The sequence below is a fragment of the Comamonas sp. 26 genome (genome assembly GCF_002754475.1).
Taxonomy (GTDB): domain Bacteria; phylum Pseudomonadota; class Gammaproteobacteria; order Burkholderiales; family Burkholderiaceae_C; genus Comamonas.
In genome coordinates this window covers 2,515,246-2,571,810 of the sequence record NZ_PEFL01000001.1, presented here as the reverse complement: position 1 = coordinate 2,571,810, position 56,565 = coordinate 2,515,246, and the positions used below count along the sequence as shown (strand labels likewise).

51 protein-coding genes, 1 tRNA gene and 1 riboswitch are annotated in these 56,565 nt (G+C 58.8%); of the genes, 25 read left to right on the top strand and 27 right to left on the bottom strand.

Annotated elements, in window-relative coordinates; translation table 11 throughout:
* Positions 1-111 precede the first annotated feature (111 nt).
* Both CLU84_RS11760 and CLU84_RS11755 read right to left on the bottom strand, forming a co-directional pair.
* Entirely contained in the window at positions 112-714 is a 603-nt protein-coding gene (locus CLU84_RS11760; RefSeq protein WP_099737329.1) for a hypothetical protein, read from the bottom strand.
* A gap of 99 nt (positions 715-813) precedes the next feature.
* Positions 814-1,098: a hypothetical protein gene (locus tag CLU84_RS11755; protein ID WP_099737328.1), complete on the bottom strand. Its 285-nt coding sequence runs from the start codon at positions 1,096-1,098 to the stop codon at positions 814-816.
* Positions 1,099-1,439: 341 nt separating this feature from the next.
* On the opposite strand from CLU84_RS11755, the gene CLU84_RS22680 reads away from it, so the two are divergent.
* Positions 1,440-1,562, top strand: a complete 123-nt coding sequence (locus CLU84_RS22680; protein ID WP_099737327.1) for a YHYH domain-containing protein — start codon at positions 1,440-1,442, stop codon at positions 1,560-1,562.
* 48 nt (positions 1,563-1,610) lie between these two features.
* On the opposite strand, the gene CLU84_RS22560 is transcribed toward CLU84_RS22680, so the two are convergent.
* A complete protein-coding gene (locus CLU84_RS22560) occupies positions 1,611-1,733 on the bottom strand; it encodes a hypothetical protein (protein ID WP_255409115.1) in 123 nt (40 codons plus the stop codon).
* Positions 1,734-1,835: 102 nt separating this feature from the next.
* Between CLU84_RS22560 and CLU84_RS11745 the strand changes: the two genes are divergently transcribed.
* Entirely contained in the window at positions 1,836-3,143 is a 1,308-nt protein-coding gene (locus CLU84_RS11745) for a sensor domain-containing diguanylate cyclase (RefSeq protein WP_099737326.1), read from the top strand.
* Positions 3,121-4,671 carry a P-loop NTPase fold protein gene (locus tag CLU84_RS11740; protein WP_233210019.1) on the top strand — a complete coding sequence of 517 codons (1,551 nt, stop codon included), beginning with the start codon at positions 3,121-3,123 and terminating at the stop codon, positions 4,669-4,671. Before CLU84_RS11745 ends, CLU84_RS11740 begins: the two co-directional genes overlap by 23 nt.
* 61 nt (positions 4,672-4,732) lie before the next feature.
* Here the strand turns inward: CLU84_RS11740 and CLU84_RS11735 are convergent, their stop codons facing one another.
* From CLU84_RS11735 to CLU84_RS11720, 4 genes are all read right to left on the bottom strand, one after another.
* Positions 4,733-5,143, bottom strand: coding sequence for a hypothetical protein (locus CLU84_RS11735; RefSeq protein WP_199173724.1), 411 nt, complete (start codon positions 5,141-5,143; stop codon positions 4,733-4,735).
* 10 nt (positions 5,144-5,153) lie between these two features.
* Positions 5,154-5,915, bottom strand: a complete 762-nt coding sequence (locus tag CLU84_RS11730) for a hypothetical protein (protein ID WP_099737325.1) — start codon at positions 5,913-5,915, stop codon at positions 5,154-5,156.
* Complete coding sequence (locus CLU84_RS11725; protein ID WP_144445447.1) at positions 5,912-6,343, bottom strand: hypothetical protein; 432 nt, start codon at positions 6,341-6,343, stop codon at positions 5,912-5,914. Before CLU84_RS11725 ends, CLU84_RS11730 begins: the two co-directional genes overlap by 4 nt.
* Positions 6,344-6,718: 375 nt before the next feature.
* A complete protein-coding gene (locus tag CLU84_RS11720; protein ID WP_099737323.1) occupies positions 6,719-7,051 on the bottom strand; it encodes an AlpA family transcriptional regulator in 333 nt (110 codons plus the stop codon).
* Between the two features lie 773 nt (positions 7,052-7,824).
* On the opposite strand from CLU84_RS11720, the gene CLU84_RS11710 reads away from it, so the two are divergent.
* The 5 genes from CLU84_RS11710 to CLU84_RS11690 all read left to right on the top strand — a co-directional run bounded on the left by CLU84_RS11710 (position 7,825) and on the right by CLU84_RS11690 (position 13,336).
* Positions 7,825-8,640, top strand: coding sequence for a hypothetical protein (locus CLU84_RS11710; protein WP_099737321.1), 816 nt, complete (start codon positions 7,825-7,827; stop codon positions 8,638-8,640).
* A 116-nt stretch (positions 8,641-8,756) separates the two neighbouring features.
* Entirely contained in the window at positions 8,757-9,752 is a 996-nt protein-coding gene (locus CLU84_RS11705; protein WP_144445446.1) for a hypothetical protein, read from the top strand.
* 652 nt (positions 9,753-10,404) lie between these two features.
* Positions 10,405-11,721 (top strand): integrase family protein, encoded by a 1,317-nt coding sequence (locus CLU84_RS11700; protein ID WP_099737319.1) that lies wholly within the window; start codon positions 10,405-10,407, stop codon positions 11,719-11,721.
* 570 nt (positions 11,722-12,291) lie between these two features.
* Positions 12,292-12,768 (top strand): hypothetical protein, encoded by a 477-nt coding sequence (locus CLU84_RS21885; RefSeq protein WP_158235190.1) that lies wholly within the window; start codon positions 12,292-12,294, stop codon positions 12,766-12,768.
* Complete coding sequence (locus CLU84_RS11690) at positions 12,761-13,336, top strand: plasmid recombination protein (protein ID WP_158235188.1); 576 nt, start codon at positions 12,761-12,763, stop codon at positions 13,334-13,336. The genes CLU84_RS21885 and CLU84_RS11690 overlap by 8 nt, the downstream gene beginning before the upstream one ends.
* 698 nt (positions 13,337-14,034) lie before the next feature.
* On the opposite strand, the gene CLU84_RS11680 is transcribed toward CLU84_RS11690, so the two are convergent.
* The 4 genes from CLU84_RS11680 to prfB all read right to left on the bottom strand — a co-directional run bounded on the left by CLU84_RS11680 (position 14,035) and on the right by prfB (position 19,091).
* Positions 14,035-14,110 (bottom strand) — tRNA-Thr (locus CLU84_RS11680).
* Positions 14,111-14,122: 12 nt separating this feature from the next.
* Positions 14,123-15,145 (bottom strand): class 1 fructose-bisphosphatase, encoded by a 1,023-nt coding sequence (locus CLU84_RS11675; RefSeq protein ID WP_099737315.1) that lies wholly within the window; start codon positions 15,143-15,145, stop codon positions 14,123-14,125.
* A gap of 102 nt (positions 15,146-15,247) precedes the next feature.
* Positions 15,248-17,968 (bottom strand): aminopeptidase N, encoded by a 2,721-nt coding sequence (gene pepN / locus CLU84_RS11670; RefSeq protein WP_099737314.1) that lies wholly within the window; start codon positions 17,966-17,968, stop codon positions 15,248-15,250.
* 18 nt (positions 17,969-17,986) lie between these two features.
* Positions 17,987-19,091, bottom strand: a protein-coding gene (gene prfB / locus CLU84_RS11665; RefSeq protein WP_099737313.1) for a peptide chain release factor 2 whose coding sequence is annotated in 2 segments (ribosomal slippage) — positions 17,987-19,009 and positions 19,011-19,091 — 1,104 coding nt in all. Because the reading frame shifts where the segments join, the coding sequence is not laid out codon by codon here.
* A 298-nt stretch (positions 19,092-19,389) separates the two neighbouring features.
* Here prfB and CLU84_RS11660 point away from each other — a divergent pair.
* Complete coding sequence (locus CLU84_RS11660; RefSeq protein WP_099737312.1) at positions 19,390-21,138, top strand: methyl-accepting chemotaxis protein; 1,749 nt, start codon at positions 19,390-19,392, stop codon at positions 21,136-21,138.
* A gap of 23 nt (positions 21,139-21,161) precedes the next feature.
* Here the strand turns inward: CLU84_RS11660 and CLU84_RS11655 are convergent, their stop codons facing one another.
* From CLU84_RS11655 to CLU84_RS11620, 8 genes are all read right to left on the bottom strand, one after another.
* Positions 21,162-22,700: a glycine betaine ABC transporter substrate-binding protein gene (locus CLU84_RS11655; protein WP_099737311.1), complete on the bottom strand. Its 1,539-nt coding sequence runs from the start codon at positions 22,698-22,700 to the stop codon at positions 21,162-21,164.
* Positions 22,701-22,915: 215 nt separating this feature from the next.
* Positions 22,916-24,190 carry an acyl-CoA dehydrogenase family protein gene (locus CLU84_RS11650; protein ID WP_099737310.1) on the bottom strand — a complete coding sequence of 425 codons (1,275 nt, stop codon included), beginning with the start codon at positions 24,188-24,190 and terminating at the stop codon, positions 22,916-22,918.
* Positions 24,191-24,234: 44 nt separating this feature from the next.
* A complete protein-coding gene (locus tag CLU84_RS11645; RefSeq protein WP_099737309.1) occupies positions 24,235-25,320 on the bottom strand; it encodes a phosphotransferase in 1,086 nt (361 codons plus the stop codon).
* 256 nt (positions 25,321-25,576) lie between these two features.
* Positions 25,577-26,296, bottom strand: coding sequence for a Crp/Fnr family transcriptional regulator (locus CLU84_RS11640; protein WP_099737308.1), 720 nt, complete (start codon positions 26,294-26,296; stop codon positions 25,577-25,579).
* Between the two features lie 273 nt (positions 26,297-26,569).
* Positions 26,570-27,511 (bottom strand): thiamine phosphate synthase, encoded by a 942-nt coding sequence (locus CLU84_RS11635; protein ID WP_099737307.1) that lies wholly within the window; start codon positions 27,509-27,511, stop codon positions 26,570-26,572.
* An 11-nt stretch (positions 27,512-27,522) separates the two neighbouring features.
* Positions 27,523-28,335: a thiazole synthase gene (locus tag CLU84_RS11630; RefSeq protein ID WP_099737306.1), complete on the bottom strand. Its 813-nt coding sequence runs from the start codon at positions 28,333-28,335 to the stop codon at positions 27,523-27,525.
* A gap of 18 nt (positions 28,336-28,353) precedes the next feature.
* Positions 28,354-28,551: a sulfur carrier protein ThiS gene (gene thiS, locus CLU84_RS11625; protein ID WP_099737305.1), complete on the bottom strand. Its 198-nt coding sequence runs from the start codon at positions 28,549-28,551 to the stop codon at positions 28,354-28,356.
* 108 nt (positions 28,552-28,659) lie between these two features.
* On the bottom strand, positions 28,660-29,754 hold the full coding sequence (locus tag CLU84_RS11620) for an FAD-dependent oxidoreductase (protein WP_099737304.1): 1,095 nt from the start codon (positions 29,752-29,754) through the stop codon (positions 28,660-28,662).
* Between the two features lie 64 nt (positions 29,755-29,818).
* A riboswitch (TPP riboswitch) is annotated at positions 29,819-29,940 on the bottom strand.
* Positions 29,941-30,006: 66 nt separating this feature from the next.
* Here CLU84_RS11620 and thiD point away from each other — a divergent pair.
* Positions 30,007-30,879: a bifunctional hydroxymethylpyrimidine kinase/phosphomethylpyrimidine kinase gene (gene thiD / locus CLU84_RS11615; protein WP_099737303.1), complete on the top strand. Its 873-nt coding sequence runs from the start codon at positions 30,007-30,009 to the stop codon at positions 30,877-30,879.
* Positions 30,880-30,946: 67 nt separating this feature from the next.
* Here the strand turns inward: thiD and CLU84_RS11610 are convergent, their stop codons facing one another.
* The gene (locus tag CLU84_RS11610) at positions 30,947-31,447 is read right to left on the bottom strand and encodes an SH3 domain-containing protein (RefSeq protein WP_369826839.1); all 501 of its coding nucleotides are present in this window, start codon (positions 31,445-31,447) and stop codon (positions 30,947-30,949) included.
* A 116-nt stretch (positions 31,448-31,563) separates the two neighbouring features.
* Between CLU84_RS11610 and CLU84_RS11605 the strand changes: the two genes are divergently transcribed.
* A complete protein-coding gene (locus CLU84_RS11605; protein ID WP_099737301.1) occupies positions 31,564-32,289 on the top strand; it encodes an ankyrin repeat domain-containing protein in 726 nt (241 codons plus the stop codon).
* A 61-nt stretch (positions 32,290-32,350) separates the two neighbouring features.
* Here CLU84_RS11605 and CLU84_RS11600 read toward each other — a convergent pair whose 3' ends face one another.
* The gene (locus CLU84_RS11600) at positions 32,351-33,649 is read right to left on the bottom strand and encodes a cytosine permease (RefSeq protein WP_099737300.1); all 1,299 of its coding nucleotides are present in this window, start codon (positions 33,647-33,649) and stop codon (positions 32,351-32,353) included.
* A 421-nt stretch (positions 33,650-34,070) separates the two neighbouring features.
* Here CLU84_RS11600 and CLU84_RS11595 point away from each other — a divergent pair, with 421 nt between their 5' ends.
* The 3 genes from CLU84_RS11595 to CLU84_RS11585 are packed head-to-tail and all read left to right on the top strand — an operon-like array spanning position 34,071 to position 36,525.
* Positions 34,071-34,925: a hypothetical protein gene (locus CLU84_RS11595; RefSeq protein WP_099737299.1), complete on the top strand. Its 855-nt coding sequence runs from the start codon at positions 34,071-34,073 to the stop codon at positions 34,923-34,925.
* A gap of 56 nt (positions 34,926-34,981) precedes the next feature.
* The gene (locus tag CLU84_RS11590; RefSeq protein WP_099737298.1) at positions 34,982-35,569 is read left to right on the top strand and encodes a sigma-70 family RNA polymerase sigma factor; all 588 of its coding nucleotides are present in this window, start codon (positions 34,982-34,984) and stop codon (positions 35,567-35,569) included.
* Entirely contained in the window at positions 35,566-36,525 is a 960-nt protein-coding gene (locus CLU84_RS11585; protein WP_099737297.1) for a hypothetical protein, read from the top strand. Before CLU84_RS11590 ends, CLU84_RS11585 begins: the two co-directional genes overlap by 4 nt.
* Positions 36,526-36,613: 88 nt before the next feature.
* Here CLU84_RS11585 and CLU84_RS11580 read toward each other — a convergent pair whose 3' ends face one another.
* From CLU84_RS11580 to CLU84_RS11560, 5 genes are all read right to left on the bottom strand, one after another.
* Entirely contained in the window at positions 36,614-37,405 is a 792-nt protein-coding gene (locus CLU84_RS11580; RefSeq protein ID WP_369826838.1) for a peptidylprolyl isomerase, read from the bottom strand.
* 71 nt (positions 37,406-37,476) lie between these two features.
* Positions 37,477-37,743, bottom strand: coding sequence for a BolA family transcriptional regulator (locus tag CLU84_RS11575; protein ID WP_099737296.1), 267 nt, complete (start codon positions 37,741-37,743; stop codon positions 37,477-37,479).
* A complete protein-coding gene (locus CLU84_RS11570) occupies positions 37,740-38,309 on the bottom strand; it encodes a septation protein A (protein WP_099737295.1) in 570 nt (189 codons plus the stop codon). Before CLU84_RS11570 ends, CLU84_RS11575 begins: the two co-directional genes overlap by 4 nt.
* A 226-nt stretch (positions 38,310-38,535) precedes the next feature.
* Positions 38,536-38,952: a peptide-methionine (R)-S-oxide reductase MsrB gene (gene msrB / locus CLU84_RS11565; protein ID WP_099737294.1), complete on the bottom strand. Its 417-nt coding sequence runs from the start codon at positions 38,950-38,952 to the stop codon at positions 38,536-38,538.
* A complete protein-coding gene (locus tag CLU84_RS11560; RefSeq protein WP_369826860.1) occupies positions 38,949-40,484 on the bottom strand; it encodes a YdiU family protein in 1,536 nt (511 codons plus the stop codon). Before CLU84_RS11560 ends, msrB begins: the two co-directional genes overlap by 4 nt.
* A 233-nt stretch (positions 40,485-40,717) precedes the next feature.
* On the opposite strand from CLU84_RS11560, the gene CLU84_RS11555 reads away from it, so the two are divergent.
* The 11 genes from CLU84_RS11555 to CLU84_RS11505 all read left to right on the top strand — a co-directional run bounded on the left by CLU84_RS11555 (position 40,718) and on the right by CLU84_RS11505 (position 55,243).
* Positions 40,718-42,358 carry a 3-(methylthio)propionyl-CoA ligase gene (locus CLU84_RS11555; protein ID WP_099737293.1) on the top strand — a complete coding sequence of 547 codons (1,641 nt, stop codon included), beginning with the start codon at positions 40,718-40,720 and terminating at the stop codon, positions 42,356-42,358.
* Between the two features lie 198 nt (positions 42,359-42,556).
* A complete protein-coding gene (locus CLU84_RS11550) occupies positions 42,557-42,841 on the top strand; it encodes a hypothetical protein (RefSeq protein ID WP_144445444.1) in 285 nt (94 codons plus the stop codon).
* A 214-nt stretch (positions 42,842-43,055) separates the two neighbouring features.
* Entirely contained in the window at positions 43,056-44,291 is a 1,236-nt protein-coding gene (locus tag CLU84_RS11545) for a branched-chain amino acid ABC transporter substrate-binding protein (RefSeq protein WP_099737291.1), read from the top strand.
* A gap of 255 nt (positions 44,292-44,546) precedes the next feature.
* Positions 44,547-45,782, top strand: a complete 1,236-nt coding sequence (locus tag CLU84_RS11540) for a branched-chain amino acid ABC transporter substrate-binding protein (RefSeq protein ID WP_099737290.1) — start codon at positions 44,547-44,549, stop codon at positions 45,780-45,782.
* Positions 45,783-45,884: 102 nt separating this feature from the next.
* Positions 45,885-46,838, top strand: coding sequence for a branched-chain amino acid ABC transporter permease (locus CLU84_RS11535; protein WP_099737289.1), 954 nt, complete (start codon positions 45,885-45,887; stop codon positions 46,836-46,838).
* Positions 46,839-46,841: 3 nt separating this feature from the next.
* Positions 46,842-48,182: a branched-chain amino acid ABC transporter permease gene (locus tag CLU84_RS11530; protein WP_099737288.1), complete on the top strand. Its 1,341-nt coding sequence runs from the start codon at positions 46,842-46,844 to the stop codon at positions 48,180-48,182.
* 3 nt (positions 48,183-48,185) lie between these two features.
* The gene (locus CLU84_RS11525; RefSeq protein ID WP_099737287.1) at positions 48,186-49,010 is read left to right on the top strand and encodes an ABC transporter ATP-binding protein; all 825 of its coding nucleotides are present in this window, start codon (positions 48,186-48,188) and stop codon (positions 49,008-49,010) included.
* Position 49,011: 1 nt separating this feature from the next.
* A complete protein-coding gene (locus CLU84_RS11520; RefSeq protein ID WP_099737286.1) occupies positions 49,012-49,707 on the top strand; it encodes an ABC transporter ATP-binding protein in 696 nt (231 codons plus the stop codon).
* A gap of 242 nt (positions 49,708-49,949) precedes the next feature.
* On the top strand, positions 49,950-52,049 hold the full coding sequence (locus tag CLU84_RS11515; protein ID WP_099737285.1) for a 3-hydroxyacyl-CoA dehydrogenase NAD-binding domain-containing protein: 2,100 nt from the start codon (positions 49,950-49,952) through the stop codon (positions 52,047-52,049).
* A 37-nt stretch (positions 52,050-52,086) separates the two neighbouring features.
* Complete coding sequence (locus CLU84_RS11510; RefSeq protein WP_099737284.1) at positions 52,087-53,262, top strand: acetyl-CoA C-acyltransferase; 1,176 nt, start codon at positions 52,087-52,089, stop codon at positions 53,260-53,262.
* Positions 53,263-53,383: 121 nt separating this feature from the next.
* A complete protein-coding gene (locus tag CLU84_RS11505) occupies positions 53,384-55,243 on the top strand; it encodes an acyl-CoA dehydrogenase (protein ID WP_099737283.1) in 1,860 nt (619 codons plus the stop codon).
* A 59-nt stretch (positions 55,244-55,302) separates the two neighbouring features.
* On the opposite strand, the gene CLU84_RS11500 is transcribed toward CLU84_RS11505, so the two are convergent.
* Positions 55,303-56,346 (bottom strand): patatin-like phospholipase family protein, encoded by a 1,044-nt coding sequence (locus tag CLU84_RS11500; protein ID WP_099737282.1) that lies wholly within the window; start codon positions 56,344-56,346, stop codon positions 55,303-55,305.
* Between the last annotated feature and the right edge of the window lie 219 nt (positions 56,347-56,565).

Below are 56,565 nucleotides of genomic sequence, written 5' to 3'. Positions count from 1 at the left end.
AGCCTCCCAATCAGGAGAGGCCTTGTCAGGTGTGAAGTTGGTTTCGTGCTTGCCGGTTGCCATACCTGCAAGTTTTCACGTTGGCAACTAAAAGTGGAAACCCTAGCGGGGTTACGCGGTGCCGTGGCCTTGTTCGGCAAATTGCTCTGCCAGGTGAACAGCTGCCGCGCTCATCGATGGGAGCTGGGTTGCTGCAGTAGGGTTACGTTGCCCACCTCTGGTCTCTTGTCGCCTCAACATCCTGAGGGCCGTATACAACTCGTTGGCCAGCAGGTTGGCGTCGTGGCCCGCCTGCATATTGGAATACTGCACTGCATCACCCACCAGCAGCGATGCGAGCATGCGGCGCTCAGCGGGGTGTAGCTGCAGCACCTCGTCGCCAATTTCGATTTTGGACAGGCCGCCGTGCAAATGAGTCACGCTCACAGCGCGTGGCTCCCCCCATTCAATCACCGGCACATAGACACCAGCCCGCACGCGGCTGGCACGGCCCTGTTCAACGAGTTTACCAAGGTGGTCATCAAGGATGTGGAGCTTGTACCCCGTTGCTGTCGCCAGTGCATCGCGAGTCACCACCTGATGCAGAGCGTACAGCTCTTGCATTGCGCCCAGAATTTCGTCCTGCGTAGCCGTCGACGGGCTGCGCTTCTTGTTACGCGGGGTGCCGTCTTTGCCTGAGGTGTTGCGAATGACTGATTCCGGCTGATGTTTCATGCGCGGATTTTCAGCAGCAGTCAATAGCTCAGCAAACCCTACAGGGGGAACCGAAAGAGATGCCCTTGTGCTTGCTCACTTGATGTGGACTTTTTGGTCTCAAAATTTCTCGACTTGCTTGCTCAGGCTGACCAGCCCGAGGCCCAAAACTACGCAAAAAGCTGCAAAGGCAAAGCCCAGCGCCGTAGTGGGCAGGGGTACAGATGCCAGCGCTTGCTCGACATGCTGAGCAATCGAGGTGCCTGCTCTGGCTTCAATGCGATCGACACGGCGCATCATCGCCAGACCCGCAAACAGAAAAGAGCTGCTCACAGAGGCAAGCAGTCCGCCAAAGATGCGCCAGCATTTGGGGCAAGCAAACAGGATTTGCAGAAGAAATTCCATTCTGCAATCATGCCCCAGTCCCGAGATGCTCAATCAGGCGTTTACGCCCAGTCATCTCTCACTTCGTTGATCACCCACGCCACCAGCATGGCCAGAATCCACAGACCAACCATCTGCATCATGAGGGTAGACATCGCCGCTCTCCTTGAAGTGCTTTGATGTGGTCATGGTCTCACTTTGGATGCTCTCCAGCAAATGGATGTACCCGCTTAGCACGGCTCCTTGATCCCAATCAAGAGTGGTTGCTAAAACCGATGCATCTCTTTTCAAAACAAACAGATACATTTATGCTGGCCTACTCTTGATCCCTTTTAGGGATATCACTCCTCCTAAAGGCAAACATGAAAGCACTATTGATCACTGCGGCACTTCTGATCACAGGAGCAGCCTATGCACACTCGGGTGGAACAGATAGACAAGGTTGCCATACCGACCATCGGACAGGCACGCGTCACTGCCACTAAACGAAAAATGCAACTACCGGCAGCCCGCAGAAGCGGGTTTTTTTACAACTAGACGTTGGGCTGCTCCACCGGATCGCCTGGTAGCTCAACTGGCGGCACATCGGTCGGCGGGTCTATGGGATCAGGTTTGGGATCCTGCTCTTTGCGTGGCTCTTTGAGTGGGTATGTCATTTCAGGCGAACTCCTTTCCTTGTCTTCTACTTTGCCCGCGCCCATCTTGACTGGAATAGGCGCTGATTCAGAAACTCAATACTGAACCCTGACAATCACTCCATGGATACTTGTTACGCGCCTTCGCCTCCAGATAATCGAAACGTCGCCGGCGCGCAATTGCTGCAAGCGGCCGTGGACCAAGCATTCAATGCGGTGGTCATTACCAATGCGGATCTTTCAGGCAGTGGCCCGGTCATCATCTACTGCAATGCCGCCTTCAGCGCCATGACCGGCTACAGCCACGAAGAACTGCTGGGGCGCTCGCCCAGAATATTGCAAGGGCCAGAAACCGATGCAGAGGTCATCAGTCGATTGCGCCAATGCCTGATGGACGGCAGCTTTTTCCAGGGCTTTGCGGTCAACTATCGCAAAGATGGAGCCCCTTATTACGTCTCGTGGAACATTTCGGCGGTGCGCGATGCAGATGGGCACATCACACACTATGTGTCAGTACAGCAAGACGTCACTCAACAGGTTGAAAGCGATAAACAACGCGATCTGATGGCCCATGCGCTCAACGCGACCAATGCACCCGTCATGATCACCGATCAAACTGAGCACCTGGTATTTGTCAATCGGGCGTTTGAAAGGCAAACCGGCTACCGCGCAGCAGAAGTGCTGGGGCGCACGCCAAGAATGCTGCGTTCAGGCTCTCACACCCCAGAGTTTTATTCGGAACTGCGTGAGAAGCTGCAGCGTGGAGACAGCTTTAGCCGCACTTTCATCAACAAACGCAAAGATGGAGAGATCTATCATGCAGAGCACAGCATTTCAGCATTGCGTGATGCCCGGCAGCACATCACCCACCATGTAAGCTTCTCCAAAGACATCAGCAATCTGGTCCAGCGTGAGCAGGAATTGCGCGTACAGGCCTATCGTGATGAGCTGACAGGACTGCTTAATCGCAGTGCAGGCCGGTATGAGCTGGAAAGCTGCCAAAGCCTCGCCGAGCGCAATAGCACTCCTTACGGCTTGATCTTGTGCGACATTGATCTGTTCAAGCAGGTCAATGATCAGTTTGGACATGCTGTTGGCGACCAGGTGCTGGTACAAGTGGCGCGCCTGCTGCGTCGCTCGGTGCGAAGCACAGAGCACATAGTGCGCTGGGGCGGCGAGGAATTTCTGATCATCGTGCCCAGTTCGAGAGAGCAGTCCCTGCGCAATTTGGCAGAACGCATTCGCAAAACCATCGCCGGCCACGAGCATGCGCAAGTCGGCAGCGTCACTCTCTCCTTGGGCGTCGGCTGCTGGCAGCAGGGCGAAACTCCAGCTGATCTGCTGCAACGCACCGACATGGCCTTATACCAAGCCAAGAATGCAGGCAGAAACCGGATAGCTTTGGCGCATGCGCCGCACCACAAGGCCTGAATTCGCGAACGACGAAAACGCAGTTCGCGAATTGCGCCATGGCAGCAGTTCGGCATCAGTAAATGCTGCTCGCCTGACCACCAATTCCAGATTGCCTTTGATCAAAGGCGGCTTGTGCAATAACTTCAAGAAGAAATCTCAGATGAATCATCCAGATCTCACCACTTTGACCTTCAACGGCGCGAATGGTCGCGATGAGTTTCGGCGCGTGCAGGTTGCCGAAAAAGTCATTCAGCTCCTGACAGCTCCCATTGACGTCTCTCCCATGGTCATCGATGGCGACTGGGGAACAGGCAAGACCGAGTTCTGCCACAAGCTCCTCAACAAGTTTCGGGCTGAGCATGATCACCATCGCTTGTTGTACGTGGATGCATTCCAAGCAGACCATGCCGACAATCCACTGCTGACAGTGTTATCTGGGGTATTGAGCCTTTTGCCAGAGGGTGACCAGAAGAACGCACTGCGGAGAAAGGCGATGCCAGTGGCGCGCTTTGCCGTGGCCACTGTTGGCAAAGCAGTTCTGTCCCATGTCCTCAAGCAAAATACAGGTGACTTGGCAGATGGGTTAGAGGAAAGTCTCCAAGAAGCTTCCAAGCAAGTAGTGGACGCCTCAGTCAAGGCGTTGCTGAAAGATCATGAGGAGGCTCAAAAAAATCTGCAGGCACTGCAGGCTACGTTGGAAAGCATCGCGAAGGATGCCCCCATCGTCATCTTCATCGATGAGCTTGACCGCTGTCGCCCCGATTTTGCGGTGCAAATGCTGGAAGTGATCAAGCACACCTTCAACGTCGAAGGTCTGCAATTCGTATTGGTGACTAACACACGTCAGCTTAAAGCGGCCATCAATCACCGATATGGTCACCAAGTCGATGCACAACGCTACCTTGACAAATTCTTGAAATTTAGTTTCCGCTTGCCGGATTTTGTGCTGGGCCGTCAAGGATATGTGTCTGATGGGGTGCCTGTATCAGTCGAACATTTCACGAGACTTTTGGGGATTAGTGAATCGTTGAATCAGACTGATTTAACTGAGCAAAGAAATGGTGTTTCTGAGTTCGCTAAAGAACTTATTCGGCACAGAGCTTTATCTTTGCGCGAAGTGGAGACATTTTTACGATATTTGGAGATTTATCATCAGCTCAGCAAAGGCTTGGCAAGCAACGTTACATGGGGCTATCAGCAACTGCGGATTTTTGGCGTTTTTGTGTTTTGCTTTCACCCTAACATTTCGGATTCAATACTGAGCAATCGTGCAGATGCAGATGTAATCGCAGGCCTGTTAGGCGTCTCTGGTATGCCGGACATCAAGTCAGATCGCTTTCGTTCTAGCCATCTACAGACTTTGGCAGTCATGCTGGCACAAGCCTGTGCATTTAACAGTGCCAAATATGTACCTACGAATGACCAAGTTGAGCTGAAAGGATACTGGGACCATACGAAGCAACAATATTTTGGCTGGCGAGGTCTGGATGACTTGCAGGAGCATGTCAAGCAGACCATTCTCTGCTTGCAGTTGGGCAGTGCCTGAATTGGGTTTACCGAGCCTTTTGTAATCTCTGCCCAGATCACATAGGCTCGGCAAGGACGCCTTATCCCACCCCCAACCGATAAGCCCCGCGCACAAACCCCTCAGCAGCGCCAGCGTCGTACCCGGGGTGCTTGTCCAGCACACGCCAGGTCACGGCATACCAGCTGGCCTTGTTGGGGCGGTGCCCCATTACGGTCTCGTAGATAAAGCCCGTGGCCAGGAGCTCTCGCTTTGCTTTTGTCAGCATGTCGGAGGATTTCCAGCCGCGTGTTTCCATGTATGCGCGTGACAGCAAAAGTCGCCCATTGTTGTCTTTCACGAACTGGCGCGAAACTTCGATCAGAAGGCAGCGGGCATGCATAGAAAGCGTCGCGTATGCAGGCGAGTCCACCACGCTCCAGGGGAGCGCGATAAACCCGCCAGCATCGCGGCCGGCATCACCTTTGGCGCCTTTGTTTCGCCCGTTGGCCATGCCTCAACCCCTAGTGCAGCGGGTAAGCCGGGCCAGACTGCAGCATGCCTTTCAGCTCGGAGCGCTCTTCCATGTGCTCCTCCAGTTCCTGCACCGTGGTGCCCAGCTGATTGGCGATCTGCTCCAGGCTAAAGACGGGCTGCCCTTGGGCGTCCACATGGGTGACCGGGGGCATCAGGCCCATGGCCTGGGCCTCTTGCGCAAACGCCTCGATCAACTCGGGCGGTGCGTTCAGCACCATCTTGTCCCACAGCGTGGTGTGCTCAGGCAGCGCCAGCACTTCTTTTCCTTGCTGTGCCGCGATGAACTTCATCAGGTAGGAAGCTTCGGTGTAATTCTTGTGGCGCTCGGCCTCTTGGGCCTGACTGATAAGGGCTTCCAGCTCGGCTGTGGGCAGGCCGGGAATGCTCTGCAGGCACTCCAAACACTCTTCAAGAGTCAGCCAGTCATCCATGCCGTGTGCCTCAAGGGTGACCGCCACTGAGCCGAAGGTGCCGAAGCGGAAGGCCAGAATGCGGTCCATTTCTTCAGCCACTTCATCCGCGCTCTTGCCCTCGGTCAAGTGCAGCTCTAACAAGAAATCAAAGGTCTGGCGCTCCAGGTGGGGCGGGCAGTAATAGGCAAGCTCCCGCACTAGGTGGGAGTTCTCCGGCAGGTAAGCGGCCGCTTTCCCCTGGGTCTCAATGATGCGGTGCAAAGCAGCGCCAGCATGGATGTACCCCGTGGGCCAGTTCTCAGGGTTCAGTTCAGTGGTTGTGTTTTTGTTGCTCATACGGCGTCACCTGTCAAAATTTTCTGCATCTCGCTGGTATCCCGGCTGTCGTCATTACCCAGAACAGAGATGGCAAGGCTGTTGAGTTCGTTTAGGCGCAGCACTAAGGCGCTCACGCACAGATTGATGATGGCGCCCGCTGTGAACCATTGATGGTCAAAAATGGTTCTTTCGTCAGGCAATCCATCGCGCAGCTTGTCCAAGCATTCATGGACCAGTCGAACTGCGTAGTCCACATCCACATCGCGCTCATCCCATTCCTCGTCATGGATGCGAACGAGCTCCAAGCCATTTAAAGATTGCTGAATCAACGCCACGGCGGTCAGCATCGCTTGCTTCATGGAGGGCAGGGCCACTGTGCTGGCGGGCTCTTTCAGACATGCGGCGGCCTTCACTGCCTTGCTGGCAGCGGATTTTTTCGTATTCATGATTCAGCCTTCGGCTTGGGTGGAGGAGGTGGTGCTGGTGGTCATGCTGCACCGCCTTGCTTGATGGCTTTGAGCATGTCGGCATGCACGCAGTCAGCCAGCTCAGCCGCATCAGAAGCTACATAACGCCCCATCTCTGCCAACCTCTTTGCACGAAGCCCCGCCGTTGGTTCGGTGGCAATGCAGTTGAACAGGTACCTGTGGTGGGCGAGGGCGCAGCGCGGCGGCTGGCCACCCAGTGGGCGGCAATTCCAGTGTTTACATACGGGCGTTTTTCCGTCAGAAGATCAGGAAACTGCTGAGGCTCGATGGTCTCGCGGAATGTGTCGGCGCTGTGATGTATTGCTTGGGCCAGAGTGGGTTTAGCAAGTGCATTCATTGCTTGACCTCCTGCACGGAGTTCGCCTGAGATTCGATCCAGGCACGCACTTCGCCCACGCGCCAGGCCGTGATGCGCTCGCCCAGTTTGAGAGGCTTCGGAAATTCCCCTGCGGCCACCTTGCGCCAGAAGGTGGAAGGAGAAAACGGCAGCGGCGCAGGGCGGGTTGGGTTTTTGGGGTCGCGCACCAACTGCGCTTGACGCACTAACGCGGAATCAGGCAGCTCATCAAAGTTCGGGATCAACGCAGTGGGGCGCTTCGTCGTTACTGAGAGCGAGCTATTCGCCGTGCGGCGTTTGTGGTTCGAGTCTGTCTTCGTTTGAAACATTTTTCTGCCCAGTCGATGCACAGCTCCTCACCGTGGCCTTTGGTGAATTGCCGTGCGATTACATGGAAGTGCACACGGAACGGAGTGTCAAGGTGGGCAGATTTCAAGACAAACCCTAGAGGGGTGACGCTCTGAGATTTGATAAGAACCGATGGGATGAAATGACATTAATATCAGTGAGTTATATGAAATTAACTTCTGAGTTTTCCCATGGCTAAGACGGCGGGCAAGCGGCTACCTCATGGCGCAACGACAGCAATGGTGATGGATGCGCTATGGCGATTGCACAGACGGCCAGGCGGACTACTTGTGTGTGTGTCTCGCGCAGCGCTACTGAAAGATTTGCAACTACCAGAGACGACCGTTGATGACCGTTTGCGTGTGCTGATGAAGGAAAAGCGGGTGTTGAGTGAGGGGCGCGGGCTATACAGGCCAAGTGCGCTGGTGCGTTTGGCTATTCCTGCCGGCTCAAGTGGTGATGTCATGGAGGCCATGGACGCAGCGGGCAAGCGTGTCCGGATAACGTGGCTCTAGTTTTGGATGCTGATAGGCGGTGTTACGGCGAAATTCGTCGGAACCAACTTTGAAGCCGTCTGGATCTGGTCTCCGAAGGCAATCGACACATGAGCGAGTGCCGCAGAACGACCCAGACCAGCCGCCCACATCAAAACTACAAAGCTGTCACTCAGCCACCCTTGGTGATGTACAGCACTGGTCCTCCTACCTGAGCTATATGCAGGCTATAGTGTTTGCAAGCATTAATAGGGGGGAGCATGGAGCGGATCGAAGCACTGAAAAACATTGTCAACATTTTTTTCTTCATTGTTGTCGCTGTTATCACTGTCCTCTCTTACCTACAGGCCAGAAAAACTCTGTTCGCCCCTATTCGAACAGAAACCTTCAAGCTTCAGTTGAAGGCATTCGAGGAGATCCTTCTCTACTTTCAGAACAAGTCAGAATCCGATTTCTTGAATTCCTTCGACCTTGACAAAATCGTCTCCCTGAACGCTTTGCGAATGGCAGACGCATACGTCTCCGAATTCTTCCCGAACGAAATCAAAGTCGATGTAGACGAAAGAGAGAAACTTTATAGTCCGCTCGTAGGTGGCATCGTTTCGGCAGAGCACATGCAAAAGTACTTTGAGAAAGTCCAGCCTACTGACCCCGCCATGCCTGACCAGGTGGCGTCTGAGCCAATCACCAACCCTGCGATCGTTCTCGCGCGTTGGCAAGAATATGAGCATGCACTCGTCGAGTACACGAAGGAGTTTAATGACCAAGTTAGGGAACTTGAAAAGCTTGCTGCATCACCTATCTTGCCGAAGTCTCTTCGTGACATGATCGGAGAGTTTCATAACAAAGCGCACAAAAATCTGACATTAGTCGGGAGCGTTGTCGGAAATTTTTCCCGTGAAATGCCAAAGCAGTTCCCAAGGGCAGGGGACATGCGCAAGTTCAATCCCAATGGGATATGGAACGATTTCAACGATCAACGAGTACAGTTCGAACCTGAGGCAAAGAAGATTCTGGAAAGCATTAATGCCTACCTCAGGATCGAGGACCTTATGACGGGCTCGCCCAAGCCTTAATCAAGCGGACGTCTTGCAGCAGACCTCACTGCTCATGCCGAAAACTGAGTGTCTGCTTTTGCAGTCCGCCGCTGACAACTTATCACCGGACTCCGTCGGGCACAATCAGCAGACCGGTGAGCCGCAACCAGCACAGGCGTTCAATTCAACCGAAATACGCATCAATTTCGACCGCAGGCAACGCATGCGGTCTGTGGGTTGAAGCGTTTTACATAGCACTGAACCTCATGACTCCGTACCTACAACAAAAAATCATTGGTCATGCGCCGAAACTGCCGATCAATGAGGAATTGTTTGAAGAACTCGCAGTAGCCCGCACCGCGCTTACGGCAGCTTTTGAGCTTGAAGAGTCGTATGACCTCCTTTTAGGAAACTATGTCGAAGTCGAAAGGGAACTGCTCACCGCATCAGCTAGCAATGCCATTCGAAACCTCAACGACTATCAAGACTTTTTCGAACTACGCTCGACTATCAATCGGCGCGTCGTCAACTTACTAACAGCGACGCGGCTCTACCTTGATCAGGCGCCTCAGCGATTAGCGGATTGCGCTGCAGATCCGGCTAAGGCGCGAAGTGAATTCAAGCTGCGTACCAGAGAACATTACGACAAGTTCTTTAGTTATCGTTTCTTGGAGGCCCTACGCAATCATGTCCAACACTGTGGACTTGCGGTACATAGCGTAACTCAGGGCGTCAAACGTGTTAGCGAGGGTCTAGAGGTTTCAGTTCAACCATACGCAGAGCAGCGCTACCTTGCAGTAGATGGTGGGTTCAAAAGCAAGATTCTTGATGAAATGCCTGCGAAAGTTCTGCTAACCCTTGCCATGCGAGAGTACCTTCAATGCATAGGTGATCTTCATATGCTGGTACGCAGTCACATCGCTGATCACGTTTTGAAGGCGCGGCAATTGGTTGGCGCCCAAATCTCTAGGTACGCAACTGAAAACAATGGTGAAACTACGGGCCTCTCTGCATTCAAGTTAAATCCCCAAGGACAGGTTGAGTCCATAGCGATGTTCCTGGATTGGGACGATATTCGGGAGAAGCTAGCTTTAAGAAATTCAGGACTAACTGCGCTTAGTCGGCACTTCGTAACAGGGAGAGCAAGTTGATGCCTCATGAGTGAGGTTCAACTAAGCACTCGTGCATTTCGCAAGCTAAGGCATTTAGCTGGTTGAGTGACTTCTTCTGTCTTTGTTCAATGGCAGCTTGTGGCCGATCGCAGTCTGTCGATGCTTTCGGACTGGCCAGTCATAACAGGCAAGGTGGGCGGCTCAACCGGAGTGCATGGTCTCATGCCTTTCTATGCAGCCGCGCCCACAATCCACCTGCGCCAGCGCTCAGGCATGGATTGGCTTTCTTGCCAAGTGGGCTCCCCGTGCACCAAGCACATGATTGATGGTGTCAAAGCCGGGCCGCCTGCGCCGCGTGCCTGCAGGTGCAAAACTATGTACCAGTGGCTACACAGTGGCTACACGTAACAGAAAAAGAAAAAGCGCGCTATCTTTTAAATAGCGGGCTTTCCTTTATTTACTTGGTGCCGGAGAGACGAATCGAACGCCCGACCTTCTCATTACGAATGATGGGATAGGCCTGTTTTGAAGTGTTCGGTTCTGTTGATAATTCTCTTTATAATCAATAAAAAACAATAGCTTAGAATGAATTCATGCGAAATCATCATTCGGCTGTGTTGATTGATTTTTAGAAAATTGTCTTACATCCGCCCTTACATCCTGGCCGATGTAAGACCGCAAGGGGCACTGCATGGCAAAGATTGCATTCACCGCTGGCCGGGTATCGGGGTTCAAGTGCCCGCTCGACAAGAAACAGGCGTTTTTGTGGGACAGCACAGTCCCTGGCCTTGGCTTACGTATGACGCCTGCCGGGAAACCCGCCTACGTGTTCCAAGGCGTGTATCAAGGCAAAGACCTGCGCATAACCATTGGCAGCCCTGATGCCTGGGGCATTCCCCAAGCGCAAGCCAAAGCCCGAGAACTGCAACGGCTGATTGATGAAGGCACCGACCCGCGCACACCTAAGCGTGAGGCATTGGCCTCCGCCCTCGCTGAAGAGCAGGCCCAGGCCGCCGCCGTCGCCCAGGCCGTGACCGTGGGGGAAATCTGGCCGCTGTACTTGGAGAACGGCAAACCCAAGCGCAAAGAGGCATGGAAGCCGCGCTACCGTGCTGACCTTGAAGCGATGGCCGCCCCTGGCGGTGAACAAAAAAAGCGAGGACAGGGCGTGACAAGGCCGGGGCCGCTGTATCCGCTGCTGGCGCTGCCGCTGGCCGGGGTGAATGAGGACACGTTGAAAAGCTGGTTTGACAGCGAAGCCCTGACCGGCAAGCACCAAGCCGCCCGCGCTTTGATGATGTTCCGGGGCTTCATGCGCTGGTGCGCTGCCCGCCCGGAGTATCGGAACCTGACAGACCGCGATGCTGGCAAGGCCGCCGCCATCGTGGAAGCCCTGCCAAGCAACACACGTCGCACCGACGCCCTGGAAGCCGCTCAGGTACCCGGCTGGTGGGCTGGCGTGGAGCAACTGAACAACCGCACCGCAAGCGTCTATCTCCGTGCCTTGCTGCTGACGGGTGCCCGCCGTGAGGAAATGGCCGCCTTGAAATGGGCCGATGTGGATTTTCAGTGGCGCAAGCTGACCATTGCCGACAAGGTGGACGCCACCCGAACCATTCCCCTGAGTGCATACCTGGCGCACATGCTGGCAACGTTGCCGAGGGTGGGGCAGTATGTGTTTGCCAGCACGGGGAAGGCTGGACGCATTACCGACACTCGTGCCAGCCATGCCAAAGCTCTGCAAAGCGCTGCAATCGAGGGCCTGACTATCCATGGTCTACGCCGTTCCTTTTCGCTGCTGGGTGAGGCTGCCGGGGCGCCTGCTGGGGCTATCGCGCAAGTGATGGGTCACAAGCCAAGCGCAACCGCTGAGGGCTACAGACCGCGCAGCATTGATGCCCTGCGCCCGTTTTTGGAATGTATTGAAGCGCACATACTTGAACAAGCCGAGGTGAAATTTGACAGTACCCAAGAGCCGGGCAAGCTGCGCGTAGTGGCTGGTAATTGAAGCAAGATGAGTGCTGATGTATGATTCAGAACATCTGAGTAACTCGCTTGCAATGAGTGATGACATTGTGGAAAGCCACAACCCCTTGAACTAGGGTGCCTCGCCAGATGGGCATTAGGAAGCGTGAGTTCATACGTCATTGACGTTATGCGCCAGCCGTCTGCGATATGACGACACCGCGATAACCTGCGGTCGCTACCACGCTGCGGAAATTGGAAAAGTTAGCCACTTGTGGCTTGCCTATTCGATTTTCTGGAGCAATCATGCCCAAACTTCTTACGCCTGCTAGGCAAGAAAATTTCATCCCGCTTGACTGCGAAACCCGCCACGCCGTTGAAACAGCCTGCGCCGCTCATCACCTGAACCGAGCGCAGCAAACGCTAAGGGCTTGGGCATGCATGGAAAACGGCCCTATCCGCCCAATTCGCATCAATGGCCGTCTAGCCTGGCCGGTTAGCGAATTGAAGCGCGTGCTGGGGGCAGCGGAATGAAGACCGCCATCAATCATCTATTGCTGCGCGCGTGGTGCGCCGCCCCGTCCCGATGGTTTCAATGGGGGAGGGCTGGCAAATGAAAACGCCCGAGCATTCCAAAGAAAACCCGAGCGCCCCGAACAAGCGCAGTTTCTCATATCCGCAGCGCTTGAATAGTGCCTGTGCTGAAGTCCTGGCCCGTATGTTGGCAGGCGAAGTCCTGACCGCAGGCGACACCATGACCGAGTTGGGCACAATGCGCGCCGCTGCGCATGTGCACTACCTAACCGACCGTTACGGCTGGCCTATAAATAGCGACGAGCGCGCCACGGGTTGCAGCGATGGCCGGACCGTGATTGTTGCCGCGTACAAGTTGCCGCAAAGCATCATCGCGCAGGCCCGAGATGCTGGTGCTGATGCGTGGTGTATCCAGGTTCGCAAGGCCCGCGCAGCCCTGCGTGCAAAGGCTGCTCACGCCTACCGCCGCGCCAATGCAATCAACAAAGCACGAGCACGCAAGCTACATCCCACTCAACGTGAGATGTTCGAGAACGGGGAGGCTTTGCATGGCTGAAAGCATCGCTCACTTTGCCGTTAAGAGTATCGGCCTGTCCCGCGTGAACGGCCGCAAGCCCTGCACTCTGCTGGAGGCCGCCCGCCACAACCTGCGCGAGATTCAGGCAGAGCAAGGTGCTACTGGTCGCATAGACCCGACACGTACCCACGGCAACATCGTTTTGCACGGGCCTGAGTCCGCTACTGAAGTGCAAGCCTTAGCGGATGACCTTCTGACTGCCGTGGGTGTAAACATGGACAAACTGCGCTGCGACCACTGTCAAGCCATCGAGGCAGTTTTCAGTCTGCCGCAGATGACTGAAATTGCCGACCCTGACGCCTACTTTGTGCAGTGCTTAGCGTGGCTGAGGGGTGCCTTGTCCCTGCCTGTGCTGAGTGCCGTTATTCACTGTGACGAATCTGCAAAGCATCTGCATGCGCTGCTATTGCCTGTGAAAGATGGCGCACACGTTGGCAGTACACCTATCGACCGCGTAGCGCTCAAGCGTTTGCGAGAACAGTTCTTTTCTACGGTGGCTGGGCCTGCTGGCTTGAAACATGCTGGGGCGAAGATGCGGGGGTGGTGAAGCAATGGGCCATTGCCGCAGTTTTGCAGCGATGCGAGGCGTTGGGCCTGCCTGTGGCGAATGGGCCGCTATGGCCCGTTCTGGTGGCTGCTATCGAACGCGACCCGACGGCAGCCATGCAAGGGTTGGGCATTGATGTAAACACCATCAGGCCATCGAAAAAAACTCCCCAGGACAAGCCTGCGCCAAACTCCATAGGGATTGAACAGAACCCAATAGGGATTGAAAAAGAGGGGGGGAAACATCGAACCCTATCCTGTGTAGGGATTGAACATTCCACGCCTTCAAAAAAGCACCCGAACACCATCAATTCACTGACAGAGCTATGGACTGTAGTGGGCCACCGCACCCAACGGACAGCACCGCGCCACGACCGATTGCACACAGCCCGCGCAGCACAGCAAAGAGCCAGCGCGCGCCACTCTTGGAAGTCTCCCAAGGCTGCGCCAGTCCAGACCCTGCGCACAGATGACGATGGTTGGATTCGAGAGCGCGATGAATACGCTCACGACCTGAGCACTTGGGACTGATCCCCGCACTGAGTGCCTGATTTGACGCATGCATCGCCCGCGCGCGCGAGAGTTTTTTGTTGCTGGCGCTGGGCGGCATTGCCGAAATCGTCTTACATCCGCCCTTACATACCCCGGAAAAAGCAAAACCCCGCTACCGTTTAGATAGCGGGGTTTTCTTTGTCTACTTGGTGCCGGAGAGATGAATCGAACACCCGACCTTCTCATTACGAATGAGCTGCTCTACCGACTGAGCTACACCGGCGTTAGTCTAAAATTATAGCGCTTTTTCGTCCGCTTCTAGGTGATAGCGGGTTACGCGTTCCACTTCGTTCTTGGAGCCGAGGACGACGCTGACGCGTTCGTGGAGCTGGGTGGGCTGGATGTCCAGAATGCGCTCGCGGCCGTTGGTGGCCATGCCGCCGGCTTGTTCGATCAGCCAGCTCATGGGGTTGGCTTCGTACATCAGGCGCAGCTTTCCGGGCTTCAGTGGTTCGCGCTTGTCCCAGGGGTACATGAAGACGCCGCCGCGGCACAAGATGCGGTGCACGTCGGCGACCATGGCTGCTACCCAGCGCATGTTGAAATCCTTCTGGCGCGGGCCTTCCTTGCCGGCCAGCACTTCGTCCACATAGCGCTTCACAGGCTCGTCCCAGTGGCGCATGTTCGACATATTGATGGCGAATTCCTTGGTGTCTTCCGGGATCTTGACGTTCTCTTCGACCAGCAGGAAGGAGCCTTGCTCGCGATCCAGGGTAAACATGGCAACGCCGTCACCCACGGTCAGCACCAGAGTGGTCTGTGGGCCGTAGATGCAGTAACCGGCGGCGACTTGCTGAGTGCCGGGCTGGAAGAAGTCGCTTTCATGAACGCCGGGGTGGCCTTCGGGCTTCTTGAGTACGCTGAAGATGGTGCCAATCGACATGTTGATGTCGATGTTGGACGAGCCGTCCAGTGGGTCAAACATCAGCAGGTATTCGCCTTGAGGATAACGGTTGGGCACCACGTAGATGCCTTCCATTTCTTCCGAGGCCATGGCTGCCAGGTGGCCGCCCCATTCGTTAGCTTCGATCAGTGTTTCGTTGGCGATGATGTCCAGCTTTTTTTGCACTTCGCCTTGCACGTTTTCGCTGCCGGCAGTGCCCATCACGTCACCGAGTTCGCCCTTGTTTACGGCAAAGCTGATGCGTTTGCAGGCGCGGGCCACCACTTCCAGCAGCAGGCGCAGTTGGCCGGGGATGAGACCGTCCACGCGTTGCTGCTCGACCAGGTAGCGGGTCAGGCTAATGTTCTTCTTCATGGTTCAACTCCTAAAAATACGAGCAGATGCTTTGATGGGGTGTGCATCTGCTAATGATCTGCATTTCAGTGCCCCTGGCGCGACGCGGCTCAGGGGTACTTGTTAGTCCGCCAGAGCGCGGGTAATCACCTCGCGCACATCGTTGGACAGGTCGGTCTTGGCGGCTACACGCTCAAGGGCTGTGCGGGCTGCGGCGCGGTAGGGCTCGGGCAGCTTTTTCCAGCGGTCCATCACGCGGGTGAGGCGGGCGGCAACCTGGGGGTTGAAACCGTCAATCTCAATCACGCGATCGGCCCAGAAGGCATAACCGGCGGCGTCAGCTCGGTGGAAGGCGCCAGCGTTGTTGCAGTAGCTGAAGATCAGGCTGCGTGCGCGGTTGGGGTTCTTGATCTGGAAGTCAGGGTGCTTCATCAGTGCCTGGACAGCGGGCAGCACATTGCCGCCGCGGTCGCTGGCAGCGCCTTGAAGGGCAAACCATTTGTCCAGCACCAGCGCATCGTTCTTGAACAGCGCATGGAAGCGTTGCAGTGCCTGCTCTGCCAAGGGGCTTGCGCTGTAGACCAGAGCAGCCAGAGCTGCCATGCGGTCGGTCATGTTGCCTGCATCCTTGCAGCGCTGGTAGGCCTTGCCGGGCCAGATGGTATCGCCTGTCTGGGCGGCGTTCAGGCACAGCATGGAGAGAGAGCGACCGGCGAGGGCGCGGCGGCCTGCGCTGATATGGTCAGGCGTGTAGGCACCGGTGTCGCGGTTGGCTTCCCATGTGGCTTCCCATTCGGGCTGCAGCGTGGTGGCCAGTTGCAAGATCATGGCTTCGCGCACGGCGTGCACGCGTTGCGGGTCGACCTCGGCCAGCTGTTCGGCGATGTAGCTCTCGGACGGGAGCGTGAGCACCAAGTCCTTGAAAGCGGCGTCCAGCTTGTCATCTTGCAGCACGCGGCGCATGGCTTGCACAAAATCTGCAGGCAGAATTTCAGTGCCAGATTGGCCGCTAGCGCTTGCTGTATCAGCCGGAGTAGCTATGGACTTGAGAGCGTAGCGCAGGCCCAGACGCTGGCTGGCTTCCCATTGGTTGAATGGGTCGCTGTCGTGTGCCAGCAGGGTCAGCAGATCGGCATCGTTGAATTCGCAGTCCAGCACCACGGGGGCGCTGAAGCTGCGCAGCAGTGATGGCACAGGCTCTTCTGGCACGTTGGTGAAGACAAAGCTTTGTTCGGCTTCGGTCAGAACCAGCATGCGGCTGGTGCCTTGAGCGGCTTCCTCACCTTGTAGTTGCAGCGCAATGGCTTGACCGGCGGCCGTGAGCAGACCCATTTGCACGGGAATGACAAAAGGCAGCTTCTCGCTCTGGTCCACGGTGGGGGCGCAGCTTTGCGATAGCGTCAGCGTGTAGGTCTGAGCGGCAGCGTCGTACTGGCCCACGGCCTTGAGCACGGGCGTTCCGGCCTGGCTATACCAGCGGCGGAACTGCTGCAGGTTCTGGGCCAGCGCCGATTCGGGGTTGGCATCGGCAATGGCTTGCGAGAAATCGTCGCAAGTTACCGCGTGGCCGTCATGGCGCTCGAAGTACAGCTTCATGCCCTTGGCAAAGCCTTCGCGGCCCACCAGGTTGTGCTGCATGCGCACGACTTCCGCGCCCTTTTCGTAGATCGTGACCGTGTAGAAGTTGTTGATCTCGATATAGCTGTCGGGGCGCACGGGGTGAGCCATGGGGCCAGCATCTTCGGGGAACTGCACGGTGCGCAGCACGCGCACATCGTCGATACGCTTGACGGCCCGGGCCGATGCGGCACCTGCCATGTCCATGCTGAATTCCTGGTCGCGGAAGACCGTCAGGCCTTCCTTGAGCGAGAGCTGGAACCAGTCGCGGCAGGTGACGCGGTTACCCGTCCAGTTATGGAAGTATTCGTGGCCGACGACGGACTCGATATTGGCGTAGTCGGTATCGGTGGCAGTAGCCTGGCTGGCCAGAACGTACTTCGTGTTGAAGATGTTCAGGCCTTTGTTTTCCATGGCACCCATGTTGAAGTCGCTGGTGGCGACGATCATGAAGCGATCCAGGTCAAGGCTCAGGCCAAAGCGCGCCTCATCCCATGCCACAGAGTGCATGAGGGAGTTCATGGCGTGCTCGGTCTTTTCCAGATCGCCGGGGCGCACAAAGACCTGCAGCAGGTGCTCGTTGCCAGCGCGGCTCTTGATCTTTTGTTCGCGTGCGACGAGGTTGCCAGCGACCAGTGCAAACAAGTAGCTGGGCTTTTTGTGCGGATCGACCCACTTGGCAAAGTGGCGGCCATCTTCCAGCTCACCGGAATCCACCAGATTGCCGTTGGATAGGAGCACCGGGTACTGGGCCTTGCTGGCGCGCAGTGTGACGGTGTACATGGCCATCACATCAGGGCGGTCCAGGAAGTAGGTGATGCGGCGGAAACCCTCTGCTTCGCACTGCGTGAAGAAAGTGTCCTCGCTCACATACAAGCCCATGAGCTTGGTGTTCTTGGCGGGGCAGCAGGTGGTGAAGATCTCCAGCTCCACAGGCTCATTGCCTTCGGGCAGGTTCTCCAGTACCAGCTGGTCGCCGTCCATCTTGAACGAGGTCCCACCGCCGTTGACCATGACACGGGCCAGATTCAGCTCGTCACCATCAAGGCGCAGAGCCTGAGCTGGCACATCGGGGTTGCGGCGCACGCGCATCTTGCTCAGCACGCGCGTCTTTGCCGGGTCCAGGTCAAAAGTCAGATCCACCGTGTCGATCCACCAGGCCGGAGCCTCGTAGTCGGCGCGGTAAATGGCGGTGGCCGGGGCTTGCCCGTCACGCAGTTGCAGCATATCGATTCCTTTCGAGGATCAGAGGCCTTGCTTGAGCGAGGCTTCGATAAACACATCCAGGTCGCCGTCCAGCACCTTCTGGGTGGCCGAGACTTCGACGTTGGTGCGCAAGTCCTTGATGCGGCTGTTGTCCAGCACATAGGAGCGGATTTGATGACCCCAGCCCACATCGGTCTTGGTGTCTTCGAGCTTTTGCTGCTCTTCCTGGCGCTTGCGCATCTCGTAGTCATACAGACGCGAGCGCAGGCGTTGCCATGCCACATCGCGGTTGCTGTGCTGCGAGCGGCCATCCTGGCACTGCACCACGATGCCTGTGGGCATGTGGGTCAGGCGCACGGCAGAGTCGGTCTTGTTGATGTGCTGACCACCGGCGCCAGAGGCACGGTAGGTGTCGGTACGCACGTCAGACGGATTGATGTTGATCTCGATAGAGTCATCAATCTCGGGGTAGACAAACAGCGACGAGAAGCTGGTGTGGCGGCCGCCGGACGAGTCGAACGGGCTCTTGCGCACCAGGCGGTGCACGCCGGTTTCAGTGCGCAGCAGGCCATAGGCGTACTCGCCTTCAACCTTGATGGTCGCGCTCTTGATGCCGGCCACATCGCCTGGAGTCTCTTCTTCGACCGTGGCTTTGAAGCCCTTGCGTTCGGCGTACTTCAGGTACTGGCGCAGCAGCATGCTGGCCCAGTCACAGGCTTCGGTACCACCGGCACCGGCTTGAATGTCGATGAAACAGTTCAGCGGATCGGCCTCGCCACCGAACATGCGGCGGAATTCGAGTTCTTCGATCAGCGGCTTGAGCTTGGCGGTTTCGGCTTCGATGGTTTCAAGGCCGGCGTCATCGCCTTCTTCCTTGCTCATCTCGAACAACTCGGCGTTGTCAGCCAGCTCGGCGGTGAGCTTTTCCAGTGTCAACACGACGTTGTCGAGCGACTTCTTTTCCTTGCCCAGCTCCTGTGCCTTTTTTGGGTCGTTCCAGACGGCAGGATCTTCCAGCGAGGCGTTTACTGTGCGCAGGCGTTCGTATTTAGCATCGTAGTCAAAGATACCTCCGGAGATCTGCCGTGCGCTCGGACAGATCTTGGAGGGTGTTGCCGATAGAGTTGACGCGTTCTGCTTCCATGGTGAATCCGTAGTGTTCTTGTTGATAAATAACTGTTGATTTTCTCATGCCGGGCGGCTTTGGGGATGCAATGGCCTTTGACAAGGTTTTCGAGCGCTTTATCGGAGCTTCTTTTTAGCCCAGCTATGTCCCTGATACCTCCATCATTTTTATTCATGGGTGTAGTTACTGGCAGTAACAGATTCTGAATAGAATTCGCTGGCGCGCGCAGTGTGCACGTGCTTTCTTGGACCGCTTTCCCACTTTCCCTCTCTCGCAGGTGCCAGACCTTGCAGGTCGCCCGGGCCCCCAATCTCCCATGAACTTCTTTCGCAATCTCAAGCTGGCCAACAAGCTGCTGGTGTCTTTTGTGCTGATCCTGCTGATCAGTGCGGTATCGGGTCTGTATGGCCTGGTCCAGATGGAGCGTGTCAATGCCACGGCTACCGATTTGGCACGTCAGTGGCTGCCGGCAGCCAAGAACCTGCAGGACATGCGTTATCAGCTGCAGCGCTATCGTTCGCAGACCATGCAGCATGTGATCGCGCAGTCGACCGAGGAGATGGCGGTCTATGACAAGAGCATGCCCAAACTCTGGGATGAACTGCTCCAGAACCAGCAGTCTTACTCGAAATATGTGAAAACCGACAAGGAAAGGACGCTGCTGGCGGAAATTGGTGAGGATCTCAAAGCCTATGCGGTGCAGACGGCCAAAGTGGTGGATCTATCGCACCAGTTGCTCAACGATGATGCCAGCGAAATCTTGCGGGGCGATTCGCTCAAGATCAGTCGCGGAATCAATACGCGTCTGGATGCGCTGACCGATATCAACGCCCAGGCGACCGAGGAAACCAATCAGGCGGGTGACGACCTTTATGCAGCGGCCCGCTGGTGGGTGATGGCTTTGCTGCTCGGTTCTTTCGTCATCGGCGTGACGCTGGCGGTAGTGGTTGCACGCTCTATCTCGCGTCCGCTGGAATCGGCCGTGAAACTAGCACAGTCCGTGGCGGCAGGCGATCTCAGCGCAAGCATCACAGTGCAAAGCAAGGACGAAGTGGGCCAGCTGCTGCAGGCGCTCAAGGATATGAACACCAGCTTGCAGCGTATTGTGGGTCAGGTGCGTCAGGGCACAGACTCCATCGCCTCGGCCAGCAGTCAGATTGCCAGCGGTAATCAAGACTTGTCCTCGCGTACCGAAGAGCAGGCCAGCTCGCTGGAGCAGACTGCGGCTTCCATGGAAGAGCTGACCTCTACCGTGCAGCAAAACGCGGGCAATGCCCAGCAGGCCAATCAGCTGGCTGCCGCTGCATCGCAGGTTGCCGTGCGCGGCGGTGCCACGGTTGCTCAGGTAGTGCAGACCATGTCGGCTATCAATGATTCGTCGCGCAAGATTGTGGACATCATTGGCGTGATTGACTCCATCGCCTTTCAGACCAATATTCTGGCGCTCAATGCGGCGGTGGAGGCTGCACGTGCAGGCGATCAAGGTCGCGGCTTTGCCGTGGTGGCGTCTGAAGTGCGTACGCTGGCTCAGCGCTCGGCTGAGGCCGCCAAGCAGATCAAACAGCTGATTGATGACTCTGTTGCCAAGGTGCAAGAGGGCGGCAATCAGGTCGATGAGGCGGGCAGAACCATGGATGAAATCGTGATGAGCGTGCGCCGCGTCACCGACATCATGGGTGAGATCTCGGTGGCCAGCCACCAGCAAACCTCGGGCATTGAGCAAGTGACGCAAGCCGTCACGCAAATGGACCAGATGACCCAGCAGAATGCCGCGCTGGTGGAAGAAGCGGCTGCAGCGACGGACGCCTTGCGCGGACAGGCGGCAGCGCTGGCTGAGACCGTGAGCTTCTTCAAGCTCGACGCTCAGGCCATGCCAGCTCTGGCACCGGCCGCCCATTTTCGCAAAGCACCCGTGCGAATGACGGCACCTGCTCAGGCCCGGCCTTCTATCAAGCCTGCTGGTAAAGCAGCAGCCAGCCCGGCGGCTTTGTCTGCCAGCAAGCCGGTTGCAAAGCCTAAACCCGCCAGCACTACGGCAGGTGATGACGAATGGGAGACTTTTTAAGGTTGGTGCCGGGGCTTGCGAGCCTAGCGCTGCCGCCGCTTGCGGCGCAGCGAGCGCTCCCATAGCTCAAACCCCAGTTCGCTGATGAGCGCCAGCCCGGCGGCGGGCAGGGCTCCTGCCAGCATCAGTGCGCTATCGTTCAGGGCCAGGCCGGTAACGATGCGCTCTCCCAGTCCGCCAGCGCCAATAAAGGCGGCAATGGTGGCCGTGCCAATCGCAATGGCGCAGGCGGTGCGTATGCCTGCAGTGATCGTGGGCATGGCAATGGGCAGTTCAATCCAGCGCATCAGCGTAGGGCGGGACATGCCCAGCGCCAGCCCGGCGTTGCGCAGTCCGGGTGAGACTTCAGCCAGACCCGCGCAGGTATTGCTCAAAATGGGCAGTATGGAATAGGCCGTCAATGCCACCAGTGCGGGTGCGCGTCCAATAGCGCCCATTGCGGCAATCAGTACGGCCAGCAGGGCCAGCGAGGGAATGGTCTGCATGACCCCCGCAGCACCCAGCGCCAGCGCCCGCAGCCGGGTATGCGGAAACAGCGCAATGCCTGCGGGCACGGCAATCAGCACCGCAATGCCTACGGAAACCAGCACCAGCAGCAGGTGCTGGCCGGTCAGCCGCCACAGGTCGTCGGCCACCAGCCGCTGCCAAAGCTGGCTTGCAAAGCTGCGGGTCTGAGACTGGATCGACGAGGGCTGCGCTGCACCGCTGAGGAACTGGCGGGCAATGCTGGCAAAGCTCTGGCCCTGCAGCTCAGCCTGTGCGTTCATCTGAATCATCTGCGCTTCGTTGATGCGGCCTTGCAATGACTGCAGCGCGGCCCATGCGGTGGGCTGGCGCTGTGGCAGGTCGGTGCGGTACAGCAGCACGGCGTCGTAATGCGGAAAGTAGGCCTTGTCGTCTTGCAGCACCTGCAGCTTCAGAGCATCAATCTTGGCATCTGTGGTGTAGATGTCCATCAAATCGATGTGCCGCTGGGAAATTGCTTCATAGGCAATGCCGTGGTCCAGCCCCTTGGGCGTGGCGCTGAGCTGGTAGCGCTGGGCCAGCCCTTTCCAGCCATCGGCGCGGCCCATGAATTCGTTGGACAGGCCGTAGCGCAGCTCGGGGTGGCGGGCCAGATCGCTGAGCTGGCTAAAGCCAAGCTTGCGTGCTGTGTCTCGGTGCATGGCTAGCGCATAGCCGTTGTTAAAGCCCAGCGGCACGCTCGCCGCAAGGCCCATGGGCGCGAGGGCGCGGTTCAATTCGACCAGATTTCTGTGCGCTGGGTCTTTGATGATTTCCTGCGCAATCGTGCCGGTGTACTCGGCGTAGACATCAATCTGGCCCGAGCGCAGAGCCTCATAAACGATGGCGGTATTGCCCAGCCCCTGGCGCAGCTGCGTTTTGACGCCTGCGTTCTGCGCGGTCTGGGCCAGTATTTCGGCCAGGATGTAGGACTCGGTAAAGCGTTTGGAGCCCACGCGCAGCGGCTCTGTGGATGGCGTCTGTGCAGCGACTAGCGAGGAGATCAGCAGACACCATGCGGCCAGAGCGATGGTCAGCAGTCGGTGGGCAAGCTTCATCGGGCCACTATAGCAAGCCGGTCTGGCAGGCTTGATGCTATTAATAGAGAAGCTGCTTGCGCTTTATTTATATTGATATTGAATGGTTTTATGAGTGAATTCAATTCAGATCAAGCGCAAGCAGCTTCCTGATTGATAGCGGCAGGGCCATCCAGGAAAAAAGAAAACCCCGCTGCCATGGGCATGTGGGGTCGTTTTCAAGCGCGGGCTGAAACTTAGCCGCCGCGTGTCACCGGCACTTCGGCGTTCTTGCCATAGCTGCCGTACTTGCCCAGTTCCCACTTGGCAATGGCGTTGCGGTGCACTTCATCCGGGCCGTCGGCAAAGCGCAGTGTGCGCGCCGCCGCGTAGGCGTAGGCCAGAGGGAAGTCATCACACATGCCGCCGCCGCCGTGCACTTGCATGGCCCAGTCGATGACCTCGCAGGCCATGCTGGGTGCGACCACCTTGATCATGGCGATCTCGGTGCGGGCTACCTTGTTGCCGGCCACGTCCATCAGCCAGGCGGCTTTGAGCGTCAGCAGGCGGGCCATGTCGATCTTGCAGCGCGCCTCGGCAATGCGTTCTTGCGTTACGGTCTGCTGGGCCACGGTCTTGCCAAAAGCGGTGCGGCTGCTGGCGCGCTTGCACATCAGCTGCAGCGCACGCTCGGCCAGACCGATGAGGCGCATGCAGTGGTGAATGCGGCCTGGGCCAAGGCGACCCTGAGCGATCTCGAAGCCACGGCCCTCGCCCAGCAGGATATTGCCGACGGGCACGCGCACGTTTTCAAAATACATCTCCATGTGGCCGTGGGGCGCATCGTCATAGCCCATCACGTTCAGCGGGCGAACGATGCGAATGCCCTTGGCATTGGCCGGGATGATGATCATGCTCTGCTGAGAGTGCCTGGCGGCCTCGGGATCGGTCTTGCCCATGGTGATGTAGACCGCGCAGCGTGGGTCGCCTGCGCCGGAGATCCACCACTTGTGGCCGTTGATGACGTATTCGTCGCCCTGGCGTTCAATGCGGGTGCAGATATTGGTGGCGTCTGACGAGGCGACTTCAGGCTCCGTCATGGCAAAGGCGGAGCGAATCTTGCCTTCCAGCAGAGGCTTGAGCCAGCGGTCTTTCAGCTCGGCACTGCCGTAGCGGGCAATGGTTTCCATATTGCCGGTGTCGGGCGCCGAGCAGTTGAAGACTTCAGAGGCCCAAGGCACGGCACCCATGATTTCGGCCAGCGGTGCGTATTCCTGATTCGTCAGGCCTGCTCCGTGGTAGCCCGAGGCTTCGGCGCTGTCTACGGGCAAAAACAGGTTCCACAGACCGGCGGCCTGGGCCTTGGGCTTGAGTTTTTCAATGGTCTCAAGCGGCGTCCAGCGCTTGCCGGCGGCGGTGTTGGCCAGCAGTTCGGCGGCATAGTCTTTCTCTGCCGGGTAAATGTATTCATCCATGAACTTGAGCAGGCGTTGCTGCAGGTCCTTGGTCTTGGGCGCGTAGTCGAAGTCCATGAGTGCTCCTTGTTGTCAGACGAAAAAATGTCGTGGTTAAAAACTTAGCTGCGCTGGGCGAAGGACCAGGCCAGCTCAGCCATGGGGCGGGCGGTGTCGCCAGAGGCCTTGGCCTGTGCGCTGGAGGCCGTTCCGGCTTCCACGCGCTTGGCAATGCCTTGCAAAATGGCCGCAATGCGGAACATGTTGTAGGCCAGGTAAAAGTTCCAGTCGCGGTGCAGCGTGGCGATGTCTTGCAGGCCCGTGCGTTCGCAGTAGCGGCGGATGTAATCGGCCTCGGCAGGAATGCCTAAAGCGGCAATATCCAGCCCCGCAATGCCACGGCCCAGCTCGGCCGGGATATGCCAGCTCATGCAGTGGTAGCTGAAGTCGGCCAGCGGGTGGCCCAGCGTGGACAGCTCCCAGTCCAGCACGGCGATCACGCGTGGCTCGGTGGGGTGGAACATCAGGTTGTCCAGCCGGTAGTCGCCATGCACGATGGAGACGCGGCTCTCATCCCTAGCGCTGGCGGGCATGTTGGCGGGCAGCCATGCCATCAGCTGGTCCATTTCGGGAATGGGCTGGGTGACGGAGGCGACGTATTGCTTGCTCCAGCGGCCAATCTGGCGCTCGAAATAGTTGCCGCTCTTGCCATAGTCGGCCAGACCCTGATCGGCAAACTTCACGCTGTGCAGGGCCGCAATCACGCGGTTCATCTCGTCATAAATCTCGGCGCGCTGCTCGGGCGTCATGCCGGGCAGGGACTGGTCCCAGAGCACGCGGCCTTCCATAAACTCCATGATGTAGAAGGCGCGGCCCATGATGGACTCGTCCTCGCACAGCGCATACATGTGCGGCACGGGCACATCGGTACCGGCCAGGCCTTTCATCACGCGGTATTCGCGCTCAATCGCATGGGCTGAGGGCAGCAGCTTGGCCACCGGGCCGGGCTTGGCGCGCATCACATAGCTTTTGCCGGGAGTGACCAGCTTGTAGGTGGGGTTGGACTGGCCGCCCTTGAACATCTCGACCTGCAGTGGCCCCTCAAAGCCCTGGACATGCTGACTTAGCCAGGCGGTCATCACCTCGATATCAAAAGCATGCTGATCGGACACCGCACGGGTGCCGACAAAATGGTCAAAAGTGCTCATGCAGGTTCAATCCTTTGTTCGATTTGTGATGGCCGCACGCAAGCCGCCGAGCTGTGCCAGAGCGCAGCGAGCGAATGCGTGAAAGGGGAGGGAGTTGCCGCAGAACGCGGCAAAGAAGCGAGAAAGACGCGGGCCGTGAAAACTGTCACGACCGAGGTGAGGGATGCCGAGCAAGAGCCGCCTCGCGGCGATGGCATCGTCCCCCTCCCGAAGAGAGAGGGGGAAGCGGCAAAGCCGCTCAGGGGGTGATTTCTATCTAATGATCCGTATCGGCAATCCGCAGCAGCGTGGCCCGGTCGCGCACGATGAGGCCGCCCGGTTCGATGCGAATCACATCCTCGCGCTCCATGGACTTGAGTTCCTGATTCACACGCTGGCGCGATGCGCCAAGCAACTGTGCCAGCTCTTCCTGCGCCAGATGCAGACCGATGCGAATCTCGCTGCTGTCCGACAGGCTCATCACGCCATAGCTGCGTGTGAGGTGCAGCAACTGTTTGGCCAGACGCGCACGCAGCGGCAAGGTGTTGAGATCTTCCACCAGACCGTAGAGCTGGCGAACCCGGCGCGCGTTCAGGCGCAGCATGGCTTCGGAGAACTCCACATGCTGGGAAAGAATGCGCTTGAAGTCCGCCTTGGAGACGCACATCAGCGTGGTCTCGCCATGGGCATAGGCATCGTGCGTGCGTTTGTCGCCGTCCAGAATCGCCACATCGCCGAACCAGATTCCCGGCTCCACATAGGTCAGCGTGATCTGCTTGCCCGTGATGGAGGTGGAGCTGACTCGCACCGCACCACGTGCGCAGGCAATCCACTCCTCGGGCGGTTCGCCGCGAGCGCAGATGAGCATTCCATCTTTGTATCGTTTGACGTAAGCGCATCGAAGAATGTCGTGCCGCAAAGAGGGCGAAAGGGATGAAAACCAGCGACCAGAGTTGATCGCCTCACGTTCTTCAATACTAAGAATTGGTTCGTCCATGTTCTGTCTTATGCGTGACTGGTAACCGGCCCATTGTCGCGTGTGGGACCGGCGCTGCAGGGGTTGTAAGGCTCAGGGTTGTCACCTGTGCGTCCACTTGTACTGCGTAGTGGGCTTGCGCCCATGTAGAAAACCCAGATGACGAGGGGCTTCTCGGCATGTCTGAAACAGAAATGCCCGCAGGCAGCGGGCATTCGGAGTTTTAAATGGAAATAGCTGTCAGCGCTTATATATCAAGCGCTGACAGCTATTGTTTTGGGAGTAATTGCGTTTTTAAGCGGCGGCCTGCATGCGTTCCAGCAAGTGCTTGGCAGCAGCTTCCGGGTCTGGCGCATTGACCAGCGCACGTACCACGGCGACTGAGCCCACGCCTGTGGCGCGCACGGCGAGGAACATGTCTTCAGAGATGCCGCCAATCGCAACCAGCGGGTACTGCTTCATCAAACGCACATAAGCGGCCAGACGAGCCAGGCCTTGGGGCGCAGTGGCCATCTTTTTGAGCGTGGTGGGGAAGACCGCGCCCAGCGCAATATAGCTGGGCTGCACGGCATGGGCACGCACCATTTCGGCGTAACCGTGGGTAGAGACGCCAAAGCGCGTGCCCGAGGTACGAATGGTCTCCAGATCACGATGACCGATGACATCCAGATCTTCCTGGCCGACGTGGATGCCGTAGGCACCCGCATCCAGCGCGGCCTGCCAATGGTCGTTGATGAACAGGTGTGCGCCGGTGTCCTTGACTGCATCGACAGCGGCCTTGATCTCGCGGGCCACAGCGGCTTTGTCATCAGACTTGAAGCGCAGCTGTACCGTGGGCACGCCAGCGCGGGCCATGCGGCCCACCCATTCGGCAGTGGGAAGTACGCCGTACAGGCCCAGATTGCGTGGGCAGTGGGCAAAGGCCAGCGCGGGGTCAGCGCCACTCAGGCCAAAGTCACGCGGCTCATCGGGCCAGTGCGTGACGTCGAACTGGTTGGTGCGCTCGCTCTGGCGCTGCCAGGCTTGAGCCAGAGTCTCCGCATCCACGGCAATAAAGCCCAGCGCACTGCAGGCCTCAAGCGCGGCCAGATAGGCGGGCTCTCCACGCAGCGCAGGCGGCACGGGCTGAGGTGTCAGCTCGACCGAGTTGGCATCGTTGTGCCGCTGTGCGCCAAAGGCCGCGCCATGCTGGTGAATGAGGGCTTGCACTAGTGCCTGAATTTCTGCGGAGTCCATGACGGTAGCCTTTATTCCTGATGCCAGAAAGGGGTGCCGAGCACGGGCGTGCTTGGCTGGGCGGAGTTCTGCTCGGCCATGGCACCTGCGCGGTGTGCAGCGTGACCGGCGTTGACGGCATCCGAGAAGGCTCCGGCCATGGCCACGGGGTGTTCAGACAGAGCGACGGCGGTGTTCAGCAAAACGGCGTCATAACCCCACTCCATCACCGTGCAGGCATGCGATGGGCGGCCCAGACCGGCATCCACAATCAGCGGCACCTTCAGGCGCTCGCGCAGCATCTGCATGGCGTAGGGGTTGACGGGACCACGGCCCGTGCCAATGGGCGCGGCCCAGGGCATGACGGCCTGGCAGCCCACGTCCACCAGCTTCTGGCACAGCACCAGGTCGTAGGTGGTGTAGGGCAGCACCTGAAAGCCGTCCTTGATGAGGATGGAGGCGGCTTCGACCAGGTTCAGCGTATCGGGCTGCAGCGTGTAGTCGTCGCCGATCAGCTCCAGCTTGATCCACGGGGTGTCAAACACTTCACGGGCCATCTGGGCCGTGGTGATGGCTTCCTGAATCGTCATGCAGCCAGCGGTATTGGGCAGCACGGGCACGTTCAGCTTGCGCAGCAGCTCCCAGAAACTGGCACCGTTTTCGGCGGCATCGGCCGTATTGCTGCCCTGGCGGCGCAGCGAAGCGGTGACCATGGCGGGCTTGGAGCGCTCAACAGCCGCTTCCAGAATCGCTGGCGATGGATAGCGCGAAGTGCCCAGCAGCAGGCGGCTTTCAAAGCGCTGGCCGTAGAGAACCAGTGCGTCGTCGGTAGTCTTGGTGTTCATGATTTGTTCTTGTCGGTTTTAGCCGCCGGTGACGGGGGAGATGACTTCCATCTTGTCGCCCTCGTTGAGCCTGTGAGCCGCGTACTGTGTCCTGGGCACAAAAATCGTATTGACCGCCACGGCAAATGGGGGCTTGGCCTGCATTTGCGCCAGCGCATCGGCCACGGTGGCGTTGGCTTGCAGGTCGGTGGCTTGCTGGTTGAGGGTGATCTTCATGGCTTTACAACGAAAAAATAGGCTGGCGCTAACTTAAACCCATGCGCCGCATTGCTTGTGCGCGCTGCGGGTGCAAGTGCTGTGCGCCAAAGTTCAGGCTCAGGTGCTCTAGGCGCGGTGGATTGCGACATCAAATTCGCGGGCCAGTGGCGAGTCATTGTGGTCCACCAGCTCCAGCACCACGTCCAGCATGGCGGGCGAGATCATGAAGCCGTGGCGGTACAGACCGTTGACTTCCATGGTGCGCGGGGCCATCAGGCGTACGGCGGGCAGATTATCGGGCAGGGTGGGGCGGCACTGGGTGGCGATCTCCACAATCCGGCCTTCGGCAAAGCCGGGGTGTACGGTGTAGGCTGCGGAGAGTAGCTCCAGCGTCGAGCGCACGCTGGCGGGCGACATATCGTCGGACTCGATCTCGGTGGCGCCAATGACGAACAGGTGATCTTCCTTGGGCGCGATATAGATGGGGTAGCGCGGATGAATCAAGCGCGTGGGGCGGGCTAGCGTGACTTCAGGCGCATGAATGCGCACCACCTCGCCGCGAATGCCGCGCAAATCCTTCCACTGCGTGCGGGCGCCCAGACCCCGGCAATCAAACACAAAGTCGGGCTGACCTGCTTCGCCGGGGCGGAAGTCGCTCAGCTCGCGCGGGCTGTCCCAGTGCAGGTTGACGCCCAGAGCGCTGAGTTTTTCCACCAGCGCAGCCAGCAGCTGGCGGTTGTCCAACTGGCCTTCACCGGGCAGATAGACGGCCTGATTGAAGCGGCCTTGCAGCGCGGGCTCGCATTCCTGCAGCGCAGCGCCCGTTTTTTCTTCCATGGCCGGCAGGCTGGGGTTGATGCGGCGGTTTTTCTCCAGCAGGCCAAAAAAGCGTGCGGCGTCGCTCTGATCCTGGCGGTGCCAGAGAATCAGCGTGCCGTTTTGCTGCAGAAACACCGGCTGGTTCAGCTGACCGATCAGCTCGGGCCAGCGGTTCAACGCGTGCTGACCCATGCGCACCACGCCGGGCTCGGTAATGGCCGACTCGGCCAGCGGCGCGAGCATGGCAGCGGCCACGCGTGCGGCAGCGCCATCGCCTTGCGGGCCATGAGCGTCATAGAGATCAATGGAGTGACCGCGCTGGGCCAGCGCCAAGGACAGGAGGCGACCCATGAGGCCGCCGCCCAGAATGGCGATCTTTGAAGAAGCTTGTAGCAATGACATGTGCAATTCGTTTTTCAGCCTTGCACATGAACCCCAGCCATGTGCAGGACAAAACGCGGCATGCTTTGCAGCTTGTGAAACTCCCCACGCCAGCATGATCTGGATCGGGTGCAGAGGGCATGGCCCTCAGGGTGTTTCTCAGTCCGCGCAGGCTGTTTTGCCTGAAGGACACCCCTGTTTCGTCCGTCGGGCATTACAGCACAACCGTAAACACCGCGCATTGATCATGCGCATGGGCGATAATTTTTCTCCATGACAGTGACTGCTTCTTCCCCCATCTCCGGCTCCTCCCAAAAGCGCTATGCGCGCGTGCTCTCCATTGCTGGCTCGGACAGCGGCGGCGGTGCCGGTATTCAGGCCGACCTCAAGACCTGCGCGGCTCTGGGCTGCTATGGCATGACGGCCATTACCGCCATCACCGTGCAGAACACTCTGGGCGTGACTGGGATTCACGGCATTCCGCTCAACACCGTGCGTGACCAGATTGATGCCGTGGTGAGCGACATTGGCGTGGATGCGGTCAAGATCGGCATGCTGGCAACGCCTGAGGTGGTGAGTGTGGTGGCCGACGCCATTCGCCGTCACCAGCTCACCAATGTGGTGCTGGACCCGGTGATGGTTGCCACCAGCGGCGACCGCCTGATTGTTCCGGAGACAGCGCAGGCGCTGGTCAAGGAGTTGTTTCCGCTGGCTACGGTCATCACCCCCAATCTGGACGAAGCCGCATTGCTGCTGGGCCGCAGCATTGACGGAATTCCGGCGCTGGATGCCGCGGTGGCAGATTTGCTCGCCTTGGGCGCGCCGTCAGTGCTGCTCAAGGGCGGGCACCTGAATGGCGATGTGGTCATGGATGTACTGGGCCTGCAGGGTCAGTCTGCCAGCGACTATCTGCGTCTGCAGTCGCAGCGCATCGTGACCCACAACGGCCACGGCACGGGCTGCACGCTGTCGTCGGCCATTGCATCATTTCTGGCTCAGGGCCTGCCGCTGGCGCAGGCGGTGACCGAGGCGCGCCGCTATATTCTGGGCGCGATTGAAGCGGGTGCTGATGTCTATACCGGCCACGGCCACGGCCCGTTGAACCACGGCTACGCACCGCGTGCGCAGCGGATTGTGCAAGGCTGATTTCTCTCCAATGCGAAAAGGCCTGCATTGCAGGCCTTTTGTCTTTTTTGTCCGGGTGGGCGCTGGCTTACCAGCCCCAGACCAGGCTCTTGGCGACCCAGCCGCTCTGGCCGTTGCTGCGCTGCACCTGGGCCCAGCCGCCTTGCTTTTTCAGCGTCTGCAGCACCTCGTACTGCTTGAGTTGGCCCACGCGGCCGTGCTTTTGGCCGGGGCCTGAACGCAGATTGGCCGTGCGCGCCGTCACCACCATATGCGGGCTCTTGCTGGTCAGCGGGGCGTGGACCCAGCCCAGCGTGGCTTCATAGTCTTTGACGCGCAGCCACTGGCCTTTGCGCTGGGTGACTTGCAGCGGGTAGCCCTTGCTCAGCTCCCACTGGGTGGAGGAGCGGGTGCTGGGCTTTTCGCGCACGTTCACGCTATTGCCCTTGATGCTGACGAACTCCTGCGCCTGGGCGGCGGCGGGCATCAGGCTGGTGCTGAGGCCGGTCAGCGCAATCAAGGCTGAACTGGCTGCGGAGGTTACAGCCTTACGGATCCAGGTCGTTGTGCGGCTTGGGTTACAGAGCACGGGGCAGATTCTCCTTTTCTTGCTGAAAGTGGTTCTAACCCGCATCAGACTTGCGTAGGTAGCTATAGTTCCTGTAGAAAGCTGACAGGGGCTGAACAGGGTGAAACCCGGAAAGGATGCTCATGATCAAGTTGTGGAGCCTGCTGGCAGTGGCGGCCTCTTTGTCCACGCCGCTTGAGGCGACAGCGGCCCAGACGGCTGTGCCGGACGCTCAGCCGGGTTCGGGTGCGTTAAGTGCTGATGTGAAGTCGCTCGGCCCCTTGCTGCTGCAGGCCGCCCGCGACGGCGATGCCGTCAAGGTGCGCCAGTTGCTGAGCCAGGGCGCTGAGGTGGATGTGCAAGATGGGCGGGGCAATACGCCGCTGCTGCTGGCTACGGCGGCTAACCATATCGAAGTGGCGCGCTCATTGCTGCTGCATGGTGCCAGTCCCAATCTGAAGAACCAGATGCAGGACAGCGCCTATCTGCTGGCCGGCGCGCAGGGGCGGCTGGAGATTGTGCGCATGACGCTCTTATACGGCGCGGACCTTAAAAGTACCAACCGCTATGGCGGCACAGCCCTGATTCCGGCCTGCGAGCGCGGCCATGTGGAGACGGCGCTAGCGCTGATCAAGGCCGGTGTGGATGTGGACCATGTCAACCGGCTGGGCTGGACTTGTCTGGTGGAGGCTGTGGTGCTGAGTGACGGTGGCCCGCGCCATCAGGCCATTATCAAAGCGGTGATTGAGGCCGGGGCTGACCTGAACCTGCCTGATAAGGATGGAGTGACGGCACTGGCCCATGCCCGCCAGCGCGGCCAGAAGGCCGTGGCGCAGTTGCTTCAGGCGGCTGGCGCCAAGTAATCAAGCTAAAACTGCTGCAAGCGCTTGATGTGTATGCGCTTGCAGCTATGTTTTTTGATGGTCAAGCCTGCACCGGCTGACCACGATGTTGCAACTGTCGGGTGGCCACAGCAGCTGCAAATGTCAGCACCAGCGTAGGCAGGGCCGAGCCCATGGCGCTGCTCAAAAGCGGTAGCAGGTGGTAGAAGGCAATGCCCAGCACCCAGATGGCCACGGCATCCCAGCGCACAGCGGGTGCGTCACGCATCAGCTCTACGGCATTGGTGCCAAAGGCCAGGCGTCCCAGCATCACGCCAAACAGCGGCACGAAGCAGGAGCTGAGCAGCAGCAAAAATGGCTCAAGGCTGTGCATGGGCAGCACCATGGCCAGACCGGTGCACAGCGCTGCAATCAGCAGGCCCCAGCGGCGAATGCTCCACGCGGGCAAGATGCTGTGGGCCGACATGGCGCCCGAGTAGGCATCGCCATAGGCGTTGTCCACCTCATCGAGCAAAATCAGCGACAGGGCGATCAGGCCGCCCTGGGCCAGCAGCAGGGCGGTGACTAGGTCTTCGCTGGGCAGCGTGAGCGCCACCAGCACACCCAGCGAATAGCACCAGATATTGGCCAGCGCAAAACCCGTCCAGGCACCGGTCAGCGCAGATTTACCGCTTTTGCCATGGCGGGCGTAGTCGGCCACCAGCGGCAGCCAGCTAATCGGCATGGCAATCACCAGATCCACAGCGCTGAGCATGCTCATGCCGCCTGTGCCTTCGCGGCTCAGCAGCACAGCAAAGCCGGTGTTGCTGGCCATGGCCAGAAACTGCCAGCTCAGCCACAGCAGCGACACAATCACCAGCGGCAGCGCAACGCGCGAGATGATGCGGCGCACCAGCGTGGTCATGTTGCCGCTCATCAGCAGCAAGATCACGCTGCCCCAGATCAGCGTGGCCAGCCATGGCCAGTAAGCCGCCGTCATGGCGCCGCTTTGCTTGCCCAGCGCCACGGTGGCGTCGCGCATCACCACCAGCTCAAAGCTGCCCCAGCCCAGCAGTTGGATGATGTTCAGAAAAATCGGCAGGCGCGCAAAGTTGCGGCCATAAACGCTGTGCATCAGCCCCGCGCTTGAAAGACCGCTGTCGCAGCCCAGCTTGCCCACCCAGCCCAGCAGGCCAGCGCCGACGACGGAGCCCAGACCAATCGCCATCATCGCCTGCAGGGGGCTGAGCGCGGGCAGCAGATAGGCGCCCATCTGCATGACCAGCAGGCCCACGCCCAGACTGAACCACAGCGAGGCATGGTCGCGCCAGACGAAGACGCGGTCTTGCGCGGCCAAGGGGGACAGGGCCTGATTGGCCGGTGTTGAAGAGGAAGAATTCATGAATGCTCCGCCAGAAAAACGAAGCAGGGGCCGTGTGGGTTGCGCAGATAGCTATTGAAGTCATAGCGTGCCGCGGCATGACACCTTGGACAGCTTCCCTGCGCGAGGATGATCTCGGGCAGAGCCAGTGGCTCTGCGCAATCAGGTTCAAAGGGACTCTCTCAGCCTTGACTTGTTGTCGTCAGGACACCCCTAGCGAGGGCGATTGTGCCAGAGAAGGCTGTGCGAGCCCCTTGGTCACCGGTCAAAGCTGTGTTGCAAATACTTGCAAACAAAGAGCGCGATGTTTAACCCCGTTGGCGCTGCTGCTGCGTTTCAGTGGATGACAAGTCTGTCGCCACTGAATTTTCAGGAGATAACGTCCATGTTCTCTAATTGCACCGCCACTCAAACCCCGGCCCAAACCGCTACCGCCTCTTCTATGACTCGCAGTCGTTTGCTGCGTGTTTCATTGCTCTACGCCGCGCTCGCGGCTGCCGTGGGGTCAGCCAGCGCTCTGTCGCCGCGTGCAGACACAGGCAAGGTGGCAGAAGTCAGCATCGTTGAGCGCGCTACGGGCCGCGTACTGCCCATCTACCGCCATGGGGGCGAGCTGTGGGTGGCGGGCCGACCCGGCGCCAACTATGCGGTGCGCGTTCGCAGTCTGGAAGGTCGCCGCATCATGGCGGTCGTCAGCGTCGATGGTGTCAATGCCGTCAACGGCAAGACGGCCAGCTCGCGTGCTGAAAATGGCTATGTGCTGGATGCGGCAGACAGCTATGACGTGACAGGCTGGCGCAAGAGCAACGAGAGCGTCGCAGCGTTTTACTTCTCGCAAAGCGATATGTCCTATGCCAGCCGTACGGGTCGCCCCAAGGATGTGGGCGTGATTGGTGTGGCGCTATACCGTGAAAAGCTGCCAGAGCCCATCGTCTACGAAGGCCCTGTCTATGAGTCTCGGTCGACTGGCAAGGCTACCGCAGAGTCTTCTGCCGCAACTGCTGATGAAGCCGCTCCGAATGCGGCCAACAAGAGCAGCATGGCCAAGCGCGCGCCTTCAGCAGCACCATCGCTGGGGACTGGACATGGCGCGGTGGAGAGCTCTCAGGTCGAGCAGACGGAGTTTGAAGCCGATACAGCAACTCCCCGCCGCGTGGTACGTATCCGCTACGACAGCTACGAGAACCTGGTGGCCAAGGGTGTGATTCGTGAACCCCGGCCACGCCCGCCGGTCACCCGCTCGCCAAGCGCCTTTCCCGCTGACTCAGGTTTTGTGCCTGATCCACCCCGTAACTAAAGACTGCTGAAACAGGAGCGTAGAGGTATGCCCGCGAAGTTTGCATAATCGCGGGAATGTCCGAACAGCCGCCGGCACCAGTTGCCATCCTTGATGAGGTCCTGATGCAAAGCTATGCAGCAGGACAGGCCGCAGCGTTTGAGCAGCTGTATGGCCGCCATCGGCTGCGCATGTGGCGCTACTTTTATCGCAACACGGGCGATGGGGCGCTGGCCGACGACCTGACTCAAGACCTGTGGTTTGCGGTGGTGGACAACGCTGCGCGCTATGAAGTGCGCAGCAAGTTCACGACTTGGCTGTTCACCATGGCGCACCACCGGCTGGTCGATCACTGGCGCAGGCTGCGGCCCGGCATCAGCCTGTCAGCAGATACGGAAGAATCCATGCGGCTGGCCGACAGCCTGTTTGCCGCTTCGGGCTTTGAGCCTGATCATCAGCTTGATCGCCAGCTGATGGCGCATGCCCTGCTGGCCGCGCTGGCGCAGTTGCCCACCGAGCAGCGCGAGTGTTTTTTATTGCAGGTGGAGGCCGATATGACGGTGACCGAGATTGCCCTGGCCACCGGCGTGGCCGAAGAAACGGCGAAAAGCCGCCTGCGCTACGCGCGTGCCAAGCTGCGCGCGGCGCTGGAGGAACTGGCATGAGCATCACCCCTGAATCAGAGCAAGGCAGCAAGCCCGATGTGCTGCGCGAGCTGTATCAGCAAGCCGTGGCCGATGACCGTGGCCCCAGTGCGCAAAGCAGCGCTGCCATACTGGCCCGCGCCAAACAGCGCGCAGCCGCTGCATCGCAAGAGAGCGCAAAACCACAGAGCCAGCCTGCCGCCAACGACCGCTTCTGGCTGCGCCACGCGCTGGGCGGATTGGCGGCTGTCGGGCTGGTCGGCTGGTTGATGCTACAGCACGCGGCCTGGTGGGATGGATCAGACAAAGGCATTGGCGTGGAGCCGGATGCACGCCCTGCTGTGGTGGCTGAACAGGCTGCGCCAGCTCCAGTGTTATCCCCTGAGCCAAACCCGGCAGCGGTAGATGCCGCTCAATCGGAAGCCGCAGAGGTCGCGCCGATAACCAACAGGGCAACGCACCAGTCTTCAGTGGTGCAACCATCAAAGGAAAATCGGGCTGTAGCGCCTGAGGATAAAGCGCCAGCAGCTATGGATATTGAAGCAAAAGTGCAAGCGCCCGTGCGAGAACAGGCTGCACCAGCGGTAGCAAACGCTACGCCTCCCATGGCGGCACCTGCATCATCCATAGCGCCGTCCATGGAGCGCTCGGAAAGAATGGCACCAACAGCCAAGGCGCGCGATTCCAGTGCTGGCGAGGGCACACCGAATGCCGCTGAACAATCGCTTGCAACGGCAGATATTGCGCCGCAGCAAAACCCTGAAGTTCAGGCGAAATTACCGCTGTGCCCGCTGGTCGATGAGGAACAGGGCAGAAAACCCGGTGCGAATGGCGATGCTCAAAAAGATGACAAATCTGCGGCAAGCGCCGCGTTGAAGCCACCTAATTGCCGCCCGCGCAAGGCCAACGAAAAGCACCCAGTCAAGTCTGAGAAAGCGCCTGAAGCTATGGAATCTGTAGCAAACCCAGTGCAATAAGCACTGCAACAGGCACAAAAAAAGCCCGCTTGACGCGGGCTTTGGTGATGGTCTGGCCAGTTCTTTTCAGTGCTGACGTAAGAGCATGTTACTGGACTTTTGCGCTTTTGCGCAGCTGATCCTGGAATTGCTGCAGCTTTGTTTGTTGCAGTTGCTGCATGATTTGAGGCTTGACGTCTTCAAACTTGGGCATTTCAGCCTGACGCTCGTCATCCATGCGGATGATGTGCCAGCCGAACTGGCTCTTCACGGGGACTGCGGTGAGTTCGCCCTTTTTGAGCTTGATCAGCGCTTCTGTGAACTCGGGCACGTAGTTGTTGGGGTTGGCCCAGTCTAAGTCGCCACCGCGGGCACCCGATCCGGGGTCCTTGGATTCCTTCTTGGCGATCTCTTCAAAGCTCTTGCCAGCCTTCACTTCAGCAATGATGGCCTTGGCGCGGTCTTCGGACTCCACCAGGATATGGCTGGCCTTGTATTCCTTGCCGCCATTGGCTTCCACGAACTTGTCGTACTCGGCCTTGGCTTCGGCATCGGTCACGGGGTTCTTCTTCTGGAAGTCTTCAAACAGCGCACGGATCAGCACGGTCTGGCGTGCCATTTCCATCTGCTGCTTGTAGGCATCAGAGGCGGCCAGGCCACGGCGGCTGGCTTCTTGCATGAAGATTTCGCGGGCGATGACTTCGTCCTTGATCATCTTGTCCATCTCGGGGGCGATGGGCTGGCCGCTGGCTTCGATTTGTGCCTTCAGTGCGTTGACGCGGGCCAGAGGAACGGCCTTGCCATTGACGATGGCCACGTTTTGTGCCGATGCGGACAGGGCGGCAAAGCCCAGAACTGCGGCGCCCACCATGCGGGCCATTTGCTTTTGATTCATGCTCATTCGAGTCTTGATTGAAAAAAGTGAATTAGTTCAGCCCATATGCAACAGGCTCCGCATTGCGGAGCCTGATGTCATAAAACTTCAATGGCGATGGCGTGAACGCCCTGGTCAATGAAGTCCTGCAACGCATCATACACAAGGCGATGGCGCGCTACGCGGCTTTTTCCGTCAAAGCCGGGGCAGGCAATGCGGATGCGGAAATGGGTGCCGACGCCACTGTCGTTGGCTCCAGCATGGCCGGCATGCTGGTAGCTTTCGTCAATGACTTCGAGCTGGGTTGGCTGCAGGCGTTCGCGCAGAGCGGCGTCCATGGCGGGGGCGCTGATGGTGACGCTCATGGCTGCTTGTCCTTGGCTTCGCCGTTGTTTTGAGTGGTGTCCTGGGGCAGGTAGCGGCTCATGTAGATGGCTTGCGCAATGACGAAGGCGACCATGAGGCCCATGCCGCCAAACAGCTTGAAGTTGACCCAGGCATCGGTGTCAAAGTTAAAGGCCACCCAGAGGTTGAGGGCGCCCATGCCGGCGAAGAAAGCGGTCCACGCCCAGTTGAGCTTGAGCCAGACAGCATCAGGCAGCTGCAGTTGCGAACCCATGACGGAGCGCAGCAGGTTCTTTTTGAAGATCAGCTGGCCAAACAGCAAAGCAGCGCCCATGAGCCAGTACAGCACCGTGGGCTTCCACTTGATGAAGTCTTCGTTGTGGGCCAGCAGCGTGGCACCGCCAAACAGCACAATCACGCCAAGACTGACCCATTGCATGGGCTCGATCTTGCCGGTTTTGATGCGCAGATAAGCGATCTGAGCAATGGTGGCCACAATAGCCACGCCCGTGGCGGCATAGATGCCCCAGACCTTGAAGGCCACGAAAAACAGGATGATGGGGAAAAAATCAATCAGCAGCTTCATGCGCGAAATGTAAGTCGTTCTGGTATTTCAGAGTACGCCAGCCGGGCAAGGTTCCCGGTGCAGCGGTAAATAGTCATCATGCACCAAAGAGCCAGCCATACCTGCGTCAAAGGCTTGAGTGGCGGGCGGTTTTAGCTATCAAAACCAAGATAACCAAGAGGTGCGCTTGAGAAGTGATTTGAGTCAGGACAGGCTCAAACGCTTTCACATCAAGCGCTGGCAGCTCTTATTTTTGAGCGTCGTTGTGGAAATCCAGAGAGGCTGAGTTCATGCAGTAGCGCAGACCTGTGTCCGTGGGGCCATCTGGAAAGACATGACCCAGATGCGCGCCGCAGCTGCTGCACACGGTCTCCACGCGGACCATGCCGTGGGTACGGTCGGTGATTTCCGTGATTGCGCCGGGTACGGCCAGATCAAAGCTGGGCCAGCCGCAGCCGGCGTCAAACTTGGTGTGCGAGTCAAACAGTTTGGCACCGCAGCAGACGCAGTGGTAGCTGCCATCGGCCCAGAACTTTTCGTACTTGCCGGTGAAGGGGCGCTCGGTGGCGGCGTGGCGGGTGACCTGAAACGCAGCAGGCTCGGCGCCTTTTTCCTGCAGCAGGGCTTGCCATTCGGCATCGGTTTTCTGGATAGGAAAGCTCATGATGAACAGCTGATTTCAATGGTGGTAGCCCAGTCGGGCGGGAAGCCGGCCCAGTCTGCGTGGGCCGGGTGCGAGTCATAAGGTGCTTGCAGCACGGCCAGCATTTGCCGCACCGGCGCAAAGTCGCCGCCCTGTGCGGCGCGAATCACGGTTTCACCCAGGTGGTTGCGCAGCACGAAGCGGGGATTGGATTTTTGCATCAAATCGGCCGCTTGCGCTTGATCTACCTGCGCTAGCTGCTCTGAATAGGTGAGCGACCAGGCGTCGAACGTGGCGCGGTCCAGAATGATGTCCCGCAGTGGCTCAAAGTCGATGTTTGCATCTTGTGCCTGCTGCACGGCTTCGGTCAGGCGCGTGAAGAAGATGGTGTAGTCCACCTTGTTGTCGGCCAGTATCTGCAGCAGCGGGTTGACCAGCAGGGCAAAGCGGCCATCGGCAGGCGCTGTGCCCTCCGCATCTTCGGGCAGGCCCAGCTTGCGCAGCATTTGCGTGGCGTAAGCCGCGGGGAAGGCGGTTTTGTACGATTCCAGCGCCGCAATGGTCAGCTCTTCACTGCCAATCAGCGGCAGCAGGGCTTGGCCGAGGCAGTACAGGTTCCAGTAGGCGACCTGGGGCTGGCGGTTGAAGGCGTAACGGCCCTGGTTGTCGCTGTGGTTGCAGATGTGGCCGGGATCAAACGCATCGAGAAACTGGAAGGGGCCGTAGTCAATCGTCAGGCCCAGAATGCTCATGTTGTCGGTGTTCATCACCCCGTGGCAAAAGCCCACGGCTTGCCACTGGGCCAGCAGGCGGGCGGTGCGCTCGCTCACGGCCTGCAGAAAGTTGGCGTAGGCATTGCCTTGCAGCGGTGTGGCGGTACGGCATTCGGGGTAGTGCTGGTCAATGACCAGATCGGCCAGCGCTTTCAGCGGTGCTTGCATGTCGCGCGCGGCGAAATGCTCGAAGTGGCCAAAGCGCACAAAGCTCTCGGCCACGCGGGTGACGATGGCCGCCGTTTCCAGGGTCTCGCGTGCCACGGAAAGGGGGGAGCCAGTCAGCGCCAGGGCTCTGGTGGTGGGAATGCCTAAAGCAGCCATGGCTTCGCTGCACAGAAATTCACGAATGGATGAGCGCAGCACGGCACGGCCATCGCCACCGCGCGAGTAGGGCGTGCGGCCTGCGCCTTTGAGCTGGACTTCAAAGCCTTGCTCAGTCTCGCCCAGCATGATGGCACGGCCGTCGCCCAGCTGCCCGGCCCAGACGCCGAACTGGTGGCCGCTGTAAACGCTGGCCAGCGGCTTGTGGTCGTCGGACGCAGCCGCTGGCACCGCATTGCCGCTGAGGGTTTGAAGTGCCTCGTCGGTTCGCAGCCATGCGGGGTTCAGTCCCATCAGCTGCGCGGTACTGGCGCTGGTGGCGACCCAGTGCGGTGCCGGTACGGGCGTGGGTTGAAGATAGGTGAAAAATGCCGGGCCCAGGGCTTCGAATCGGCCGGGGCTGTGCCATTGCGGGGCAGTGGATTCGCTCATGCAGTCATTGTGCTTGAGCCGCAGCAAAGCCAGAGCTTGCAGGGTTGTTGGCAGAGGCCTTGGACACCTGAGTCAATAGCCTGGCGCAGTGCTGGCGAATGCCTAGGTCTTTCCCTGAGGCGTTCGACATCCTTCATAGGAAGGATGCGGGGAAACGTCGATTCCATTACGCATTGGTGACAGCTCTGGGGTGACGGCTGCAAAGCTAGCGCTAGGATGGCTGCCGACTACCACAACGATATCCAGGAGACGTGCCTATGTTGGGTTTGATGCAAAACCAGCCACTGCTGATTTCTTCCCTGATCGAGTTTGCCGCCCGCAACCATAGCGACGGGGAAATTGTCTCCCGTCGTGTGGAAGGGGATATCCATCGTTATACCTATAAGGACATGGCAGGCCGCGCGCGGCAGCTGGCCAATACGCTGGACGCAATGGGGTTGGCGCAGGGGGAGCGGGTGGCCAGTCTGGCGTGGAATGGTTATCGCCACATGGAGATGTACTTTGGCGTCAGCGGCTCGGGCCGGGTGCTGCACACCATCAATCCGCGCCTGCACCCTGAGCAGATTGCCTGGATCATCAACCACGCGGAGGACAAGGCCCTGTGCTTTGATCTGAGCTTTTTGCCCATCATTGCCGCCGTGCACAGCAAGTGCCCGCAGGTCAGCCAATGGGTGGTGCTGTGCGATGCAGACAAGGTGCCCGCAGACAGTGGTATTCCGGGGCTGGTGAGCTATGAGAGCTGGATTGCAGACCAGTCCGATCAATACAACTGGCCGCAGTTCGATGAAAACACGGCGTCAAGCATGTGCTACACCAGCGGCACTACGGGCAATCCCAAGGCGGTGCTCTATAGCCACCGCTCCAGCGTCTTGCACGCCTATGCAGCGGCGTTGCCTGATGTGATGTGTCTGTCGGCTCGCGACTCGGTACTGCCAGTGGTGCCCATGTTCCACGTCAATGCCTGGGGCCTGCCGTATTCGGCCGCGCTCACGGGTTGCAAGCTGGTCTTCCCCGGCCCGGCGCTGGACGGCAAGTCGGTCTACGAATTGATCGAGGCCGAAGGCGTGACCTTTGCCGCCGGTGTGCCCACAGTGTGGCAGATGCTGCTGAGCTATATGAAGCCTAGCGGCCTGCGCTTTTCCAAGCTCAAGCGCACGGTGATTGGTGGCTCCGCCTGCCCGCCCGCCATGATTACGGCCTTCCAGGATGACTATGGGGTCGAGGTTTTGCATGCCTGGGGCATGACGGAGATGAGTCCGCTGGGCACCCTGTGCACGCTCAAGAACAAGCACCAGGATCTGCCTAAGGGAGAGCAGATGAAGATCCGCCAGAAACAAGGCCGCGCGATCTTTGGCGTGGACATGAAGATTGTCAACGACGCCGGTGAAGATCAGCCCTGGGACGGCAAGAGCTATGGCGACCTGCTGGTGCGTGGGCCCTGGATCATCGACAGCTATTACAAAGGCAGCGGCAGCCCATTGGTGCAAGGGGCTGACGGCCATGGCTGGTTCCCTACCGGGGACATGGCGACTATCGACGCCGACGGCTATATGCAGATTACCGACCGCAGCAAGGACGTGATCAAGTCCGGTGGCGAATGGATCAGCTCCATCGATATTGAAAACATCGCCATGGCCCACCCCGTTGTCGCCATGGCCGCCTGTATTGGCATGCCGCACCCCAAGTGGGATGAGCGCCCGATTGTTGCCGTGGTCAAAAAGCCGGGTGCCGATGTCACGCGCGAGGAATTGCTGCAGTTCTACGAAGGCAAGACCGCCAAGTGGCAGATTCCGGATGATGTGGTGTTTGTGGCGGCTATCCCTATTGGTGCCACGGGCAAGATGCTCAAGACTCGTCTGCGTGAGGAACTGAAGGATTACAAGCTGCCTACGCTTTAAGCGCGGCTTTTCTGTGCGCATGGAGCCCTGCAGCCCCCGGCCATCATCATGCGATGATGGCCGTTTCGTTTTGGGCTCTTGCCATGCACAGTGTTCAGCCGAAGTCGCCTGCCTGTTGTTGCCAATCCTTGGATGCGCCCGCTTCGGGTCTGCTGGGACCCGCAGTCCTGGCAGTCCTGCTGGGTAAGCGATCTGGTCATGCACTGGTTTGTGCGCCAGCAACTGGTGTTTGCTCGCCTTTATGGACTCACTGGGGTGCGTGATCTGCTGAACTATCTGTGTCTGGCTTTGATCGGCGGTGCGCGTGTGGATCAGATTCCTGAGGTGGCAGAACTGTTGCTCCGTGTAAAGGCACGCAAGCTGAGCTTTGACAAATTCATGGACGAGGTCGCCCCAAAGCTGGAGGGCAAGGGCTTGCCTGAGCCGCAGGTGCTGACGGCTGCCAATGGCCTGCCGTTGACGGAAAACCAACTGCCGCTCTAGGCGCAGCTGAGACACTGGTTTTGCCATTCTTTGAGAGATAAAGGCCTGCAGCGCTTTATCTGTATGCGCAAGCAGCTATGTTTTTTGATAACTCAGGACGTCAGAAATGTCCCAAAGTCGCCAAAGTGATATGCGCTAGGGCAACCCCCAGGCGGCAATGAAGGGCTTGCCGCTTAGTCTGAGCCTCGCTCATAAACACCAATGGAGACGCTCTATGAAGTTTGCATACAAGGCTTTGACGGCATCGGTGATCCTGGCGTGCGCGGGAACTGCAATGGCGCAAAAGGGGGAGACCGTCAAGGTCGCGTGGATTGATCCGCTTTCGGGCCTGATGGCTGCGCTGGGCTCTAACCAGCTCAAAAGTCTGCAGTACGCTGCCGAAGAGATCAACAAGGCCAGCACTTCAGGCGTCAAGTTCGAAATCATTGGTATTGACAACAAACTGAGCCCGCAGGAAACCACGGCTGCGCTGCGCTCAGCCATGGATCAAGGCGTGCGCTATGTATTTCAGGGCAATGGCTCTGGCCCGGCGCTGGCCATCATGGATGCGCTGGAAAAGCACAATGCCCGCAACAAGGGCAAGGAAGTGGTGTTCCTCAACTACGCCGCAGTGGACCCTGATCTGACCAATAGCAAGTGCAGCTACTGGCACTTCCGTCTGGATGCAGATACCTCCATGAAGATGGAGGCGCTGACCACGTACATGAAGGACGTGCCCGAAGTCAAAAAGGTCTACCTGATCAACCAGAACTATTCGCACGGCCAGCAGGTTTCCAAGTTCGCCAAGGAAATGCTCAAGCGCAAGCGCCCCGATGTGGAAATTGTGGGCGATGACTTCTCGCCACTGGCCCAGGTGCGTGACTTCGCACCCTATGTGGCCAAGATCAAGCAGTCCGGTGCCGATACGGTGATTACCGGCAACTGGGGCTCTGACCTGTCGCTGCTCGTCAAGGCAGCCAACGATGCGGGTCTGAACAACGTCAAGTTCTACACCTACTACGGCATTGCCACGGGCGCGCCCACTGCCATGGGCGCAGCTGCTGCAGGCAAGGTCTATATGGTGGGCTACGGCCATCTGAACATGCCGGGCACCATGGAAAAGATCGTCAAGGGCTTCAAGGCCAAGGTCAATGACGATATGTATACCGGCACCGTTTACACGGGTCTGAACATGCTCGACCAGGCCTTTGCCAAGGCCAAGACCACCGACCCGGTCAAGGTCGCCGCGACCATGGAGGGCATGAAGTTCCAGAACTACAACGGCGAGGTCGAGATGCGCAAGACCGACCACCAGTTGCAGCAGGGCCTGTACATCCTGCGCTGGGATAAGGCGGGCGGCAAGTACCCCATGGATTCTGAGAATACGGGCTACACCTTTGCGCCGGTGAAGTATTACGAGCCCTATGTGGCCAGCACGCCCACCAGCTGCCAGATGAAACGACCTTCCTGAGCCTGAGCGACAGGGATGCCAAGGGTGCCCGTGCGGCACCCTTTTTTGTCTCTGTCTTGGAGGCGCTGCATGTGGACGGGTGTTTCACATCACGGCGCAGATTTCTGCATGTGTCACCCAAGTGTCGGCAACGGCCCGAAAACCGCCATGAAAGTCGCCTGCGTGATAGTTACTAAGGCTTTCCCCCAAGGGGAAAAGTCTACCGGCCGGTAGATTGGCGTCATTGACTAGCAAAAACAGAGTAAGGAGACAAGTATGAAATGGGTTATGCGTGCAGTGGCCGTTTCGGCTATGGCGGTGAGCGCAGGTGGTGCCTGGGCTCAAAAAGGCGAAACGGTAAAGCTGGCCTGGATTGATCCCTTGTCTGGCCTGATGGCGGCGGTGGGGACCAATCAGCTCAAGACTTTTCAGCTGCTGGCCGAAGAATTCAATCAAAAAAATGCCTCGGGTGTGAAGTTTGAGGTGGTGGCGCTGGACAACAAACTCAGCCCGCAAGAAACCACGGCCGCACTGCGGTCCGCCATGGATCAGGGCGTGCGCTATATCGCGCAGGGCAATGGCTCTGGCCCGGCGCTGGCCATCATGGATGCGCTGGAAAAGCACAACAACCGCAACAAGGGCAAGGAGCTGCTGTACTTCAACTATGCCGCCGTTGACCCTGATCTGACGAACAGCAAGTGCAGCTACTGGCACTTCCGCCTCGATGCCGATACCTCCATGAAGATGGAAGTGCTGACCACCTTCATGAAGGACGATGCCGAGGTCAAGAAGGTCTATCTGATCAACCAGAACTACGGCCACGGCCAGCAGGTATCCAAGTACGCCAAGGAGCTGCTCAAAGCCAAGCGCCCCGATGTGCAAATTGTGGGTGATGATTTTTCGCCGCTGGCGCAGGTGCGTGACTTCGCCCCGTATATCGCCAAGATCAAGCAGTCAGGTGCCGATACCGTCATTACTGGCAACTGGGGGGCCGACCTGTCGCTGCTCATCAAGGCCGCCAATGATGCAGGTCTGAACAACGTCAAGTTCTTTACCTACTATGCCTTTGGCGCTGGTTCGCCCACGGCCATGGGTGCAGCGTCTGATGGCAAGGTCTACACGGTGGCCTATGGCCACTACAACATGGGTCAGCCCATTCAGGCCAGCATGGCCAGCTTCAAGAAGAAGTTCAGCGACGACCTCACGCAAAGCTCCATCTATCACGTGTTTGCCTTGCTGGATGCCGCCTTTGTGAAGACGGGTTCTACCGACCCGGTCAAGGTCGCTGCCGCGCTGGAGGGCATGAAGCTCAAGAGCTTTAATGGCGAAGTGGAGATGCGCAAGTCTGACCACCAGTTGCAGCAAGGCCTGTACATCACCAAGTGGCAAAAGGCTGGCGGCAAGTTCCCGTATGACGCGGAAAACACCGGCTACACCTTTGCGCCGGTGAAGTACTACGAGCCCTATGTGGCCAGCACGCCCACTAGCTGCCAGATGAAGCGCCCGAGCTGAGCCATCACCCTCGTGTTGCAGCCGGTGCGCCATCCATAAAAAAAGCCCAACAGGTGCCGGGCTGCAGCAATCTCTTTGCTTTTTTGAGAAAAAGGCTTGTCGATGACGCCTGAATTTTTCACCATATCCATGCTCAACGGCGTGAGCTACGGGCTGCTGCTCTTCATGCTCAGCTCGGGCCTGACGCTGATTTTCAGCATGATGGGCGTGCTCAATTTCGCCCACACCAGCTTTTATATGCTGGGCGCGTATTTCGCGTACACGCTTAGCGGCATTGTGGGTTTCTGGCCTGCACTGCTTCTGTGCCCCGTGCTGGTAGGCGTGCTGGGCGCTCTGTTTGAGCGCTACTGCCTGCGCCGCGTGCACAAATACGGTCATGTGCCAGAACTGCTGGTGACCTTCGGCCTGTCGTACCTGATTCTGGAAGTGGTGCAACTGATCTGGGGCCGCGGCACCGTGCCTTATGCGCTGCCGACCGCACTGCAAGGCCCGCTGTTCACTCTGTACGGCACGCAGTTCCCCAAGTCACGCTCTTTTGTGATGCTGGTGGCCATGCTGATGTTGGTAGCGGTCTGGCTGCTGCTGACCCGCACCCGTATTGGACTGGTGATTCAGGCTGCACTCAAGAACCCCGACATGGTCGAGGCTCTGGGCCACAACGTCCCCCGCGTTTTCATGATGGTGTTCGGCGGCGGCTGCGCGCTGGCCGGGCTGGCGGGCGTGCTGGGCGGCAACACCTATGTGACCGAGCCTGCCATGGCGGCATCGGTGGGCTCCATCATCTTTGTGGTGGTGGTCGTGGGCGGCATGGGCTCGCTTGCGGGGGCGTTTGTCGCTTCGCTGCTGATTGGCGTGCTGCAGACCTTTGCCGTGGCGTTGGACTGGTCGCTGGCCGGGCTGTTCACCTCCATGGGCCAGACGGTCAATGAGTCCACCTTTGGCTGGCCTGTGCTGAGACTGACACTGTCCCAGGTCGCGCCCATTCTGCCGTACCTGTTCCTGGTGCTGATTCTCATCTTCCGCCCCAAGGGCCTGCTGGGCACGAGAGGAGATTAAGCCATGTCTTCAATTGCGAAAACTTCCATGAATTCTTCTGCTGCAGACAAGGGCGAGACGCAGGCTCATTACCGCTTCAAGCCCCTGAATATCGGGCGCATTCTGATCTGGGGCCTGTTTGCGCTGGCCTTGATCGTGGCGCCGCTGATCTTCACCAGCTCGCTGGCGCTGACCATGCTCAGCCAGATTGGCTACCTCATCATCATCTGTCTGTCATACAACATCCTGCTGGGGCAGGGCGGCATGCTGAGCTTTGGGCATGCGGTGTACACGGGCCTGGGCTCGTTTCTGGCCATTCACGCCATGAACAAGGCCGCAGCCGGTGCCATGCCTATTCCGCTGGTGCTTATTCCCATTGTGGGCGGCATTGCGGGCATGTTCTTCGCAGCTCTGTTTGGCTATGTCACCACCAAAAAGTCCGGCACCACCTTTGCCATGATTACCATGGGCTTGGGTGAACTGGTCGCTTCCATGGCGCTGATGTTCCCAGAGTTCTTTGGTGGCGAGGGCGGCATCACTACCGACCGTGTCTACAGCAAGTTCTTTGGGCTGGACTTTGGCTCGGGTCTGCAGGTTTACTACCTGATTGCGGCCTACTGCTTTGTCTGTACGGCAGCCATGTTCGCTTTCACCGGCACGCCACTGGGCCGCATGCTGAACGCCGTGCGTGACAACCCCGAACGTGTGGAGTTTGTGGGCTACAACACCCAGCGCGTGCGCTACTTCGCTTTCATCATTGCGGGCTTTTTTGCCGGTATTGGTGGCGGGTTGACTGCTATCAATTTCGAGATCATCACGGCCATGGACAGCGTCAGTGTGGTGCGCTCGGGCGGCTATCTGCTCTTCACCTTCCTGGGTGGTGCCACCTTCTTCTTCGGCCCCATCATCGGCGCTGTGCTGCTGGTACTGGCTTCGGTGCTGCTGTCTGAGCTGACCAAGGCCTGGCTGCTGTATCTGGGGTTGGTCTTTTTGCTGATGGTCATGTACGCACCCGGCGGCGTAGCCAGCCTGATCATGATGAATCTGCGCGTTGCCAAGTTCGGCCACTTCAAGCGCCTGATCAAGCCTTATCTGGGCGTACTGGTGGCAGGCGCAATCACGCTGGTTGGCGCGGCTTCGCTGATCGAGATGATCTATCACATGCAGCTCAACGCAGCGATGGGCTCCATGGTTCCATTCATGGGCACGCAGCTGGACACCAGCGTTGCCGCCACCTGGACGGTCGCCATTGTGATTTTTGTAGTGGGGCTGGGCTTGCTGGAGACCGCGCGTCGCTTTACGGCGCGCCGCTGGGGCCAGATCCAGGAAGCGATAGAAGAAAGCATCAAGAAAGGGGAGGGTTGATCCATGTCCAGCATTGCCATTCATCAACCAACTGCGCAAGCAACTCAGTCAGCAGGCAAACCTTATGCGCTGGAGCTGCGCGACCTGCGCAAAAATTTTGGCAAGACTGAAATCATTCGCGGTGCCAATCTGGCCGTGAATGCGGGCGAGCGCATTGCCATCATCGGCCCCAATGGTGCGGGCAAGAGCACGCTGTTCAACCTGATCAGCGGCCGCTTTGAGCCCAGCAGTGGTAACATCTTGCTGCACGGTCAGCGTATCAACGGCCAAAAGCCGTTCGAGATCAACCGCATGGGCCTTTCGCGCAGCTTTCAGATCACCAACATCTTTCCCAAGCTGTCGGTGTTTGAGAACCTGCGCTGCAGCGTGCTCTGGAGTCTGGGCTATCGCTATAGCTTCTGGCGCTTTCTCTCCAATCTGCATGACGCCAACGAGCGCGCTAATGAGCTGATGGAGATGATTGGCCTGCACCGCAAGCGCGACACGCTGGCCGTGAACCTGACCTATGCCGAACAGCGCGCGCTGGAGATCGGCATCACCATCGGCGGCGGTGCCAGCGTCATCTTGCTCGACGAACCCACGGCAGGGATGAGCAACAGCGAAACCGCACATTTCATCCAGCTCATCAAAAAAGTGACGGAAGGCAAAACGCTGCTGACGGTGGAGCACGACATGGGCGTGGTCTTCGGGCTGGCGGACAAGATTGCCGTGGTGGTCTATGGCGAGGTGATTGCCTTTGACACACCACAGGCGGTGCGGGCCAATGCGCGGGTGCAGGAAGCCTATTTGGGTTCTTCCGTGGCAGATCAACAGGCGGGAGGGCATTGAGATGCTGAAGATTAATGATCTGCATGCCTATTACGGCAAAAGCCATGTGCTGCATGGCGTGGACTTTCAGGTCAATGCGGGTGAAATTGTGGCGCTGCTGGGGCGCAATGGCTCGGGGCGCTCCACGACGGCCAAGGCCATCATGGGTCTGGTGCACTGGGAGGGCGCTCTTGACTGGAAGGGCAAGAATCTCAAAGGCAAAAAAGCCTACGAGGTCGCCCATCTGGGTATTGGCTATGTGCCTGAAAGCCGCGATGTGTTCCCTAACCTGACGGTGCATCAGAACCTGATGCTGGGCCAGAAAGGCAAGAGCAAAGGTAGTCGCTGGGGTTTTGACGACATGTACAACATGTTCCCGCGGCTCAAAGAGCGCCAGTACACCGAGGCGGGCGTGATGTCTGGCGGCGAGCAGCAAATGCTCACGTTGTGCCGCACGCTCATGGGCGACCCCGATCTCATCATCATCGATGAGCCCACGGAAGGTCTGGCTCCAAAAATCGTCGAGCTGGTGGGCGAGTACCTCAAAAAGATCAAGGACCGAGGCGTGTCCGTGCTGCTGATTGAGCAAAAGTTGACCATCGCCATGAATATCTCGGACCGGGCATTGGTCATGGGCCATGGCCATATCGTCTTTGACGGAACCCCGGACAGCCTGCGCGCCAATGAGAAAGTGCGCAAGGAGTGGCTGGAGGTTTGAAGGGTCCCCCTGAGGCGCTTTGCGCCGTCCCCCTCTCTCGCTACGCGGGAGGGGGACGACATCTTTGCTGCGGGGCGGCCCTTGCTTGGTGTTTCTGGGTTGGAGGGTGGTTGTTTTAGGGTTTTGCCAGGACTTGGTTACTGCTTGTCTCGGTCGGGACAAACCGCAGTGGCGCATTGCCCGGAAATTCCTACAATCAAAAACGCACGATCGTTCTTTTCTATCGCATAGGGGACAACAGCATGACTGCTGAATACAAAGTGGACGGTGCCATCGCCGTTATTACCTTGAACAACCCGCCGGTCAATGGCCTGGGGCTGTCCACACGCCGCGGCATTGTGGATGGTCTGAACAAGGCCCTGGCAGATGCAGCGGTGAAAGCCATTGTCATCACGGGGGCTGGCAAGGCCTTCTCGGGCGGAGCCGATATCACCGAGTTCGGCAAGGAAGATGCCTACCGCGAGCCGCATCTGATTTCCGTCATCCAGCAGCTGGACCTGTCTACCAAACCTTTGATCGCCGCCATCCACAGCGTCTGTATGGGCGGCGGGCTGGAGCTGGCCCTGGGTTGTCATTACCGCTTTGCTGCGCCCGGCACGGCCGTGGCCCTGCCTGAAGTCAAGCTGGGTCTGTTGCCCGGAGCCGGCGGCACGCAGCGCCTGCCGCGTGCGCTGGGTGTGGAGCCAGCGCTGAACATGATCGTCAGCGGTGAGACCGTGATGAGCGAAATGCTGGCCATGCAGCCGGGCCAGAAGCTGTTCAACAAGATGGCCGCCTCGGCCGAGACCCTGCTGGCCGAGGCCAAGGGTTTTGCGCTGGAGGTCGCCGAGGTGCGCCCCCTGCCACGTGTGCGTGACCTGCCATGCAAACACCCCAAGGGCGATGCCTATTTCGAGTTTGCAGCCACCATGGTGCAGGGCATGTCCAAGAACTTCCCGGCGCCGCTGCGCTGCGTGGAAGCCGTGAAGAACGCCACCACCAAGAAGTTCGACGACGGCATGGTGGCCGAGCGCGAAGCTTTCATGCAGCTGATGATGACGCCCGAGTCCCGAGCGCTGCGCCATCTGTTCATGGCCGAACGGGCTGCGTCAAAAATCGCCGATGTGCCTGGCGATACGCCGGTGCGCGACATCAAGACTGTGGGCGTGATCGGTGCAGGCACCATGGGTGGCGGCATTGCCATGAACTTCCTGAATGCTGGCATCCCCGTCACCATTCTGGAGACCAAGGCCGAGGCGCTGGAGCGCGGCGTGGCCACGATCAAGAAGAATTACGAAGCGCAGGTCAAAAAGGGTAAGCTCAAGGAAGACAAGTATGCCCAGCGCATGGCGCTGCTGAGCACCACGTTGGCTTATGAGGACCTCAAAACCTGCGACCTGATCATCGAAGCTGTGTTTGAAGAGCTGGGCGTCAAGGAGGCTGTGTTCAAGCAGCTGGACGCGGTGGCCAAACCCGGTGCGATTCTGGCGTCCAACACCTCCACGCTGGACGTGGACAAGATTGCCGCCTTCACCAAGCGCCCGCAGGACGTTGTTGGCATGCATTTCTTTAGCCCCGCCAACGTGATGAAGCTGCTGGAAGTGGTGCGAGGCAAGGCCACGGCCAAGGATGTGCTGGCCACGGTGATGAAGGTGGGCAAGAAGATCAAGAAGACGGCGGTGGTCTCGGGCGTGTGCGACGGCTTCATCGGCAACCGCATGATCGAGCAGTACTCGCGCCAAGCCGGTTTTCTGCTGGACGAAGGTGCTTCGCCGCAGCAGGTGGACAAGGCCATTGAAAAATTCGGCTTTGCCATGGGCCCGTTCCGCATGGGCGATCTGGCCGGTAACGACATTGGCTGGGCGATTCGCAAGCGCCGCTACCAGGAAAAGCCAGACATGAAGTACAGCGCCAGCGCAGACCGCCTGTGCGAGCTGGGCCGCTTCGGGCAGAAGACGGGCGCGGGCTGGTACGACTACCTGCCCGGCAAACGCGATGCGCTGGTGTCTGATGTGGTCACCCAGATGATTGATGCGCACCGTAAGAGCCTTGGCATTACGCCGCGCAAGATTTCAGATGAAGAAATCGTGCAGCGACTGGTGTTCGCTCTCGTCAATGAAGGCGCGCACATTCTGGAAGAAGGCATTGCAGGCAAGTCCGGCGATATCGACATGGTCTATCTGACCGGCTACGGATTCCCTCTGTGGCGCGGTGGCCCCATGCATTACGCCGGCGAAGTGGGCCTGTTCAACGTGGTACAGGCCATGGGTCGCTTTGCCCAGAACCCCAATGACGATGCCAAGTTCTGGCAGCCCGCGCCGCTGCTGGCCCGACTGGCTGCAGAAGGCAAGCAGTTCAGCTGAGCCAAGCCACGCATTATCCAGAATCAAAGGACAGAACATGACATCCGCAGTGATTGTTTCTACCGCCCGTACCCCGCTGGCCAAGAGCTGGAAGGGCGCTTTCAACATGACTTACGGCCCGACCATGGGCGCCCATGCGGTCAAGGCCGCCGTGGAGCGCGCCGGCATCGATGGCGCTGAAGTCGAAGACGTGATCATGGGCATGTCGCTGCCCGAAGGCACGACCGGCGGCAACGTGGCACGCCTGATTGCCGTGCGCGCCGGCCTGCCGGTGACGACATCCGGCCTGACCATCAACCGCTTCTGCTCCTCGGGTCTGCAGGCGATTGCGCTGGCTTCCCAGCGCATCATCGCGGGCGAAAACGATGTGCTGGTGGCCGGTGGACTGGAAAGTATTTCCTGTGTGCAGCCCCACCTGAATCCGCACATGGCGTTTGATCCAGAGCTGACTGCCATGAAGCCCGAGATCTACTGGAACATGCTGCAGACGGCCGAGCAGGTCGCCAAACGCTACAACATCAGCCGCGATGCGCAGGATGAATACGGTGCATCCAGCCAGCAGAAAGCCGCTGCCGCGCAGGCAGCCGGTTTGTTCGAAGCTGAAATCGCTCCCATGAAAACGGTGATGGGCGTGGTGGACAAGGTGCGCGGCATGATCACCAAGGAAGTGACCGTCAGCCAGGATGAAGGCATTCGCGAAGGCACAACCAAGGAAGGCATCAGCGGCCTGCGCAGTGCGCTGCCCGGCGGTGTGATTACGGCAGGCAACGCAAGCCAGTTCTCGGATGGTGCTGGCGCCTGCGCCGTGGTCAGTGAAGCCTATGCATCGCGCAAGGACCTCAAGCCTCTGGGCCGCTTTCTGGGCTTTGCGGTGGCTGGTTGCGAACCTGACGAGATGGGTATTGGCCCCATCTATGCCATCCCCAAGGTGCTCAAAAAACTAGGCCTGTCGGTAAATGACATTGACCTCTGGGAGCTGAACGAAGCCTTTGCGGTGCAGGTCATCTATTGTCGCGATTTCCTGCACATTCCTGCTGACAAGCTGAACGTCAACGGCGGTGCGATTGCCGTGGGTCACCCCTATGGCGTCTCGGGCCAGCGCCTGACGGGCCACGCTCTGATCGAAGGCAAGCGCCGCGGCGCCAAGCGTGTCTGCGTGACCATGTGCATCGGCGGCGGCATGGGTGCAGCGGCTGTTTTCGAAGTTCTTTAAACACTGCCCAAGGCCGCAGTCCCGCAAGGGTGCGGCCTTTTATGGGCCTTTATTTACTGAAATTGATAGCTGCAAGCGCTGACTGATAAAGCTCTGCAGCAGTTTTTGATGGAATGTTGATATGCGCCTGCGCTCCACCATTGATTTCTTGCTCTACGACTGGCTGCAGGCCGAAGAGTTGAGCCGTCGCCCCCGTTTTTCTGACCATTCGCGCAACACTTTTGATGCCGTAATGGACATCTGCGAGCGCATTGCCCGTGAGAAATATGCGCCGTTCAATCGCACAGTAGACACGCAGGAGCCGCAGTTTGATGGCGAAAAAGTCATCTTGCCCCGATGCACCTACGACGCCCGCGAGGCCTATGCCGACTCAGGTATGCTCAGCGCCGCGCAAGACTATGAAATTGGCGGCATGCAACTGCCTTATGTGGTGGAGTCGGCAGCCAACTGTTTTTTTGCTGCCGCTTCGATCAGCATTGGCTCGAACATGCTGACCTCGGGCAATGCCAACGCCATCATGGCCCACGGAACGGAGTTGCAAAAAACCGTGTTTGCGGCCAATGAGTTCAACGGCCGCTGGGCAGGCACCATGGCTCTGTCTGAGCCGCAGGCGGGCTCGTCCCTGTCCGATATCGCCACGCGTGCCGAGCCCGATGGTGCTGATTTTGAAACCGAAGCGCTGGGGCCACGCTACCGCCTCAAGGGCAACAAGATGTGGATCAGCGCCGGCGACCATGAGCTGACCGAAAACATCGTGCACCTGGTGTTGGCCAAGATTCCCGGCCCCGATGGCAAGCCTGTGCCCGGCGTCAAAGGTATCTCGCTGTTTATCGTTCCCAAAAAGCTGGTTGACACCCAAGGTCAGTTGACCGGAGAGCGCAATGATGTGGCGCTGGCAGGTCTGAACCACAAGCTGGGCTGGCGCGGGACCACCAATACGTTGCTCAATTTTGGTGAAGGCAAGTACCCGGTGCACGGCGAGCAGGGTGGCGGGCTGGACGGCCATGGGGCCGGAGCCATTGGCTATCTGGTGGGTAAGCCCGGCGAGGGTCTCAAGTGCATGTTCCACATGATGAACGAGGCGCGCATCTCCATCGGCATGGCTGCATCCATGCTGGGCATGGCGGGCTATCACGCCAGTCTGGAATATGCGCAAAGCCGCCCGCAAGGTCGCCCGATTGGTGGCGGCGGCAAGGATGCAAGCAAGCCGCAGTCGCGCATCATTGAGCATGCAGATGTCAAGCGCATGCTGCTGGCGCAAAAAGCCTATTGCGAAGGCGCGCTGGCGCTGAACCTGCTGTGCGCAAAACTGGTGGATGAGCAGAACACGGGTGAGAGTGAGCAGGCGGCAGAGGCCAAGCTGCTGCTGGAAGTACTGACCCCGGTTGCCAAGAGCTGGCCCAGCGAGTTCTGTCTGGAGGCCAATTCTCTAGCCATTCAGATTCATGGTGGCTATGGTTATACGCGTGACTTTGCGGTGGAGCAGTACTGGCGCGACAACCGCCTGAACATGATTCACGAAGGCACGCATGGCATTCAGGCCATGGATTTGCTGGGCCGTAAAGTCATCATGGAGGGCGGCAAAGGCCTGCAACTGCTGGCTACGCGCATCAATGCCACGATTCAAAAGGCGCTGCAGCAGGCAAAGCTGAGCACCTATGCCAATCAGCTGGCCCGAGCGCTGGCGGATGTGGGCTCCACCACCAAGGCAGCCTGGGCGACGGATAACCCGCAGGAAGCGCTGGCCAATGCCGTGCCTTATATGCAGGCCTTTGGCCATGTGGTGCTGGGCTGGATCTGGCTGGATGTGGCACTGGCCGTGCTGGCCAAGGACGACGGGCTGGCCATTGCCGCCCACCGTGGCAGCATGGCGGCGCAGCGCTACTTCTTCCACTACGAGCTTCCGCGTATCGGCGCATGGCTGCAGGTGGTCAAGGCGCGGGATATGACTTGTGCCCACATGGAAGAAGACGCTTTTTAAAAAGCCTTCCCTCATAAAAAATCCCGCATGGCGCGGGATTTTTTATGAGGCGACTTGGCTCAGGGCTTTTTGCAGTCATCACTCATGCCAACCATACCGGACAGCTTTTGCAGTCTGGAGCGCTGTTTCAGGCATTCCTGATGCTTGGCTTCCTGCGCCTTGAGCTGTGCAATCTGCATGGCCTTGGCACGTTCTGCCTGCAGCTGGGCAATGCGTTCGCGGATTTGCGGCATCAGTGCGGTGGTGGCTTTCTCGCCCTCCACAATCGCGTGGCTGCGCTGCGCAAAATCGGCCGGGCCAATGTCCAGCACCTTGGGGCGGAGGATGATGTCGGCGCGCGCCAGCTCAGCCTGCCCCAGCTTCTGGCCCATGATGGCAATCGACTGGTTGAGCGCACCCAGCATGTTGGCAGGGGTCTTGCCGCTGGCCTTGTTGGAAATGTCTACGGCAATCACGATGTCGGCACCCAGATTGCGCGCGGCATCCACGGGCACGGGGCTGACGATGCCGCCGTCTACATAGTGATACTTGCCAATCGTCACGGGCTGGAACACTCCCGGTACGCTGCTGGAGGCACGCACGGCCTGACCCACATTACCGCGTGCAAACACGGTGCGCTCGCCATCTTCAAGGCGGGTGGAGATGACCACAAAGGGCTTGGCTAACTGCTCCATGGGCTTGCGCTGCACTTGCTCGTTCACATAGTCTTCCAGCTTTTGCCCCAGCACCAGGCCGCCCGAGGAAAACTGCAGGTCACGAATCTTGGCTTCGTCGAGTGCCACGGCTTTTTCCTGCAGCTCAAACGCATTCATGCCGCTGGCATACATCGCACCCACTACGCTGCCTGCGCTGGTGCCTGCGACAAACGAAGGGGTGAGACCGTTGGCCTCCAGAATCTTGATGACGCCGATGTGGGCAAAGCCCTTGGCCGCACCACCGCCCAGAGCCAGACCAATCTTGATTGGGGGCGCAGATGCCGTGGTGGCTGGCGAGGATGAGGGCGCATTGGCCGCAGCGGTGGGGGAGGGGGGGCTGCTGCCGCAGGCGGCAAGGCCAAGCAGGCTCAAACAGACCAAAGGGCGCAAAAAAGCATTCGGGCTCATGCCGGGGAATCCTGCTGTCATTAGGCCGCAAAGTATAGCTTTTGGTGTTTATTCTGGCTTTGATGGCTACATTCTTGCTTCTGAAAACATAGCTCTATACGCATGATGAATAAGCGCTGGAGGCTTATATCCTCTGTTTGGTCTATGCATGCCAAAGCTCTGCTGCAGATAATGTTTTCATCGCAAGCAAGTGGTTGCAGAGCATGCGCGCAGAGTCAT

What these genes read in the sequence shown, in the direction of transcription:
- CLU84_RS11650 (WP_099737310.1), bottom strand. Translation starts at nt 24,190, where the DNA reads ATGGACTTCGACTACGCGCCCAAGACCAAGGACCTGCAGCAACGCCTG.
- CLU84_RS11570 (WP_099737295.1), bottom strand. Translation starts at nt 38,309, where the DNA reads ATGAAGCTGCTGATTGATTTTTTCCCCATCATCCTGTTTTTCGTGGCC.
- CLU84_RS11590 (WP_099737298.1), top strand. Translation starts at nt 34,982, where the DNA reads ATGTCCGAACAGCCGCCGGCACCAGTTGCCATCCTTGATGAGGTCCTG.
- CLU84_RS11735 (WP_199173724.1), bottom strand. Translation starts at nt 5,143, where the DNA reads ATGGCCAACGGGCGAAACAAAGGCGCCAAAGGTGATGCCGGCCGCGAT.
- CLU84_RS21885 (WP_158235190.1), top strand. Translation starts at nt 12,292, where the DNA reads ATGAAAACGCCCGAGCATTCCAAAGAAAACCCGAGCGCCCCGAACAAG.
- CLU84_RS11675 (WP_099737315.1), bottom strand. Translation starts at nt 15,145, where the DNA reads ATGAAGAAGAACATTAGCCTGACCCGCTACCTGGTCGAGCAGCAACGC.
- CLU84_RS11730 (WP_099737325.1), bottom strand. Translation starts at nt 5,915, where the DNA reads ATGAGCAACAAAAACACAACCACTGAACTGAACCCTGAGAACTGGCCC.
- CLU84_RS11720 (WP_099737323.1), bottom strand. Translation starts at nt 7,051, where the DNA reads ATGTTTCAAACGAAGACAGACTCGAACCACAAACGCCGCACGGCGAAT.
- CLU84_RS11700 (WP_099737319.1), top strand. Translation starts at nt 10,405, where the DNA reads ATGGCAAAGATTGCATTCACCGCTGGCCGGGTATCGGGGTTCAAGTGC.
- CLU84_RS11585 (WP_099737297.1), top strand. Translation starts at nt 35,566, where the DNA reads ATGAGCATCACCCCTGAATCAGAGCAAGGCAGCAAGCCCGATGTGCTG.
- CLU84_RS11530 (WP_099737288.1), top strand. Translation starts at nt 46,842, where the DNA reads ATGTCTTCAATTGCGAAAACTTCCATGAATTCTTCTGCTGCAGACAAG.
- CLU84_RS11710 (WP_099737321.1), top strand. Translation starts at nt 7,825, where the DNA reads ATGGAGCGGATCGAAGCACTGAAAAACATTGTCAACATTTTTTTCTTC.
- CLU84_RS11620 (WP_099737304.1), bottom strand. Translation starts at nt 29,754, where the DNA reads ATGTCATTGCTACAAGCTTCTTCAAAGATCGCCATTCTGGGCGGCGGC.
- CLU84_RS11635 (WP_099737307.1), bottom strand. Translation starts at nt 27,511, where the DNA reads ATGGACTCCGCAGAAATTCAGGCACTAGTGCAAGCCCTCATTCACCAG.
- CLU84_RS11535 (WP_099737289.1), top strand. Translation starts at nt 45,885, where the DNA reads ATGACGCCTGAATTTTTCACCATATCCATGCTCAACGGCGTGAGCTAC.
- CLU84_RS11510 (WP_099737284.1), top strand. Translation starts at nt 52,087, where the DNA reads ATGACATCCGCAGTGATTGTTTCTACCGCCCGTACCCCGCTGGCCAAG.
- CLU84_RS11745 (WP_099737326.1), top strand. Translation starts at nt 1,836, where the DNA reads ATGGATACTTGTTACGCGCCTTCGCCTCCAGATAATCGAAACGTCGCC.
- CLU84_RS11550 (WP_144445444.1), top strand. Translation starts at nt 42,557, where the DNA reads ATGCACTGGTTTGTGCGCCAGCAACTGGTGTTTGCTCGCCTTTATGGA.
- CLU84_RS11595 (WP_099737299.1), top strand. Translation starts at nt 34,071, where the DNA reads ATGACTCGCAGTCGTTTGCTGCGTGTTTCATTGCTCTACGCCGCGCTC.
- CLU84_RS11555 (WP_099737293.1), top strand. Translation starts at nt 40,718, where the DNA reads ATGTTGGGTTTGATGCAAAACCAGCCACTGCTGATTTCTTCCCTGATC.
- CLU84_RS11755 (WP_099737328.1), bottom strand. Translation starts at nt 1,098, where the DNA reads ATGGAATTTCTTCTGCAAATCCTGTTTGCTTGCCCCAAATGCTGGCGC.
- CLU84_RS11545 (WP_099737291.1), top strand. Translation starts at nt 43,056, where the DNA reads ATGAAGTTTGCATACAAGGCTTTGACGGCATCGGTGATCCTGGCGTGC.
- CLU84_RS11540 (WP_099737290.1), top strand. Translation starts at nt 44,547, where the DNA reads ATGAAATGGGTTATGCGTGCAGTGGCCGTTTCGGCTATGGCGGTGAGC.
- CLU84_RS11575 (WP_099737296.1), bottom strand. Translation starts at nt 37,743, where the DNA reads ATGAGCGTCACCATCAGCGCCCCCGCCATGGACGCCGCTCTGCGCGAA.
- CLU84_RS11690 (WP_158235188.1), top strand. Translation starts at nt 12,761, where the DNA reads ATGGCTGAAAGCATCGCTCACTTTGCCGTTAAGAGTATCGGCCTGTCC.
- thiD (WP_099737303.1), top strand. Translation starts at nt 30,007, where the DNA reads ATGACAGTGACTGCTTCTTCCCCCATCTCCGGCTCCTCCCAAAAGCGC.
- CLU84_RS11515 (WP_099737285.1), top strand. Translation starts at nt 49,950, where the DNA reads ATGACTGCTGAATACAAAGTGGACGGTGCCATCGCCGTTATTACCTTG.
- msrB (WP_099737294.1), bottom strand. Translation starts at nt 38,952, where the DNA reads ATGAGCTTTCCTATCCAGAAAACCGATGCCGAATGGCAAGCCCTGCTG.
- CLU84_RS11525 (WP_099737287.1), top strand. Translation starts at nt 48,186, where the DNA reads ATGTCCAGCATTGCCATTCATCAACCAACTGCGCAAGCAACTCAGTCA.
- CLU84_RS11630 (WP_099737306.1), bottom strand. Translation starts at nt 28,335, where the DNA reads ATGAACACCAAGACTACCGACGACGCACTGGTTCTCTACGGCCAGCGC.
- thiS (WP_099737305.1), bottom strand. Translation starts at nt 28,551, where the DNA reads ATGAAGATCACCCTCAACCAGCAAGCCACCGACCTGCAAGCCAACGCC.
- CLU84_RS11505 (WP_099737283.1), top strand. Translation starts at nt 53,384, where the DNA reads ATGCGCCTGCGCTCCACCATTGATTTCTTGCTCTACGACTGGCTGCAG.
- CLU84_RS11580 (WP_369826838.1), bottom strand. Translation starts at nt 37,405, where the DNA reads ATGAGCATGAATCAAAAGCAAATGGCCCGCATGGTGGGCGCCGCAGTT.
- CLU84_RS11660 (WP_099737312.1), top strand. Translation starts at nt 19,390, where the DNA reads ATGAACTTCTTTCGCAATCTCAAGCTGGCCAACAAGCTGCTGGTGTCT.
- CLU84_RS11645 (WP_099737309.1), bottom strand. Translation starts at nt 25,320, where the DNA reads ATGAGCACTTTTGACCATTTTGTCGGCACCCGTGCGGTGTCCGATCAG.
- CLU84_RS11640 (WP_099737308.1), bottom strand. Translation starts at nt 26,296, where the DNA reads ATGGACGAACCAATTCTTAGTATTGAAGAACGTGAGGCGATCAACTCT.
- CLU84_RS22680 (WP_099737327.1), top strand. Translation starts at nt 1,440, where the DNA reads ATGAAAGCACTATTGATCACTGCGGCACTTCTGATCACAGGAGCAGCC.
- CLU84_RS11740 (WP_233210019.1), top strand. Translation starts at nt 3,121, where the DNA reads ATGCGCCGCACCACAAGGCCTGAATTCGCGAACGACGAAAACGCAGTT.
- CLU84_RS11600 (WP_099737300.1), bottom strand. Translation starts at nt 33,649, where the DNA reads ATGAATTCTTCCTCTTCAACACCGGCCAATCAGGCCCTGTCCCCCTTG.
- CLU84_RS11760 (WP_099737329.1), bottom strand. Translation starts at nt 714, where the DNA reads ATGAAACATCAGCCGGAATCAGTCATTCGCAACACCTCAGGCAAAGAC.
- CLU84_RS11605 (WP_099737301.1), top strand. Translation starts at nt 31,564, where the DNA reads ATGCTCATGATCAAGTTGTGGAGCCTGCTGGCAGTGGCGGCCTCTTTG.
- CLU84_RS11520 (WP_099737286.1), top strand. Translation starts at nt 49,012, where the DNA reads ATGCTGAAGATTAATGATCTGCATGCCTATTACGGCAAAAGCCATGTG.
- pepN (WP_099737314.1), bottom strand. Translation starts at nt 17,968, where the DNA reads ATGCTGCAACTGCGTGACGGGCAAGCCCCGGCCACCGCCATTTACCGC.
- CLU84_RS11725 (WP_144445447.1), bottom strand. Translation starts at nt 6,343, where the DNA reads ATGAATACGAAAAAATCCGCTGCCAGCAAGGCAGTGAAGGCCGCCGCA.
- CLU84_RS11655 (WP_099737311.1), bottom strand. Translation starts at nt 22,700, where the DNA reads ATGAAGCTTGCCCACCGACTGCTGACCATCGCTCTGGCCGCATGGTGT.
- CLU84_RS22560 (WP_255409115.1), bottom strand. Translation starts at nt 1,733, where the DNA reads ATGACATACCCACTCAAAGAGCCACGCAAAGAGCAGGATCCCAAACCT.
- CLU84_RS11500 (WP_099737282.1), bottom strand. Translation starts at nt 56,346, where the DNA reads ATGAGCCCGAATGCTTTTTTGCGCCCTTTGGTCTGTTTGAGCCTGCTT.